The organism is uncultured Agrococcus sp. (assembly GCF_945915485.1).
GTDB lineage: Bacteria > Actinomycetota > Actinomycetes > Actinomycetales > Microbacteriaceae > Agrococcus.
Genome location: NZ_CAMEFJ010000001.1, coordinates 1 through 57,671, shown reverse-complemented (window position 1 = coordinate 57,671; position 57,671 = coordinate 1). Strand labels below are relative to the sequence as shown.

49 protein-coding genes and 1 tRNA gene (1 of these 50 running past the window's edge) are annotated in these 57,671 nt (G+C 63.1%); 14 read left to right on the top strand and 36 right to left on the bottom strand.

The genetic code is table 11. The features are described from left to right. Window positions 1–1,037, bottom strand: partial view of an ABC-F family ATP-binding cassette domain-containing protein gene (locus Q0O95_RS00250; RefSeq protein ID WP_293694194.1) — the 5' portion only. It extends 574 nt beyond the left edge of the window; only the first 1,037 of its 1,611 coding nucleotides appear in the window; the start codon lies at window positions 1,035–1,037; the stop codon falls past the left edge of the window. A 122-nt stretch (window positions 1,038–1,159) separates the two neighbouring features. Here Q0O95_RS00250 and Q0O95_RS00245 point away from each other — a divergent pair, with 122 nt between their 5' ends. The 3 genes from Q0O95_RS00245 to Q0O95_RS00235 are packed head-to-tail and all read left to right on the top strand — an operon-like array spanning window position 1,160 to window position 4,142. After that, window positions 1,160–2,260, top strand: coding sequence for a type III polyketide synthase (locus Q0O95_RS00245; RefSeq protein ID WP_293694192.1), 1,101 nt, complete (start codon window positions 1,160–1,162; stop codon window positions 2,258–2,260). Beyond that, a complete protein-coding gene (locus tag Q0O95_RS00240; protein WP_293694191.1) occupies window positions 2,257–2,961 on the top strand; it encodes a methyltransferase domain-containing protein in 705 nt (234 codons plus the stop codon). The genes Q0O95_RS00245 and Q0O95_RS00240 overlap by 4 nt, the downstream gene beginning before the upstream one ends. Then, a complete protein-coding gene (locus Q0O95_RS00235; protein WP_293694190.1) occupies window positions 2,961–4,142 on the top strand; it encodes an NAD(P)/FAD-dependent oxidoreductase in 1,182 nt (393 codons plus the stop codon). The genes Q0O95_RS00240 and Q0O95_RS00235 overlap by 1 nt, the downstream gene beginning before the upstream one ends. On the opposite strand, the gene Q0O95_RS00230 is transcribed toward Q0O95_RS00235, so the two are convergent. The 14 genes from Q0O95_RS00230 to sufB form a co-directional block, all read right to left on the bottom strand. After that, on the bottom strand, window positions 4,135–4,959 hold the full coding sequence (locus Q0O95_RS00230) for a UbiA family prenyltransferase (protein WP_293694189.1): 825 nt from the start codon (window positions 4,957–4,959) through the stop codon (window positions 4,135–4,137). The genes Q0O95_RS00235 and Q0O95_RS00230 overlap by 8 nt on opposite strands. Window positions 4,960–5,100: 141 nt before the next feature. Then, a complete protein-coding gene (locus Q0O95_RS00225; protein WP_293694188.1) occupies window positions 5,101–6,351 on the bottom strand; it encodes a Gfo/Idh/MocA family oxidoreductase in 1,251 nt (416 codons plus the stop codon). Between the two features lie 17 nt (window positions 6,352–6,368). Then, window positions 6,369–7,325 (bottom strand): ABC transporter permease, encoded by a 957-nt coding sequence (locus Q0O95_RS00220; RefSeq protein ID WP_293694187.1) that lies wholly within the window; start codon window positions 7,323–7,325, stop codon window positions 6,369–6,371. After that, on the bottom strand, window positions 7,322–8,311 hold the full coding sequence (locus Q0O95_RS00215; RefSeq protein WP_293694186.1) for an ABC transporter permease: 990 nt from the start codon (window positions 8,309–8,311) through the stop codon (window positions 7,322–7,324). Before Q0O95_RS00215 ends, Q0O95_RS00220 begins: the two co-directional genes overlap by 4 nt. Then, entirely contained in the window at window positions 8,308–9,843 is a 1,536-nt protein-coding gene (locus tag Q0O95_RS00210; protein WP_293694184.1) for a sugar ABC transporter ATP-binding protein, read from the bottom strand. The genes Q0O95_RS00215 and Q0O95_RS00210 overlap by 4 nt, the downstream gene beginning before the upstream one ends. Window positions 9,844–9,852: 9 nt before the next feature. Next, a complete protein-coding gene (locus tag Q0O95_RS00205) occupies window positions 9,853–10,917 on the bottom strand; it encodes a substrate-binding domain-containing protein (RefSeq protein ID WP_293694183.1) in 1,065 nt (354 codons plus the stop codon). A gap of 156 nt (window positions 10,918–11,073) precedes the next feature. After that, window positions 11,074–12,234 (bottom strand): ROK family transcriptional regulator, encoded by a 1,161-nt coding sequence (locus Q0O95_RS00200; protein WP_293694181.1) that lies wholly within the window; start codon window positions 12,232–12,234, stop codon window positions 11,074–11,076. Window positions 12,235–12,293: 59 nt separating this feature from the next. Next, a complete protein-coding gene (gene pnuC / locus Q0O95_RS00195; RefSeq protein WP_293694180.1) occupies window positions 12,294–13,013 on the bottom strand; it encodes a nicotinamide riboside transporter PnuC in 720 nt (239 codons plus the stop codon). A gap of 78 nt (window positions 13,014–13,091) precedes the next feature. Then, complete coding sequence (locus tag Q0O95_RS00190; protein ID WP_293694178.1) at window positions 13,092–13,355, bottom strand: hypothetical protein; 264 nt, start codon at window positions 13,353–13,355, stop codon at window positions 13,092–13,094. 418 nt (window positions 13,356–13,773) lie between these two features. Beyond that, a complete protein-coding gene (locus Q0O95_RS00185) occupies window positions 13,774–14,106 on the bottom strand; it encodes a metal-sulfur cluster assembly factor (RefSeq protein WP_293694176.1) in 333 nt (110 codons plus the stop codon). Then, window positions 14,106–14,864 (bottom strand): Fe-S cluster assembly ATPase SufC, encoded by a 759-nt coding sequence (gene sufC / locus Q0O95_RS00180; protein ID WP_293694174.1) that lies wholly within the window; start codon window positions 14,862–14,864, stop codon window positions 14,106–14,108. Before sufC ends, Q0O95_RS00185 begins: the two co-directional genes overlap by 1 nt. Further along, window positions 14,864–15,217 (bottom strand): non-heme iron oxygenase ferredoxin subunit, encoded by a 354-nt coding sequence (locus Q0O95_RS00175; protein WP_293694172.1) that lies wholly within the window; start codon window positions 15,215–15,217, stop codon window positions 14,864–14,866. The genes sufC and Q0O95_RS00175 overlap by 1 nt, the downstream gene beginning before the upstream one ends. Next, on the bottom strand, window positions 15,214–16,398 hold the full coding sequence (gene sufD / locus Q0O95_RS00170) for a Fe-S cluster assembly protein SufD (RefSeq protein ID WP_293694170.1): 1,185 nt from the start codon (window positions 16,396–16,398) through the stop codon (window positions 15,214–15,216). Before sufD ends, Q0O95_RS00175 begins: the two co-directional genes overlap by 4 nt. Next, entirely contained in the window at window positions 16,399–17,817 is a 1,419-nt protein-coding gene (gene sufB, locus Q0O95_RS00165) for a Fe-S cluster assembly protein SufB (protein ID WP_293694168.1), read from the bottom strand. A 180-nt stretch (window positions 17,818–17,997) separates the two neighbouring features. On the opposite strand from sufB, the gene Q0O95_RS00160 reads away from it, so the two are divergent. Together Q0O95_RS00160 and Q0O95_RS00155 are read left to right on the top strand one after the other, a co-directional pair. After that, complete coding sequence (locus Q0O95_RS00160) at window positions 17,998–19,155, top strand: COX15/CtaA family protein (protein ID WP_293694167.1); 1,158 nt, start codon at window positions 17,998–18,000, stop codon at window positions 19,153–19,155. Next, window positions 19,152–20,102 carry a Ppx/GppA phosphatase family protein gene (locus Q0O95_RS00155; protein WP_293694165.1) on the top strand — a complete coding sequence of 317 codons (951 nt, stop codon included), beginning with the start codon at window positions 19,152–19,154 and terminating at the stop codon, window positions 20,100–20,102. The genes Q0O95_RS00160 and Q0O95_RS00155 overlap by 4 nt, the downstream gene beginning before the upstream one ends. 82 nt (window positions 20,103–20,184) lie before the next feature. On the opposite strand, the gene Q0O95_RS00150 is transcribed toward Q0O95_RS00155, so the two are convergent. Next, a complete protein-coding gene (locus Q0O95_RS00150; protein WP_293694164.1) occupies window positions 20,185–21,108 on the bottom strand; it encodes a heme o synthase in 924 nt (307 codons plus the stop codon). A gap of 112 nt (window positions 21,109–21,220) precedes the next feature. On the opposite strand from Q0O95_RS00150, the gene tkt reads away from it, so the two are divergent. From tkt to pgl, 5 genes are read left to right on the top strand one after another with little or no spacing between them, the layout of a single operon-like run. Next, the gene (gene tkt / locus Q0O95_RS00145; protein ID WP_293694162.1) at window positions 21,221–23,311 is read left to right on the top strand and encodes a transketolase; all 2,091 of its coding nucleotides are present in this window, start codon (window positions 21,221–21,223) and stop codon (window positions 23,309–23,311) included. A 2-nt stretch (window positions 23,312–23,313) separates the two neighbouring features. Next, entirely contained in the window at window positions 23,314–24,423 is a 1,110-nt protein-coding gene (tal, locus tag Q0O95_RS00140; protein ID WP_293694160.1) for a transaldolase, read from the top strand. Continuing rightward, window positions 24,424–25,965, top strand: coding sequence for a glucose-6-phosphate dehydrogenase (zwf, locus tag Q0O95_RS00135; protein ID WP_293694158.1), 1,542 nt, complete (start codon window positions 24,424–24,426; stop codon window positions 25,963–25,965). Next, window positions 25,962–26,912, top strand: coding sequence for a glucose-6-phosphate dehydrogenase assembly protein OpcA (locus Q0O95_RS00130; protein ID WP_293694156.1), 951 nt, complete (start codon window positions 25,962–25,964; stop codon window positions 26,910–26,912). Before zwf ends, Q0O95_RS00130 begins: the two co-directional genes overlap by 4 nt. A gap of 2 nt (window positions 26,913–26,914) precedes the next feature. Further along, window positions 26,915–27,637: a 6-phosphogluconolactonase gene (gene pgl, locus Q0O95_RS00125; RefSeq protein WP_293694153.1), complete on the top strand. Its 723-nt coding sequence runs from the start codon at window positions 26,915–26,917 to the stop codon at window positions 27,635–27,637. Between the two features lie 52 nt (window positions 27,638–27,689). On the opposite strand, the gene Q0O95_RS00120 is transcribed toward pgl, so the two are convergent. The 16 genes from Q0O95_RS00120 to coaE all read right to left on the bottom strand — a co-directional run bounded on the left by Q0O95_RS00120 (window position 27,690) and on the right by coaE (window position 47,631). Continuing rightward, window positions 27,690–28,046 (bottom strand): RNA polymerase-binding protein RbpA, encoded by a 357-nt coding sequence (locus Q0O95_RS00120; protein ID WP_293694150.1) that lies wholly within the window; start codon window positions 28,044–28,046, stop codon window positions 27,690–27,692. Further along, window positions 28,046–28,294 carry a preprotein translocase subunit SecG gene (gene secG, locus Q0O95_RS00115; RefSeq protein ID WP_293694147.1) on the bottom strand — a complete coding sequence of 83 codons (249 nt, stop codon included), beginning with the start codon at window positions 28,292–28,294 and terminating at the stop codon, window positions 28,046–28,048. The genes Q0O95_RS00120 and secG overlap by 1 nt, the downstream gene beginning before the upstream one ends. 82 nt (window positions 28,295–28,376) lie before the next feature. Next, window positions 28,377–29,162 carry a triose-phosphate isomerase gene (tpiA, locus tag Q0O95_RS00110; protein WP_293694144.1) on the bottom strand — a complete coding sequence of 262 codons (786 nt, stop codon included), beginning with the start codon at window positions 29,160–29,162 and terminating at the stop codon, window positions 28,377–28,379. Next, window positions 29,156–30,367: a phosphoglycerate kinase gene (locus Q0O95_RS00105; RefSeq protein WP_293694142.1), complete on the bottom strand. Its 1,212-nt coding sequence runs from the start codon at window positions 30,365–30,367 to the stop codon at window positions 29,156–29,158. Before Q0O95_RS00105 ends, tpiA begins: the two co-directional genes overlap by 7 nt. Window positions 30,368–30,369: 2 nt before the next feature. Then, a complete protein-coding gene (gap, locus tag Q0O95_RS00100) occupies window positions 30,370–31,383 on the bottom strand; it encodes a type I glyceraldehyde-3-phosphate dehydrogenase (protein WP_293694139.1) in 1,014 nt (337 codons plus the stop codon). A gap of 93 nt (window positions 31,384–31,476) precedes the next feature. Further along, the gene (locus Q0O95_RS00095) at window positions 31,477–32,094 is read right to left on the bottom strand and encodes a superoxide dismutase (RefSeq protein ID WP_293694137.1); all 618 of its coding nucleotides are present in this window, start codon (window positions 32,092–32,094) and stop codon (window positions 31,477–31,479) included. Window positions 32,095–32,142: 48 nt separating this feature from the next. Continuing rightward, window positions 32,143–33,120, bottom strand: coding sequence for a DNA-binding protein WhiA (gene whiA, locus Q0O95_RS00090; RefSeq protein WP_293694134.1), 978 nt, complete (start codon window positions 33,118–33,120; stop codon window positions 32,143–32,145). A 12-nt stretch (window positions 33,121–33,132) separates the two neighbouring features. Then, on the bottom strand, window positions 33,133–33,996 hold the full coding sequence (gene rapZ / locus Q0O95_RS00085) for an RNase adapter RapZ (RefSeq protein ID WP_293694131.1): 864 nt from the start codon (window positions 33,994–33,996) through the stop codon (window positions 33,133–33,135). Beyond that, window positions 33,993–35,918: an excinuclease ABC subunit UvrC gene (uvrC, locus tag Q0O95_RS00080; RefSeq protein WP_293694128.1), complete on the bottom strand. Its 1,926-nt coding sequence runs from the start codon at window positions 35,916–35,918 to the stop codon at window positions 33,993–33,995. Before uvrC ends, rapZ begins: the two co-directional genes overlap by 4 nt. Then, window positions 35,918–38,788: an excinuclease ABC subunit UvrA gene (gene uvrA, locus Q0O95_RS00075; RefSeq protein ID WP_293694125.1), complete on the bottom strand. Its 2,871-nt coding sequence runs from the start codon at window positions 38,786–38,788 to the stop codon at window positions 35,918–35,920. The genes uvrC and uvrA overlap by 1 nt, the downstream gene beginning before the upstream one ends. Window positions 38,789–38,832: 44 nt before the next feature. After that, a complete protein-coding gene (locus tag Q0O95_RS00070; protein WP_293694284.1) occupies window positions 38,833–40,545 on the bottom strand; it encodes a biotin carboxylase N-terminal domain-containing protein in 1,713 nt (570 codons plus the stop codon). Between the two features lie 13 nt (window positions 40,546–40,558). After that, the gene (locus Q0O95_RS00065; protein WP_293694122.1) at window positions 40,559–42,118 is read right to left on the bottom strand and encodes an urea amidolyase family protein; all 1,560 of its coding nucleotides are present in this window, start codon (window positions 42,116–42,118) and stop codon (window positions 40,559–40,561) included. A gap of 46 nt (window positions 42,119–42,164) precedes the next feature. Next, window positions 42,165–42,935, bottom strand: a complete 771-nt coding sequence (locus tag Q0O95_RS00060; RefSeq protein WP_293694119.1) for a 5-oxoprolinase subunit PxpA — start codon at window positions 42,933–42,935, stop codon at window positions 42,165–42,167. A 417-nt stretch (window positions 42,936–43,352) separates the two neighbouring features. Next, on the bottom strand, window positions 43,353–45,407 hold the full coding sequence (uvrB, locus tag Q0O95_RS00055) for an excinuclease ABC subunit UvrB (RefSeq protein ID WP_293694117.1): 2,055 nt from the start codon (window positions 45,405–45,407) through the stop codon (window positions 43,353–43,355). A gap of 51 nt (window positions 45,408–45,458) precedes the next feature. Further along, on the bottom strand, window positions 45,459–46,904 hold the full coding sequence (locus Q0O95_RS00050; RefSeq protein WP_293694114.1) for a serine hydrolase: 1,446 nt from the start codon (window positions 46,902–46,904) through the stop codon (window positions 45,459–45,461). A gap of 124 nt (window positions 46,905–47,028) precedes the next feature. Then, window positions 47,029–47,631: a dephospho-CoA kinase gene (gene coaE, locus Q0O95_RS00045; RefSeq protein WP_293694111.1), complete on the bottom strand. Its 603-nt coding sequence runs from the start codon at window positions 47,629–47,631 to the stop codon at window positions 47,029–47,031. Window positions 47,632–47,717: 86 nt separating this feature from the next. Here coaE and Q0O95_RS00040 point away from each other — a divergent pair, with 86 nt between their 5' ends. Next, on the top strand, window positions 47,718–48,338 hold the full coding sequence (locus Q0O95_RS00040; protein ID WP_293694108.1) for a DUF4126 domain-containing protein: 621 nt from the start codon (window positions 47,718–47,720) through the stop codon (window positions 48,336–48,338). After that, window positions 48,335–49,297: a phosphotransferase gene (locus tag Q0O95_RS00035; protein WP_293694106.1), complete on the top strand. Its 963-nt coding sequence runs from the start codon at window positions 48,335–48,337 to the stop codon at window positions 49,295–49,297. Before Q0O95_RS00040 ends, Q0O95_RS00035 begins: the two co-directional genes overlap by 4 nt. 64 nt (window positions 49,298–49,361) lie before the next feature. On the opposite strand, the gene rpsA is transcribed toward Q0O95_RS00035, so the two are convergent. From rpsA to polA, 3 genes are all read right to left on the bottom strand, one after another. After that, window positions 49,362–50,816 (bottom strand): 30S ribosomal protein S1, encoded by a 1,455-nt coding sequence (gene rpsA, locus Q0O95_RS00030; RefSeq protein WP_293694103.1) that lies wholly within the window; start codon window positions 50,814–50,816, stop codon window positions 49,362–49,364. Between the two features lie 258 nt (window positions 50,817–51,074). Further along, complete coding sequence (locus Q0O95_RS00025; RefSeq protein WP_293694100.1) at window positions 51,075–52,742, bottom strand: DUF885 domain-containing protein; 1,668 nt, start codon at window positions 52,740–52,742, stop codon at window positions 51,075–51,077. A gap of 58 nt (window positions 52,743–52,800) precedes the next feature. Beyond that, window positions 52,801–55,446 (bottom strand): DNA polymerase I, encoded by a 2,646-nt coding sequence (gene polA / locus Q0O95_RS00020; protein WP_293694098.1) that lies wholly within the window; start codon window positions 55,444–55,446, stop codon window positions 52,801–52,803. Window positions 55,447–55,586: 140 nt separating this feature from the next. Here polA and Q0O95_RS00015 point away from each other — a divergent pair, with 140 nt between their 5' ends. After that, on the top strand, window positions 55,587–56,003 hold the full coding sequence (locus tag Q0O95_RS00015; RefSeq protein WP_293694095.1) for a PaaI family thioesterase: 417 nt from the start codon (window positions 55,587–55,589) through the stop codon (window positions 56,001–56,003). 209 nt (window positions 56,004–56,212) lie between these two features. Here the strand turns inward: Q0O95_RS00015 and Q0O95_RS00010 are convergent, their stop codons facing one another. Next, window positions 56,213–56,839, bottom strand: a complete 627-nt coding sequence (locus tag Q0O95_RS00010; protein WP_293694092.1) for a response regulator — start codon at window positions 56,837–56,839, stop codon at window positions 56,213–56,215. A gap of 46 nt (window positions 56,840–56,885) precedes the next feature. Here Q0O95_RS00010 and Q0O95_RS00005 point away from each other — a divergent pair. Then, a tRNA-Leu gene (locus Q0O95_RS00005) sits at window positions 56,886–56,966 on the top strand. Window positions 56,967–57,671 lie beyond the last annotated feature (705 nt).

Below are 57,671 nucleotides of genomic sequence, written 5' to 3'. Positions count from 1 at the left end.
GTGAAGATCTCCAACGAGCCGTAGGACTTCGAAAGGTTCTGTGCGAAGAGCGGTGTTTTCCCGCACGGGAGGGGCATTGGGAATCGGATCTTGGCGACCCTGTCGCTTGTGCGTTCCTCTTCGAGCCCTGAAAGCATCCGTTCGGCTCTGCGCAGCATCTGCTTCGCGGCGACGGCCTTCGTCGCTTTGGCCCCCATCTTCGCCGCCTGCAACTGCAGTGTCGTCGCCTGGCGTTCGGCGTTGGCACGTTCGCGCTTCCGGCGTTCCTCGTCGACTTCGCGTTGACGCAGGTAGTGCTTCCAGGTCATGTTGTAGATGTCAATGAGCTGACGGTTCGCATCGAGATAGAAGACGCGATTCACGGTGTCGCCGATGAGTTCGACGTCGTGACTGATGATCATCAGTCCGCCCGAGTACGCCTGCAGAAACTCGCGCAGCCAGATGACGCTGTCGGCATCGAGGTGGTTCGTCGGCTCGTCGAGCAGCATCGTGTCCGCTCCGGAGAAGAGGATGCGAGCAAGTTCGATGCGGCGCCGCTGACCGCCGGAGAGCGTGCGGAGCGGTTGGTCGAGTATGCGCTCCGGAAGTTTCAGATTCGATGCGATCGCGTTACCTTCTGCCTCGGCAGCATAGCCGCCGAGGGACAGGAACCGGTCTTCCAGCCGGGAGTATTCGCGCATGGCGGCCTCACCCGTTTCGCCATCGAGCGCCATGCGTTCGGTAGCGTCGTTCATCCGATTCCGAAGGCTGCCGAGCCCTCTCGCATCAAGGATGCGCGCACGTGCCGATTGATCGGGGTCCCCGGTCCTGGGGTCCTGCGGCAGGTAGCCGACCTGCCCCTGCCGCGTGATGTCGCCGTGGAAGGTGTGACCGTCTCGATCATCGCCGACGCCGGCGAGTACTTTCGTCATCGTGGTCTTGCCTGCGCCGTTCCTCCCGACCAGGCCGATCTTGTCTCCAGCCGCGATCCGGAACGAGACGTCGTTCATGAGCGTACGCGCACCGACGTGCAGTTCGAAGTTGCGTACCTCGATCACGTTCGACCTCCTTCCGGCCCGGTTTCGGGCACAGCTTTCCATGCTATACGCCGCAGCACCCGGCGCGCGCATCCCGGCAGTGCGCGTTCGGACAAACACCCGTTCGGCGGTTACAGTGAGGCATGGCCACGAAGCTGCTCTCGATCGGTACCGCTGTGCCGAACGGCGGCTTGCAGCAGGGTCGGCTTCGTGACTTCTTCGCATCCCAGCCGGGCATCGATGCGCGAACGCGCCGCATCATCACGGCCGCGTTCGATCACTCCGGCATCGATCGCCGGCATGCGGCAATCGAGTTGCTCGATGATGCGTCGGGGCGATTCACGGATGCGGAAGGCAAGCTCCTGCGGCCGACGACGGGTGAACGCAACAGAGTCTATCGAGAGCAGGCTCCTCCGCTCTTCGCTGCGGCCGCTGAACAAGCGCTGGCGAGGGCAGCGATCGAGCCCGATGAAGTAACGCACGTGATAACCGCCTCCTGCACCGGGTTCTTCGCGCCCGGGCCCGAGTACCGGCTCGTGCGAGATCTGGGGCTGCAGAACACCGTCGAGCGATACCACCTCGGCTTCATGGGATGCGCGGCCGCGTTTCCCGCGTTGCGCGCAGCGAAGCGCATCTGCGACGCCGTGCAGGGAGCGGTCGTACTCGTGGCGTGCGCCGAGCTCTGCTCACTGCACATCCGATCCTCGAACGATGCAGAGCAGATCGTGTCGTCCGCCGTGTTCGCCGACGGTGCCGCGGCCGCGGTCGTGACATCCGGCGAGCCTCGCCGCGGTACGGCCCTGCTGGAAATGGGAGACTTCACGACCGCTACGACGAGTGAAGGCGAAGCCGATATGGATTGGGATATCGGCGATAGCGGTTTCGATATGCGGCTCACGCCGCAAGTGCCGCGCATCGTGGGGCGTGAGATCGAGCCGGTCGTACGGACCGCACTCGGAGCCGACCGATCGATAGCAGACGTCGATGCCTGGGCTGTGCATCCGGGAGGTAAGGCCGTTCTGGACCGCGTGCAGAGCAGCCTTGAACTCGGCGAGCGGGACATGGCCGCGTCACGAGAGATCCTGCGCACGTTCGGCAACATGTCGAGCGCGACCGTGCTGTTCATTCTCGAACGCATCCTTGCGGACGATTCGCTTCAGGACGCCGCCAGCGTGCTGGGAGTTGCGTTCGGGCCCGGCCTCACGGTCGAAACCGCGCAGTTCACGAGAATTGCTCCCGTATGACGCTCTCGAGCAGGGCTGAGCATCTGCGAGAGCTGATGGATGACCCGGAGTGCGATCCGGCCAAGCTGCGCCGTACGCTCGTACGCTTCAAGTACGTGAACAGGCTCGTGTCGGGCTGGGCCGCCGTCTATCGGAGCCGCATTCGGCCCGCGCTCGCAGCTGCGCCGGGGCCCGTGCGCATGCTCGATATCGGCTGCGGAGCCGGCGACGTGCTCCGGCACCTCGTGCAGATGGCCAGGCGGGACGGATTCGACGTCGAGGGTGTCGGCATCGACCCGGATGCCAGAGCGCTTGCCGTCGCGCGCGAAGCGCGTTGCGTCGACGGGGTCAGCTATCGCCAGACCACGAGCGCGCGCCTTGCAGCCGAGGACGAACGCTTCGATGCAGTGATCTCCAACCATCTGCTTCATCATCTGGATGCGAAGAGCCTCGAGCGGGTCATGCAAGATTCCGAGCGGCTCGCCGCCGGCATAGCGGTCCACTCGGATATCGCTCGCAGTCGGATGGCCTACTGCCTGTACTCCGGTGGAATACTGCCGCTCGCTCCCGGTTCGTTCTTGTTCACGGATGGGCTGCGCAGCATTCGTCGGAGCTTTACGAGCGATGAACTCGCGTCGGTCGTGCCGAATGGCTGGAAGGTAGAACGCGGGGGCGCGTTTCGCCTGTTCGCCGTTCGACGAAGTCCGGGAAACTCGTCGTGATGTCTAGCACCTGGCCCGGCGAGGGAGACCTCCGAGACGTCGCCGTTGTGGGCGCGGGTCCGTCAGGTCAGTTCATCGCCGCGGAGTTGCACCGTCTCGGCATCGACGTCGCCCTTCTCGAACGGCGATCATCATCGGCGCATGGTTCACGAGCCATCGGCATCCACTCCCCCGCCCTTGCCGCTCTCGAACCCTCGGGCGCGACCGATCGAATCTTGGAAGAGGCCGCCAGAATACGACGGGGAGAGGCGAGAACACGAACGAGAACACTCGGCACGGTACGGTTCGATCACCCCGGCAAGCGGTTCCCCTTCTCGATCGCTGTTCCGCAGTCGGTGACGGAGGCAGCGCTTTCGGAGATTGGGCCGGTATCTACCCGGGATGCTGACGTCGTAGCTGTCGAGAACGCAGGCGACACCGTTCGGCTTTCGACGGTTACTGCCGGACGTCGCACTGAGATTCGCGCGAAAGTCGCCGTCATCGCGACCGGAGCGTCAGGGCGCCACCTCGTTGCCGGCGGGAGCAAAAGCAGAACGTACCCTGACCACTTCCTCATGGCCGACGTGCCGACCGGGGGTCGAGACTCGGAGGACACCGCGGTGATCACACTCGAGCGCTCCGGAGTGCTCGAGTCGCTGCCGCTGCCCGAGGGCGGTCGCAGAGTAGTCGCGTGGGATGCGGAGTTCGGCACCGCGGATCCAGCGCGAGACCCTCTCACACGTTTGCGAGCGGCCGTGGAGCAGCGCACGGGCGATGCCGAACTGGCGGCGAGCATCGATGCCGTCAGCAGCTTCCGGATCAGAAACGTGCTGCTGCGTCGAATGCGCAGCAGCCGGATCTTCGCAATCGGCGATGCTGCTCACGAAATCAGCCCGATAGGCGGCCAGGGCATGAACCTCGGTCTCCTCGATGCCGCGAGCCTTGCGCCCCGTCTTGCACTGCTGTTGCGGGACCGCGCGGGTGCTGAGCTCGAACTGGATCGTTGGGAGCGTCGCCGGCTCGAGTCGGCGGGATTCGCAGCCAAGCTGGCGGCGCTCAACACGTTTGCCGGGCGGCCGCGCTCGCGCTCCGGTCACGCGCTTCGTTCGATCGTCGTTGCTTCGGCGCTGCGAACACCGGTCGGTGGTGTTGCGGCGCGAGCGTACGGGATGGGCTTCGACCGAGACGCCGATTTCAGGTAGTGAACCCGCCCGTCAGCATCAGCTGGACGACGAGCAGCCCCGCAGCCAGCATCACGATCCGGAACACCGTCCGGGTTGCTCTCCCGCGCATGACAAGCGCGCAGACGACGGCCGCCAGCACGGCAACGGCCGCGAAGAACGCCCATGCAACCGCCATTGCGCTGGCTGCAGCGCTCGACGCGACGATGCCGGCGCCTGCGATGAGGGATGCTGCGGCTACGACGCCCGCTGTGCGCCGACCGAGCCGCTGCGGAAAGCCGAGAATCCCCGCGCGCCGATCGTCATCGATATCGGGGAGCACGTTCGCGCAGTGGATCGCGATGCCGAGAGCCGCTCCCGCGCAGGTCGCCCAGAACGGAGCAAGCCTGTCGCTGGCCACGAGGGCAGGAAGCGATGGCAGCATCCCGAAGCCGATCACGTAGGAGAGCACCGACAGCGGCGTCGCTTTGAGCAGCGCGTTGTACAGCCAGCCGGACAGCAGGAAGACGAGGTGCGCGGTCGCGAAGGCCCAGCCGAGTATGAGCGAAAGCGCGATGGAGAGCACTCCGAAAACGACCGAAAGTGCCCAGGAGGCGCGCAGCAGCCCCGGCTCACGCGCCAGCGGCTTGTCGGTTCTGCCAGCAGCGCGGTCGCGCGGAGCATCGATGGCATCGTTCGAAAGCCCTACGGACACCTGCCCGAGCAGCACGGTAGCGACGAGCACCAAGAGATCGATCGCGGCGAGCGAAGCGGCGATGCCGAGGCCGCACGTAGCCGCGGAGACGACGAGCGTGGGGCCTGGATGCGTCGACTGCAGGAGAAGCCAGACGACGCGCACGCTCGGCCACCTCTCCCCGCGGACGTAGAGGTCTCGTCAATAGGGACGATAGCTGCGCGGTGTGCGGTGATTGCGCGCATCCCCGCTTCATCGCCCTATTGACTTAACCTCTTAGACGTTTCCCACTCTAGGGGCTGCGTGTCATGCGCGCGGGTTCCACGTGCCCTGGGCGACATCCGGAACGAATCCCGCGACATCCACCGGCCACCTGACCGTCTCGCCCGTCTGCGCCGACTTGTAAGCGGCCATGAGCAACTCCGCGACCGCTAGGCCGTTGCGAAGCGACTCCAGCGGCTGTTCGCCGCGCAGGAAGCAGCTCGTGACGTGTCGGTTCTCGCCCGTGTACCCGTAGGAGACGGCTTCGTCGGAGACGATGGGCATGAGCCCCTGCTCGGCATTCTGCTTCTCGAGCATGTCCTCGCCCTCCTGCTGGCCGAGTTCACGCGAGAGGAAGACCCTCGACTCGGTGCTCAGCGTGTCGGACTGCATAGAGTACTCCGGCCCGAGCAACTCGAATGAGAGTCTGAGCCCGGTGCCGACATAGCTCCATGACGTCGTGCCCTCGGCGATGACTGTTTCGCCATCCCCGTTGACGAACTCCCAGGCAGCTCTCGCGTAATCTTCGCTTGGGCGCTCCCGGTAATCGGGGGCTCCTGGATAGAGCTCTTGGAGCTTCTGCGCGTACGCGGGTCTCCCCCACTTCAGCGATTGAATACTCGCTGTGACCGACACCGGGCGCAGCCAGTCGCTCGGGTCGATCCCCGGCGGCGTGAGCAGAAACCGCCCGGCCTCCACGGAGTGGCACATCATGTCACTCAGGACGCCACCGCCCTGCTTCTCACCGTCCCAGAACCAGGCCTTATGGGGACCAGAGTGCTCTTCCGCGCACCTTGCGAGGTACGGCGTTCCAGAGCTGGATGCGCCACGCCGCCAGACGACTTCATGCGCCCTCGTAATCGAAGGCGAGTAGACCTGATTCTCGAGATACGCGTGCAAGAGCCCGGCGGACTCGACCAGGTCGAGAATCTCTCTCGCCTCGTCAACCGTACGCCCGAGCGGCTTCTCGATCGCTATACCGGTGAGCCGTGCCCCGGCTCGCACCTCTTCGACGATGGCACGAACCACGTCGAGCCGCGTATGATTCGGAGTCAGCACCCACACCGCATCAACACGCTCGTCACGCACCAGCGCACGCACATCGTCGTGCGCACTGACCCCGGAGCCGACCCCTATGGATTCTGCAAGCGAGGCGAGGCGTTCGGCACTCTGGGAGGTCCGTGAAGCGACCCCGACAACGTCACCGTCGCGCACTCCGAGGAGGGAACGTACGTGGAATTCACCGATGAAGCCGGCGCCCACGATCCCGATGCCGAGGACTGAACGTTGAGCCATGACTAGATTTCCTTTCGTTAGCTTCGCAGCCGTCGCTGTCTTCCGTAGACCGCGAGCAACGCGATGAGCACTGCCCCCTGGACTACGATGCGTGCCCACTCGGGCATGCTGAGCGTCGTGAGAAGACTCGTGAGCACGGTGAGTACGATCGCGCCAATCGCACTGCCGAGGTAGCCGCCGACACCGCCGGCGACGAGTGTTCCGCCGATGATGACGGCCGCGATGGATGGCAGCGTGAGGTCGTTGGCGAGATTCAGGAAGACCTGCTGCGAGTAGCCGACCATGGCGATCCCGCCGAGCGCTGCGAATACCGAGCTGAGCGTGTACGTCGTGATCAAGACTCGGTTGACGGGGACACCGGAGAGCCGCGCAGCCTCTCTTCCCGCTCCTGTCGCGTAGAGCTGCCTCCCGAAAGTCGTGCGTCGCAACAGCAGCGTCACGAGCACCGCGAGTGCGGCCCAGACGATGAGAATGCCGGGAATGCCGAAGAACAGCCGACCGTTGACGAGGTGGACGAGGGCCGGTGCTGCACGGCCGTCGGCGACGCCACCCGTGACGACAAGAATGAGCCCGCTGACGACTCCGAGCATCCCCAGCGTCATGACGAACGGTGGAATCTTCAGGAAGACGATCCCCAGACCGTTCGTTACGCCGATCGCAGCGGCGACGACGAGCGCGAGCAGAACACCGGGAATCAGCATGGCGTTGTCGCCGGCCATGGTCCTGCTGGCGAGGATCGCGCCGAGGGTCGCTACTGTTCCGACAGAAAGATCGATGCCTTCGCCCCCTGAGAGGACAACGAGTGTCTGACCGATCGCGATGAGCCCGAGGAATGAGGCCACTCGCAGCATGTTCACGATCTGATCGGGTGACGCGAAACCGGGGCTGACGATGCCGCCGGCGACGACAAGGGCGATGGCGATAAGCGCTGCGATCACGAGCGGGTCGCGTACGACCCTTCTGAGGTTGTTCATCGCTGCCTCCTCGGTGCTCCGAGGGCGCTGAGCGACAGCGCGAGGATGACGACCAGTCCGGTAGCGAGTGCGCGCCATGAGGTCGGCAGCCCTACCGAGAACAGAATGGTGGATGCCAGCGAGAGCGTAATCGCTCCCGCAATCGCACCGATGGGCGAACCGATACCTCCGCGGAGGGCGATGCCGCCGATGACGACCGCCGCGATCGAGTTGAGAGCGAGATCGCCGCCGATGAACGGATCCCCCGAACCCGAGTTCCCGAGGACGGCAACGGCTGCCAGCCCGCATACCGCACCGCAAATCGCGTAGGAGGCGAATCTGGCACCCGCGACCGGCACGAGCGAGGCATACGCCGCCGCAGGGTTTCCGCCGGAGGCGCGGATGTAGCGGAAGACCCGGAGCTTACGAAGCGCTAACCATCCGATTGCCACGGCCACTACGAGCAGCAGGGAGACCGGCACTCCGGCAATCGCCTGACGGAACGTCTCGGTCATTGCCGCGGGTACGGTGCCACCGGGAGTCGGCAGCACGAAGAGCGCCAGCCCGGAGAACACGGACGCAGTAGCGAACGTCGCTATGAGCGGTTGCAGACGCAATCGGCTCACGATCAGCCCGTTGACGGCTCCGCAGGCGAATCCCGTCCCGACAGCGGCGAGGAAGCCGATGAGGGCCGTGCCCTCCTCGCCGCGCATCGCCTGGACCGCAACCACGCTCGAGAGCGCGACGATCGCACCGGCAGAGAGGTCGAGACCACCGCCGATCACGACGAAGGACTGCGCGACGGCTACGAGCACGAGCGGCAGAAAGGTCGCGAACGTCGATGAGACACCGTAGGGCGTGAGCAGGTTCGGTTGCAGGACGGCCGCTACGACAGCGGCTGCCGCTAAGAGCAACCCCGTCGCCCAGGATGCGACGCGTATACCTTTGACACGATCGAAGAACGCAGTGCGCTCTTCTATCTCACGTGCCTTGTCCGTCGCGGTCACGTCGCGCTCTCCGCAGTCGTTTCTCCATGGGTGCCCTCACCGATTCTCAGGGCCGCTTGGACGAGTCGCTCCTCCGTTATCTCGCTGCCGCGGATCTCCGCACGGATGTCGCCTTCGAACATCACCAGGACTCTGTCGCAGAGCGTCACGAGTTCCCGGTCTTCGCTGGAGTTGATGATGACGGTCGTGCCGGCACGAGCGAGCCCGCGGATGATCCGGTAGATCTCCGATTTAGCGCCGATATCGACACCTTTTGTCGGGTCATCGAGCAAGATGACGTCAGGTTCGTTGAGCAGCCATTTGCCGAAGACCACCTTCTGCGCGTTGCCGCCGGAAAGGCTGGAAACCGGCTCGGCGAGGCCCCCGACCTTGATGGAGAGCTCATCGACCATCCGCTGCGAAGCGGCACGCTCGCGTGCGGCGCGGAGAAAGCCGAATGAGGCCCGCTTTCGCATGCTTGCGACGGTGAGGTTCTCGAGGATGGGCCGAGCGGGCAGTGTCCCCTGGCTCCCCCTGTCACCGGGAACCAGAGCGATTCCTCGTGCTGCCGCCGATCGCGGGGATGCCAGCCGCACCGGCCTGCCGTCGACGCTGACCGAGCCCGAGTTCGCGGTCGCGCCGAACAGCGCGGACAGCAACTCTGATTGCCCCTGCCCCTGGAGGCCGCCGAGCCCGACGATCTCACCTGCGCGCGCTTCGAACGCAACGTCCGAGAGTCCCTTCCCGGAAAGTTCGCGAACGGCTAGGCGAACGGGGCCCTCCGCGGGTTCTTCTTGCTCACGCTCAACAGTCTGGACATCACCGACCATGAGGCGGACGATCTCTTCGGGGGAAACCGTATCTATGACTGTTTCCGCAACGGTCTCGCCCGAGCGGAGGATCGTCGCACGGTCACAGAGTTCCATGATTTCGTCGAGCCTGTGCGATACGAAGAGAACGCAGACCCCATCCTCTTTCAACTCGCGTACGACATCGAACACCACCTGCACCTGGTCTCGGTGCAGAGACGCGGTCGCCTCGTCGAGGATAAGGATGCGGGGCTCCCGCAGGAGGGCCTTTCCGATCTCGACGAGTTGCTGCTGCCCTGGAGTGAGATCACGAACTGGCTGATCGGCCTGAACATCGCCGAGTGCGGGCCCCAGCCGCTCCAATATCGGTCGGGCTTTCGCCTTGGCTGCGCGATCCGAGAGGAATCCCACGCGACCGGGCTCCTGGCCGAGCACCAGGTTGTGCGACACGCTCAGTTCCTCAACGAGACTCAGCTGCTGGTACACCGCCGAGACACCGAGCTTCGCAGCTGCGCGCGGTGACCCGATCTGCACGGCCGAACCGGCGATTGCGATGTCTGCACGATCGGGTCTCACGGAGCCGGCGAGCACTTTGCCGAGCGTCGACTTGCCCGAACCGTTCGGCCCCAGCAGCCCGTGAACCTCGCCGCCGACGGCTGAGAGAGTCGCGCCTTGCAGCGCGCGCACACCGCCGTAGCGCTTGTGCACGTCTCGCAGCCGCACGAGCGGAGAGGATTCGTTCACGGTGCGTTCCTACTGGAAGAACCGTTGTACGTCGTCAGCGGAAAGAATCGAGTCCAGCACGTAGGTGTCCGGCTGATCCTGGACCTCCGCCCATACATCGTCGAAGTTGTCGGACGTGATCGCTTCTTCCAGCTCGAGCACGATGTTGTGACCGTCGTGCAGCTGTGATTCGTCCAGCTCACCGCCCTGGAGCATCTCCATTGCGATGTGGAGTGCCGTCGCTCCTGTTCCGGGAGGGTTCACGACACCGATCGACTCGAAGTCGTCGTCCTGCTCGCTCCAGAGCCTGAGGAAGCCGTTCCTGGCTTCGCCGGAAACGATGATGTCGTCCTCCCGATCGGCCGCGATGACGGCCTGCAGAACTCCGAGGGCCATTCCGTCCTGGGTCCAGACGCCGTCGATGTCCGGGTAGGTTGCGAGCAGATTCGCCATCTGCTGCTGCCCTGTCGCTTGGTCCCAGCCGCCGTCTGCCGTCGTAAGCACTTCAATGCCGGCATCGTCGAAGACCCCTTGCGCTGCTTCCCAGCGCAATTCGTTGGCGGGGTGCCCGGAGGCGCCGTTGACCGCGACGATACTGCCGCCTTCGCCGACCTCATCGGCCAGCCAGAGGGCGCTCGTTTCGGCCCAGAGCGCCTGATCTATGCCGACGTTGATGACCGTCTCCTCTGTGACCGCCTGATCGATCGCGAAGACGAGGATGCCCTGGTCGGTGGCCTCGCGGAACACCTGGTCGAGTGCTGACCCGGAGTTGGGGTCGACGATGATCGCATCGACGCCGGCGTTGATGAGATTGCGGACCTGCTGGATCTGCCCGTTCACATCGGTGTCGGCATTCTCCAATACGAGATCGTTCAGAGCGCCTTCATCTTGGTAGCCGGTCGCCGCCTCTTCTATGTCCTCGATCATCTGAGTTCGGTATTCGGAGCCGACGAAGCCGTTGCTGACGCCGATCGTGAACGGACCTGCCTCATCGCCGCCTCCTCCGTCGCCATCGTTCGAAACGGTCGAGCATCCGGCCAGAACGAGGGCAGACGTTGCTGCCAGGGCCGTGAAACCGAGTTTGCGCTTGCGCATGCGATGCCTCCTTGCATCCGAGTTCCCACTTTTGTGCAAACTGCGAGAAAATGTAATGCCAGTGTACACAGTCATCGTGCTCTCGCCAGAGGCGTAATGAAATCGTGACCGTTCGTCGCGCGGGTGAAACGCCGCGGAATAGCCCGGCGCGAGCGGTCAGTCGCGGAGCAGTTGTTCCAGGGACCCGAATGCGTCGAGCGCGATCGCTGCGGCTCCCAGCAGCGCTGCGTCGACGCCCGTCGATGTCGGCACGAGGCGTGGGATGTGCAGAACACGACCGCGGAGACGGCGTTCGAGTTCCGGTGCCACGACATCGGTCAACGGGGCGAAGCGTCCGGCGAGCACGATCGCCTCCGGATCCAACAGTGCGCATACGTTGGCGAGTGCGACGGCGAACTCATCGAGCACTTTTCGTCCAAGAGCGCCTGCGGGTGAATCGTCCCGTATCTGTGCGAACAGTGCTTCGAATACTTCCCGGTCGGACGGCAGCTGAACGCCTGCATCGGCTGCGCGTCGAGCGAGCCCCTTCGAACCGAGTTGCGACTCCAGATCTCCGAATTCGTCAAGGAGACGCTCCTGCGAGTCGAAGCTGACGAACATGCGACCGAACTGCCCCGCGAACCCCCTGCTCCCCTCGACGAGGGTGCCACCCTCGACAACGCCTGATCCGACTCCCTCGAAAACGGCGAGTGCGAAGAGGCTGGCGACGTCACGGTAGTCCCCGAATCTCGACTCGGCTACCGCAATCAGATTCGCGTCGTTGCCGACAGCGACGGGAACGTTCAGCCTGCCCTCCAGCAGCTGCCGTAGAGGAACATCCTGCCATTGCAGAGCCGGCGCCAACGGGATGCTGCCGTCCGCGCGAACCGGCCCCGGAACGGAAACACCGACAGCGATCGGACCCCGTGTCGGAGCGTCGGAATCGCAGTGGGCGACAATCGCCTCGAGCGTGTGCTGCAGTCGTTCCCGGGGATCGGTCGGTGGCGTGTCAAGGCGGTCGGAAGACATCACGGTTCCGTCGAGATCAACGAACGCGAGCGTCGTGTGCCGGTCGGCTACGTCAACGGCGAGCACGCACGCTGCGTGCTTGTCGATGCGCAATCTCCCCAAGGGTCGACCCCGCCCCGGGCCCGCTTCGCTTTCCTGCACGATCAGACCGGCGGCGATGAGCGCGTTCGCTGCGCGAGAGATCGTCGCGACGCTGAGACCGGTGGATTCCGCTAGATCGGCCCTCGTAGACTCCCCCGCTGCTCGCAGGGCGGCCAGGAGTGTCGCGCGATTACGACCGCTTGGACCACTCGCCGGCTGACTGCTCATGTCCCAATACTGGCATCACCTCAGCGAATTCGACGCCGGTGCTCCGTATCGGCAGACTTCTATTGAGCGGAATCTTCTTCTGTTTCGCTTCCTGGCCGCGGATCGGGCAGCAGGGTTTCGACCGTCGGTTTGCGACGCGCTCGAATCCAGACGACGAAGCCCCATGCAGTGAAGACGCCGTAGAAGATGTACATGAATCCCGTCGCCCAGTAGCCGGCACTAAGCAGCAACGGGACTCCGACGATATCGACGGCGACCCAGATGAGCCAGAACTCCGTCCAGCCCTTGGCCATCCCGTAGGTCGCAAGCAGCGAGCCGACGAATGTCCAAGCATCCGCCCACACAGGTTCGAATGATCCGAGGGCGCGGAAAAGAGGAGTGAGCGCGACGGTGCCGACGACGAGCCCGACGACGAGCCCGATGCGCTGCCGACCGCTAGCCCACTGCGGAACAACTTTGCCGTCAGCCGAACGGGCTCGGCGCCAACGGCGCCACCCGTACACGGCAACTGCGATGAACATGACCTGCCGACCCGCTTGACCCAACAGGGTCGGCAGGGACTGCGCAGGGTCGAGCAGGGTGCCCAAGAAGACGGTCAGCAGCAGCAGATTGCCGACAATGCCCACTGGCCACGCCCACACACGACGAAGCATCCCACCGAGAGCGCTGGCGAGACCGAATGCATTCCCGACGACCTCGCGCAGCAGCAGCTCCTGGCCACCGCCGACGGGAACTGTCGAGGAGTACAGGGCGATGAGTCCGTCGATCAGCGATTCCATGATGACACGAGCCTACGGTGTGAAGGCGGCAACGGTTGAGCGGCGATGCCGGGAGCAGGCGCCCGCTGCGTAGGGCACTTAGGCTTTGCTTGATCGCCGCGTTACGAAGGTGCCCATCAATCCTGCAAGAACAATGAGCAGCCCAACACCGATCGTTGGCGGCCCGGCCAGGAAGATCATCGCAGCGGCCCCGGCATCGCCGCTCGCGTTGAGGGGCGGTTCCGTGAAGCTGAACGTCATCAGGATGTGCGCCGACACCGTCAGGCCGACCGTTACTACGATGCCGCCAACGATGGCGCACCGCTCGAACCCGCTGAGTTTCCTCCTCCGCTCCGTCGCCATATCGCGATGCTATCCCAATGTGGATTCGAGCCCGGGAAACACGGTGTGCTTGTCCAGCACGTTGGCTGGTGACGCGCAAGCGCTGCGAGTGAACGGAGGACCGCGTTCGGGTCGGCTGGCTGCGGCTTGCAGGCGCGAAGCGCCCGGAAGTCGACCGGGATGCGGTCCGCAGTGAACGACTACTTTGGCTGAGAAGCCGAGATCGCTCCCTTGTGGTCGCGACGGCGCTCAGCGAGAAGCCCAAATCGCTCGCCTAGGGCTCGCGACGGCTTTAGGGCGAACGATCCGGTGGACCGCTTTGCCTGAGTCCTGCCTTGAACTGGAGAAGAGCTTGGGTGAGAACCCCAACTCGCTCGCCTAGGGCTCGCGACGGCGCTCGGCCGAATCGCCATTGGCGATTCGTCGATCTGACCTGCGGTCAGATCGAAAAGCCCAGCGCCCTCATCATCTCACGGCCGTCTTCCGTGATCCGCTCGGGTCCCCACGGCGGCATCCACACCCAGTTGATGCGGAAGCGCTCAACGACGTCATCGAGCTTCTCGGCAATCTCGGCTTCGATGACATCCGTGAGAGGGCAACCAGCGCTCGTCAGGGTCATGGAAACGATGAGGGCATCCTCTTCGTCGTCCCAAGCCAGGTCGTAGATCAGACCCAGATCAACGATGTTGACGTCGAGTTCGGGGTCAACAACGTTCTTCAGGGCTTCAGTGCACTCGTCGAACTTCGTGTCGTCGAGTTCCTTCAGAGCCATTACACACTCGCATTCAGGTAGCGGTCGTAGCCCTCTTCCTCGAGTCGATCCGCGAGCTCGCGACCGCCTTCTTCTGCGATGCGACCGTCCACGAACACGTGCACGAAGTCGGGCTGGATGTACCGCAGGATACGCGTGTAGTGCGTAATCAGCAAGACACCCATCTTGTTTGCTTGCTTGACGCGGTTGACTCCTTCGGACACGACGCGAAGGGCATCGATGTCGAGACCGGAGTCGGTTTCGTCGAGAACCGCGAAACGAGGCCTGAGCAGCTCCATCTGGAGGATCTCGTGACGCTTCTTCTCACCGCCGGAGAATCCTTCGTTGACGTTGCGCTCCTGGAACGAGGAATCCATGCGCAGTGAGTCCATGGCCTCGCGAACGTCGCCGACCCACTCGCGGATCTTCGGTGCCTCGCCCGTGAGAGCGGTCTTCGCCGTGCGGAGGAAGTTCGACACCGTGACACCGGGGATTTCGACGGGGTACTGCATGGCCAGGAAAAGTCCGGCCTGCGCGCGCTCGTCCACTTCCATTTCCAGGACGTCTTCGCCATCGAGGGTTATGGATCCACTATCGACGTTGTAGCGCGGGTGCCCGGCGATGGCGTAGGCCAGCGTCGACTTCCCGGAGCCGTTCGGCCCCATGATCGCGTGGATCTGATCGGAGTTGATCGTAAGATCAACGCCCTTCAGGATCTGCTTGGGGCCTGCGTCGGTCTCGATAGAAACCTTGAGGTCCTTAATCTCCAGAACGCTCATCAGTCATCCTTTCCAGCGGCGTTGCCGCTCACATCAATCGGGTTCCCCACGTCGATCAGCACACTGTCGCCGTCGATCGTGACAGGAAACACCGGAACCGGTTCGTAAGCCGGCAGGTTCTCGGGCTTGCCATTGAACATGTTGAAGCGTGAGCCGTGGGCCCAGCACTCGAGGGTGTCGCCCTCTATGAATCCCTCTGAAAGCGAGATCTCTCCGTGCGTGCACGTGTCGCCGAGCGCATGGATTTCGCCTGCGGAGTCGCGGACGAGGGCGACGGGGATTCCACCGACCTCGACCTTCAAGGGATCCGTCAGGCTGATCTCGTCAACGGAGGCAACGCGGACTGCGGTCATGCCCCCGCCTTCGAAGCGGGAGCGAGTTCCGCGCCTGCGGCCAGCTCTTCTTCGATGAGTTCGGCGATTCGCGATTCGATCGATTCGATGCCGATCTTCTGAACGATTTCCATCAGGAATCCGATGACGACGAGGCGACGCGCCTCTTCTCCGGATATACCACGGCTCTGCAGATAGAACATGTGCTCGTCGTCGAAGCGGCTCGTCGCGGATGCGTGTCCCGCCCCTTCGATGTTGCCGTTCTTGATTTCGAGGTTCGGAATCGAATCGGTGCGCGTGCCGTCGGTGAGCACGAGGTTCTGGTTCTTCTCGTAGCTGTCGGTGCCGACTGCGTCTGCGCCGATCAGTACATCGCCGATCCAGACCGAACGCGCTCCTTCACCCTGGAGAGCATCCTTGTAGAGCACGTTGCCGACGGTGTTCTCACCCTCGTGGAACATGTAGACCTGGTTCTCCATGTGCTGGCCCGCGTCCGCGAACGAAACACCGTACATTTCGGTTTCGCTGCCCTCGCCGTGCAGGCGCACCGATGGGTTCACGCGTACGACCCCACCGCCGAAGGAAACGACGATGTGCTTCAGGTACGCTCCGTCGTCGACGCGAGCCTGGTGTGCGGAGGCGTGCACGGTGTCGTCCTGCCAGTCCTGCACCGTAACGACATTCAGCCGGGCATTCTCCCTGACGATGATCTCGACATTCTGCGCGTAGGCGACAGATCCCGTGTGGTGCAGCACGACGGTGGCCTGCGATCCCGGAAGCGCCTCGATGATGATGTGCGCGTTCGCGTGGATGTCCGCCCCCAGGCCCTTGAGGCGGGCGATGAGCGGCTCATCGACCGCAACGCCCGCGGGGATCTGCACGTGAAGTGCGTTCGCGCACCGCTTCCAGGCGATAGCGCTCGGCAGGTCTTCCGGGAGGAACAGCTCTCCCCTGGGGGCAGCGTCGTGCCCGGCCGACTCGACGAGGTAGCCGCCGGCTTCGAGAGACGCTACGTCGTACTCGATGCCGTCGCGTCCTACGTTCTCGGTCTCTTCATCGACCAGGAGAGGAGCCAGCCGGCGCAGGTCGGTGTGCTTCCAGTTGACCTCGCGGCCGGTGGGGCGCTCGTAGTCGTTCGGATCGAACGAGGTCGGGCGCTCGGACCGCGTCTGAATGGGGACGAACTTCTCAGCCGTTGTCATTTAACCGACCGATCCTTCCATGTTCATCTGGATGAGTGTGTTGAGTTCAAGGGCATATTCCATCGGCAGCTCGCGTGCGATGGGCTCGATGAAGCCGCGCACGATCATGGCCATGGCCTCTGTTTCGCTCATCCCGCGACTCATGAGGTAGAAGAGTTGCTCTTCCGAGACCTTCGAGACCGTCGCTTCGTGACCCAGCACGACGTCATCGACACGGATGTCGATGGCCGGATAGGTGTCCGAGCGCGATTGTGTGTCGACCAGCAGCGCGTCGCAGATGACCGAGTTTGCGGCGTGATGCGCGTTGGCATCCACCCGGATCTCTCCGCGGTAGCCGGCACGACCCCCTCCACGGGCGATCGACTTCGAGGTGATCGACGACGTCGTGTGAGGAGCCATGTGGACCATCTTGGCGCCCGCATCCTGGTGCTGACCGGGGCCCGCGAAGGCGACGGAAAGCGTTTCTCCCTTGGCGCGCTCGCCCGTGAGGAAGATCGAAGGATACTTCATGGTGACCTTCGAGCCGATGTTGCCGTCGACCCACTCCATGGTCGCGCCCTCGTGTGCGATAGCTCGCTTCGTCACCAAGTTGTAGACGTTGTTCGACCAGTTCTGGATGGTCGTGTAGCGGACTCGAGCGTTCTTCTTGGCGATGATCTCGACAACGGCAGAGTGCAGCGAGTCGGACTTATAGATCGGCGCCGTGCAGCCCTCGATGTAGTGGACGTACGAGCCCTCGTCCGCGATGATCAGGGTTCTTTCGAACTGACCCATGTTCTCCGTGTTGATACGGAAGTATGCCTGCAGCGGAATCTCGACGTGCACGCCCTTGGGAATGTACACGAACGAGCCACCGGACCACACGGCCGTGTTGAGTGCCGCGAACTTGTTGTCAGCTGCCGGAATGACCGTGCCGAAGTACTCTTCGAAGAACTCAGGATGCTCCTTGAGAGCGGTGTCGGTGTCGAGGAAGATGACACCCTGCTGCTCGAGGTCCTCGCGGATCGAGTGGAAGACGACCTCCGACTCGTACTGCGCGGCGACGCCGGCGACGAGGCGCTGACGTTCGGCTTCCGGAAGTCCGAGGCGGTCGTACGTGTTCTTGATGTCCTCTGGCAGGTCTTCCCAGCTCGTCGCCTGCTTCTCCGTCGAACGGACGAAGTACTTGATGTTGTCGAAGTCGATCTCCGACAGGTCTGCGCCCCACGTGGGCATCGGCTTCCTGTCGAAGTGCTTGAGCGCCTTGAGGCGCGTCTGCAACATCCATTCAGGTTCGTTCTTCAGGCTGGAGATGTTCTCAACAACCTCGTTGCTGAGGCCCCGCTGGGCTTTCGCGCCTGCCTCGTCGGAATCGTGCCAGCCGAACTCGTACTGGCCCAGCCCTTCCAGTTCAGGGCGGTCAAGGATGACGTCGCTCATGGTTCCCCTCTCATCTTGCGATCTTCGGGCCTCGTCGAATCGCGCCGACGACTAATTCGTTGGATACTGGTTACAGATATCGACCCGGCAGCGCTGCGTTATGCGCTCATCAGTGGAGATCGCACTCTGTCCAGCCTAGCGTCAACCGGCCAGAAGTGCAGACTAGGAAGAGGGTTTATTGTGCAAGACGTTCGCCACTCGCGAACCACCCGGATTGTTGCCGCTCTCACGTTGTTCGGCAAACGGTTGACCGTCCTGACCCAACGGCGCATCAGCCTCTTCGTCTTCGCCTGGGTGTCCTTCGTCGCTGAGGTCACGATCATTGGAACCGGCGGCGCTGTTCGGCTGACCGGCTCTGGACTGGGATGCTCGGACTGGCCGATGTGTACGCCGGAGTCGCTCGTGCCACTACCGGAACAAGGAATTCACGGGGTCATCGAGTTCGGCAACCGCCTCATGACGGGGGTGGTTGGTATCGCCGCGCTTGCGGTGCTGCTGCTCACGTGGCGGCACATACACGCAAGACGCGAGCTGATCACGACCGGCTGGTTCGCGCTCGGTTCCGTTCTTGCCGCTACGTCGGTCTATGTCGTGGTTTCTTTCACCCCCGCCGAGGAGTTCACGTGGGTTGCGGCCAACGCTGTCCTGCTCGCAGGAGTCGTGTGGGCGGCCATCAGCACCACTCGAACTGCACCGGGACGACGTGATCTCGTTGTGCTGGCGTGGGTGGTCTTCAGCGGAGTGATCGCGCAGGCCCTGGTCGGCGGGATCACCGTCTTGACGGGTCTTAACCCGTGGATCGTGGGGTTCCACTACACGTCGTCGCTGCTGCTCGTGTGTGTGACCGCGGCGTACCTCGTGCGATTCCGTGCAGTACCGCGCCGGCGCACCAGGGCGGTTCCCGGCTGGTTCGCGGGGCTCACGCACATCACCGGGTTCTTCCTGGCCGCGACGATCTCCTTCGGGGTTCTCACGACCGCATCGGGCCCGCACTCTGGCGATGCGAACGTTATTCGCGACGGCTTCGACGCGACGTTCATGTCGCACGTCCATGCCTGGCCGGGCTACCTCCTCGCGGTACTCGTCGTCGCGCTAGTGATCGCAGCCTGGTCACTTCGGCTTCCTCCGCTGAAGTGGCTGCTCGTTCTAGCTGTCGCAATCGTTGTGCAGATCGTCGTCGGGGTATGGCAGGCTCGCGACGGTCTACCCCCTTTGCTCGTCGGCATCCACATGGTACTCGCCGCTCTCTCTGCCGCGGCCTATACGGTCGTTGCGATGAGACTCAAGATTGCCGCCGCAGCAACGAACAGCCCCGCTATGAGCGTGGAGACGGCATGAAACTCGGCGTTCTCGACATAGGGTCCAACACGGTGCACCTGCTCATCGTCGATGCCCGAGCGGGAGGGCGTCCGAACCCGGAACGCTCGCACAAGATCGTGCTGAGGATCATGCGCTACGTCGAGAACGACGCGATCACGGTCGAGGGGCAGGATGCCCTGATTCGTGCCGTCAACGATTGCGTCGACATCGCGGACCCCGAAAGCCTGGACGACTTCTTCGTCATGGCGACGAGCGCGATCAGGGAAGCCGCGAACGGCGACGAGGTCGTTGCCCGCATCGAGAGGGAGACCGGTGTCAAGCTCGACATCCTGGCGGGGGAAGACGAAGCAAAACTGACCTTCCTGGCCGTGCGCCGCTGGTTCGGCTGGAGCGCAGGGCGGCTCATGCTTTTCGATATCGGCGGTGGCTCGCTTGAGCTTGCATCGGGAGCCGACGAGTTTCCCGATAGGGCGCTCTCGCTCCCGCTGGGTGCAGGGCGCGTCACCAATCACTTTTTCTCCTCCGACCCACCCAGGGGCAAGGAGATCAAGCGTCTCAGGAAGCACGCGCGCGAGATCATCGAAGGCGTTGTCGATGAGCTCCGCGAGGTCGGTAAACCCGATCACGTCGTGGGTTCATCGAAGACGATCAGGTCGCTCGCCCGGCTGGCCGGCAATATGCAACCCGGGGTGGGCGGCAGCGATCGCGTCGTGCTCTACCGTGAACAGCTCGAGGACTGGACTCCGCGAATCGGGAAGATGGATGCCGTGAGCAGACACCAGCTTCCCGGCATAACCGAGGACAGAACGTTTCAGATCGTCGGCGGGGCTGTTGTTCTGCTGGAGGCCATGCGAGCCTTCAAGGTGCGTGAGCTCGACGTCTCGCCGTGGGCACTGCGCGAAGGGCGCATATTGACGAACCTCGACCTGTTGGTTGACAAGCGCGGTCGCCCGATTCTCGGCTGATCCCGCCAACTTCTCGGTCGCCTGGCGACGGGAAGGCTGATTTACGGCGTGTCGGCGCCCAGGGACCGAGAAGTTGTCCGGTTCAGAAGGGCAGCAGCGGGTCGATACCGACCGAGACGAAGATCAGCGTCAAGTACAGGTTCGACGCGTGGAACACCCGCATGGCCTTGATCTCTGCGTGTTCCCGGAGTGCCCGGTTGTAGAGCATGTGTGATTCGGCAACGAACCATGCGCCGGCCACGACCGCGATGGCGGAGTACAGCAGCCCCATCCCTGCGACAGGGATGAGCAGCATGGTGCTCGCGAAGCTGGCCCACGCATAGAGAATGACCTGCAACCCGACGACGCGCTTGCCCCGCACGACCGCGAGCATCGGTACGTTGGCCGCGGTGTAGTCGGCGCGGTATTTCATCGAGAGCGGCCAGTAGTGCGCAGGGGTCCAGAGGAAGACGAGCAGGAACAGGATCCAGGCGGGCCAGTCGACACTTCCCGTCACTGCACTCCAGCCGATGACGACGGGGAAGCATCCGGCGATTCCGCCCCACACGATGTTCTGTTCCGTTCGCCGTTTCAGCACGAGGCTGTAGATCACGACGTAGAAGAAGATCGCCGCAACGGAGAAGGATGCTGCGACCCAGTTCGCCATGAAGCCGAGGACCAGGGTGGAAGCGACGGCGAGTGCCCAGGCGAAAACGTGCGCTTCGACGACGCTCAGCGTACCCGTGACGAGCGGGCGGCGCTTCGTGCGTTCCATGACCCGATCGATGTCGCGATCGATGATCATGTTGAACGCGTTCGCGCTGCCGGCACTCATGAAGCCGCCGACGAGCGTCGCCACAACCGCGCTGAGAGGTGGCAGTCCGCCTGCCGCTAGCACCATGGTCGGCAGCGCAGTCACGAGCAGAAGTTCGATCACTCTGGGTTTCGTGAGCGCCACGTACGCGCCGAACTTCTCTCGCGGAGAGATGCGCGTGCGCGACTGAGTGAGTGAGGACGCTGTGGACATGGACCCTTCCGATCGGCGCGAGCTACACCCATCCTACCCGCGATGCGGCACTAGAGTGGTACGCAGTGACGCGGCCCCGCCGCGCAGAACGAAACGTCGTTAGGAGTGCCGGATGGCAGCGTTCACGTGGACGGATCTCGACAGGCGTGCGGTTGACACCGCGCGGATTCTCGCGGCGGATGCCGTTGAGAAGGTGGGCAGCGGACATCCGGGGACCGCGATGAGCCTGGCGCCCGTGGCGCACCTGCTGTTCCAGAAGATCATGCGTCGTGATCCGGCCGATCCGCACTGGATCGGCCGCGACCGTTTCATCCTCTCCCCCGGCCACACATCCCTCACGCAGTACGTGCAGCACTACTTCGAGGGCTGCGATATGGAGCTCGATGACCTCAAGGCACTGCGCACGTGGGGTTCGAAGACGGCAGGGCACCCCGAATACGGCCACGCGGCCGGCGTCGAGATCACGACCGGACCGCTCGGTCAGGGGCTCGCTTCAGCAGTCGGTTTCGCATACGCGCAGCGTTACGAATCGCAGCTGTTCAACCCCGGCGGCGGGGCGGACGACCCTTTCGATCATTTCACGTACGTCATCGCTTCCGACGGTGATGTACAGGAGGGCGTCACGAGTGAAGCCTCCTCGCTCGCCGGTACGCAGGCACTCGGCAATCTCGTGGTGATCTACGATGCGAACGAGATCTCGATCGAGGACGACACTCGCATCGCCTTCACGGAGGACACAGCTGCCAGATACGAGTCGTACGGCTGGCATGTGCAGCGCGTGCGGTGGCGTCAGGAGTCCGGTTACGTCGAGGACGTCGAAGCGCTCCACGAGGCTATTCGCGCCGCGCAGCGGGAGACAGATAGGCCCAGTTTCATCGTGCTCGACACCATCATCGGATGGCCGTCGCCGAAGAAGCAGAACACGGGAGGCATTCACGGCTCCAAGCTGGGCGGTGAGGAGCTCGCGGCCCTCAAGACCACGCTGGGTGCGGATCCCGAGCAGCACTTCGCAGTCGATGCAGAGGTCATCGAATACACGCGCGAGAATGCGGCCGCAAGAGCCGCGGAGGCACGTGCAGCGTGGCAGCGCTCGTTCGACTCCTGGGCCGCTGCGAACCCGGAGCGTAAAGCGCTCCTGGACAGGCTGCAGGCCGGCGAGCTCCCGGCAGGGCTCGCGGATGCGCTGCCCGAATTCGAATCCGGTAGCTCGGTTGCAACGCGAGCAGCGAGCGGCAAAGTTCTGAACGCGCTCGCGCCGCTGCTTCCCGAACTCTGGGGAGGCTCGGCGGACCTCGCCGGGTCGAACAACACGACGCTGAACGAGTACGGCTCGTTCGCACCCGAACATCTGGCCACTGCAGCGTGGCCGAACCCCTCGTACAGCGGACGCACGATGCACTTCGGAATCCGTGAGCACGCGATGGCGAGCATCCTCAACGGGATCGTGCTGCACGGGCCGACCCGGGCATACGGAGGAACGTTCCTGATCTTCAGCGACTACCAGCGGCCGGCGCTGCGACTCGCTGCGCTCATGGGCGTGCACCCCATCCACGTGTGGACGCATGACTCGATAGGTCTCGGAGAGGACGGACCGACGCACCAGCCGGTTGAGCAACTGGCGTCGCTGCGGCTCATCCCGGGGTTCGATGTCGTGCGTCCGGCGGATGCCGCAGAAACCGCGTGGGCCTGGCTCTCGATCCTCGAGCGTCGCGACTCCCCCGTCGGAATCGCACTGACGCGTCAGGGTGTCCCGGTATTCGAGCGCGGAGAAGGAGCATTCGCTTCCGCCGACAACGTTGCAAGGGGCGCCTACGTCCTCGCGGATGCCGACAGCGGCACGCCGGACGTCATCCTGATCGCAACCGGCTCCGAGGTGCAGCTCGCTGTCGAGGCGAGGGACCGACTCATGGCCGATGGCGTAGCGGCGCGTGTCGTATCGGCCCCCTGCATCGAATGGTTCGAAGAGCAGGAAGAGGCCTACCGGGATTCGGTGCTGCCATCAACGGTTCGTGCCAGAGTCTCGGTCGAGGCGGGCGTGACCGCCTATTGGCGCGGTATCGTCGGCGACGCCGGCCGCTCCGTCGGCATCGATCACTTCGGTGCGAGTGCCGATTATGAAACGCTCTACGAGCGCTTCGACATAACAACCGACGCAGTAGTTCGTGCAGCACGCGAATCGATCGCAGCAGCGCAGGAGGTTTGACTATGAACGACAGAACAGCAGCACTGAGCACGGCCGGCGTGAGCATCTGGCTCGACGATCTCTCACGTGACCGGCTGGAGACCGGCAACCTGCAGGACCTCATCGGCAGCAGGAACGTTGTCGGAGTGACGACGAACCCGACGATCTTCGCAGCCGCGCTCTCGAAGGGTGAGCGCTACGCAGCGGACGTCGCATCGTTACGGGAACGGAATGCGAGCGTCGATGAGACGATCGAGGCGCTCACCACGGCCGACGTCGCCTCCGCCTGCGACCTGTTCAACGGTCTCTACAAGAGCACCAGCGGCTTCAACGGTCGTGTTTCCATCGAGGTGAGCCCGCTGCTTGCCAACGATCACGAGGGCACCGTCGCCGAGGCGAAACGTCTGCACGAACGCGTCGGCCGCGAGAACGTGCTGATCAAGATACCCGCTACCGATGAGGGGCTGCTCGCAATAGCCGACACGATCGCGGCGGGCATCAGCGTCAATGTGACGCTGATCTTCTCGCTGACGAGATACCGCGAGGTCATCAACGCCTACCTCACCGGTCTCGAACGGGCACGGGAAGCGGGCATCGATCTTTCGAAGATCCACTCGGTTGCATCCTTCTTCGTCTCGCGCGTCGACAGCGAGATCGACAAACGCCTCACGGAGATCGGTACGGAGGAGGCCGCCGCGCTGAAGGGCAAGGCCGGTATCGCCAACGCGAGGCTCGCCTATCGTGTCTATCGGGAGGAATTCGCCTCCGAACGCGCGCTCACTCTCCTGGCAGCGGGAGCCAACAGGCAGCGGCCGCTGTGGGCGTCCACGGGTGTCAAAGATCCCGCCTACCCCGACACGATGTACGTGACCGAGCTCGTTGCCGATGAAGTCGTCAACACGATGCCGGAGAACACGCTCGAAGCAACCGCGGATCACGCGGAGGTGCGAGGTGACACTATCAGCGGCGGCTTCACGGAGGCCGACGCCGTGCTCGACGCGGTCGAGGGTGTCGGCGTGTCGTACATTGAGGTGACGGAATTGCTCGAGCGAGAGGGCGTCGAGAAGTTCGAGGTCTCCTGGAACGAACTCGTAGACACGGTTCGGGGCCAGCTCGAGTCGGAAAACGGGTAGATGAACGCTCCCATCGGGCCGGGGCAGAATCCGCTTCGCTCGTCTCGGGATGCGCGCCTCACACGTATCCCAGGGCCGAACGGGCTCATCATTTTCGGCGTCACGGGTGACCTCGCACGGAAGAAGCTGTTACCCGCCGTGTACGACCTCGCCAACAGGGGCCTGCTGCCGCCGGGATTCGCGCTCACGGGGTTCGGACGCCGCGCCTGGACGAGCGAAGAGTTCGCCGATGTCGTCCTCGAGAACGTCAAGCTGTATGCGCGCACCCCGTTCAGGGAGGCCGTGTGGGAGCACCTGCGTCAGGGAATCCGCTTCGTGCAGGGCGATTTCGATGACGATGACGCGTTCGACAGGCTCGCGGAGACCGTTCGCACTCTCGACCGGGAGCGCGGAACGATGGGCAACCACGCGTTCTATCTCTCGATTCCGCCGAACTCATTCCAGATGGTCACGCAGCAGTTGAAGCGCTCGGGGCTCGCGGCGCCGGAGGACAACGAGTGGCGCAGGGTCGTCATCGAGAAGCCGTTCGGACATGACCTGCAATCGGCTCGCGAATTGAACGAGACGGTCGAGAGCGTGTTCCCGCCGGACAGTGTCTTCCGGATCGACCACTACCTCGGTAAAGAGACCGTGCAGAACATCCTCGCGATGCGCTTCGCGAATACGCTCTGGGAGCCGATCTGGAACGCCAATTTCATCGACCACGTGCAGATCACGATGGCCGAGGACATCGGTGTGAGCGGCAGGGCCGGCTATTACGACGGTGTCGGCGCGGCACGGGACGTCATCCAGAACCACCTGCTGCAGCTCTTCGCGCTGACGGCGATGGAGGAGCCGGTTTCTTTCGATGCCGCCGATCTACGGAACGAGAAGGAGAAGGTGCTGCAGGCGACGCGACTGCCGGAGGATCTCGCCTCCGGTGTCGCGCGCGGCCAGTACGCCGGCGGTTGGCAGGGAGCGAAACACGTCCGCGGCTTCCTCGAGGAAGACGGCATGGACCCGGCGTCCAGAACCGAAACGTTCGCCGCGATTACACTGTTCGTCGATAACCGCAGGTGGGCGGGAGTTCCCTTCTACCTCAGGACCGGCAAACGACTCGGCCGTCGCGTCACCGAAATCGCGATCGTGTTCAAACGGGCATCGCAGTATCTTTTCGATCCTTCGAAGACGAGCACAATGGGCGAGAACGCGCTCGTTATCCGCGTGCAGCCCAACGAGGGCATTTCGATCAGGTTCGGCTCGAAGGTACCCGGAACGGGAATGTTCGTCCGCGACGTCACGATGGACTTCGGATACGGGCACGCCTTCACAGAAGAGTCGCCGGAGGCATACGAACGACTGATTCTCGACGTTCTGCTCGGTGACCCTCCCCTCTTCCCGCGGCATCGCGAGGTGGAGCTCTCGTGGCGCATCCTCGATCCCGTCGAGCAGTACTGGGAAGAACAGGAGGCACCGGTCGAGCAGTATGAACCTGGTTCCTGGGGGCCGCAGAGTGCTGACGACATGCTGGCCAGGGATGGTCGAACATGGAGGCGTCCGTGATCAAGCATCTCGAAGACACGAACACGAGCGCCGTCATCCGGACGCTCGACGAGATCCGGGAAGAGGGCGGCGTCGTCGCCCTCGGCAGGGTGCTCACGCTGCTGATTCACACGCAGACCGGGGCGGAAGAGGACGCGATAGAGGCTGCCAACGACGCGAGTCGCGAGCACCCCATGCGTGTCATCGTGATCAGCAGGAATACCGATGATGTCCGCGCGGAGGAAGACCCCCGACTCGATGCCGAGATCCGTGTCGGCGGCGACGCCGGTGCGAGTGAGGTCGTGCTGCTGCAGTGCCGAGGTGAGGTCGGATCAAGGCTTATCGGCGTCGTCCAGGGCCTTCTGCTGCCGGATGCGCCGATCGTGGCGTGGTGGCCGACGTTCATGCCGACGCGGCCGTCGGAATCGCAACTGGGCTCGATCGCGCACCGGAGGATAACCGACACGGGTGCGCAGGAGGAGCCGCGTGAGGCGTTGCGCGCGTTGGCGGACGGGTATGCCCCCGGCGACACCGACTTGAGCTGGACGCGACTCACGAACTGGCGAGCGCACCTTGCGGCGATGCTCGACCAGCCTCCTTACACGCCCGTTTCGGCAGTCACGGTCTGCGGCAGCCTGGATAATCCGAGCGTTCACCTCATGAGCGCTTGGCTCCGCTGCCGATTGCATGTGCCCGTGCGGCTACGGTCCCCCGAGGCGGGCATGCCGATCGGGTCGAGCGGACTCTCGAGCATCGTGCTCCAACGAGGCGAAGAAGAGAATTCGTTGACCAGGATCGAACACGGAACCGGCCTCATGCGTCAAACAGGGCAACCCGATCATCGCGTTGCACTGTCCCGCCGCGGTCTCCGGGACCAGCTGTCGGAGGAACTTCGTAGGCTGGACGCAGATGAGATGTACCGCGAAGTGCTTGCGAGTTTCGCGCTACTGGAAGAAGAGGAGCAATAACCATGACCCCGGCACTCGAGCGATTCCCAACGAAGGACGAACTCATTGCACACGTAGCAGCTCGTGCGGTTGCGCTGCTGCAGGAGCTGACCTTGCAGCGTGAGCGCGTGGACGTGTGTCTTACGGGAGGCTCGGTCGGCGTCGGTGTGCTGTCGGCGATGGCGGAGCGCGAAGACCTGGGCGGAATCGACTTCTCGCGCGTCCACTGGTGGTGGGGTGACGATCGATTCGTGCCGGCCGACAGCGCAGACAGAAATGAGCGGCAGGCACGAGAGGCACTGCTCGATGCGCTATCGATTCCGCCGCAGCTCGTCCACGAGCTTCCCGCGAGCGATGCAGGCCTGAGCCTCGGTGAGGCCGCTGTCGCAGCATCGAACGAACTCGCGGAGGCGGAGCCGTTCGCGCTGACATTCCTGGGCGTGGGCCCTGACGCGCACGTCGCGTCGCTGTTCCCGAAGCACACCGGCACGCAGATGCGCGAACGCGGTGTCATCGCTGTCGGGAACTCCCCCAAGCCGCCCCCTGAACGGCTCTCTCTCACGTTCGCCGCGCTCAACGCGTCCGAACGGATCTGGCTCGTCGTGGCCGGAGAAGACAAAGCGCAAGCGGTGCGAGCCGCGTTGGGCGAGTTCGATCCCGTCGCGGCTCCCGTGACGGGCGCTGTCGGAACGAAAGAGACGCTGCTGTTCGCGGATGCGTCAGCAGCGTCTCTTATCGAGGGTTGATTTGAGGTCGCGCCGCAAGGCTCTATTAACCTAACCTCTTAGGAGCCTCAGCTCAGCTTTGCCCACGGCGAGCGCGGAGCTTCTGCAGCGCTTCGTCCAGCAGCTGCTCTGCTTCCTCTGGAGTCCTACGCTCCTTCACGTATGCGAGGTGCGTCTTGTAGGGTTCTGCCTTCTGCACTTGGGGCGGGCTGGTTTTATCGCGACCAGCGGGCAAACCCGTCGTTGGCGAGTCGACCGTCTCCGGGATCTCCTCTTCCGGAAGATCGGCAGCGAAGTAGCGGACGATCTCGTTGCCGAGTGCGTCCCAGTAGGAAATCGCGCGTCGTTCCGCGTGGTAACCGCGATCCTGTTCACCCATGGGGCCCGCGCCAACGCGCGAACCACGAATTGCACTGCCGCCAGAAGCCATTAGTTTCCTCCGAACTTGGTGATCAAACCGAGAGCGACGATAGAGCCTGCCCAGAGCAACGCCACGTACACCGTGTAACGGTTGAGGTTTCGCTGTGCGACACCGGATGCTCCGAGTGCGGAAGTCATACCGCCACCGAACATGTCAGAGAGGCCACCGCCGCGACCCTTGTGGAGCAGGATGAGCAGCGTCAACGACACCGAGGTGATGCCGAGCACGACCTGCATGATGACCTGGAGAATTTCCACAAAAACGCCTTTCCATGACGGAGACCAGCGACCAGTCTAGCAAACTCGCCAGCGGTCCCCTATCGAACCACGCAGTACGGCGTTAGACGCCGACATGCGATCGATAGCGCACGATGCCCGCAAACTCGTTGGCGTCGAGACTCGCTCCGCCCACGAGCGCTCCGTCGATGTCCGGCTCACGCATGAAACCGGCGATGTTCGCACTCTTCACGCTGCCGCCGTACAGGATGCGGGTGCTTTCGGCAGCCTCATCGTCGCGCACCTCGGCAATCGTCTTTCGCAGAGCCTCGGCGACCTGCTGTGCTTGCTCCGGCGTTGCCGCCTTTCCGGAGCCGATCGCCCAGACCGGTTCGTAGGCGACCACGAAGTCGCCGGCGGGAACCTCGGCCAGGATATCGCGCAGCTGCTGCACCGGCACTGCTGATGCACCGTGCTGTTCGAGATCCTCGGCCGTCTCGCCGACGCAGATGACCGGGACGACACCGTGGCGGACGGCGGCAGCCGCCTTACGCCCGATGGTGGCGTCCGTTTCGCCGTGGTGCTCACGGCGCTCTGAGTGCCCCACGATCGCGTAGGATGCACCGAGCTTGGCGAGGAAGGCGCCTGAGATCTCTCCTGTGAAAGCTCCGGCATCGTGTTCTGAAATGTCTTGCGACCCGTATCGGATGCTGTACTTATCTGCGTCGACGATCGTCTGCACACTGCGCAGATCGGTGAAGGGCGGGAAGACGGATACCTCGACCGCTTCAAAGTCGTGATCCGCATCCTTCAACGTCCATGCGAGCTTCTGAACCAGCGCAATCGCCTGCAGGTGGTCCTGCTGCATTTTCCAGTTGCCCGCTATGAAGGGCACACGTTGCTCTACCATCCCAGTACCTCCAGACCGGGAAGCTGCTTGCCCTCGAGGAACTCGAGGCTGGCACCGCCTCCCGTTGATATGTGCGAAAATGCGTCATCCTCGAACCCGAGGGTGCGAACTGCGGCAGCCGAGTCTCCTCCGCCGACGACCGTGAACGCCTCTGTTTCGGCAAGCGCTTTCGCCACCTGCTCCGTGCCCTTCGCGAAAGCGGGCATCTCGAATACGCCCATCGGGCCATTCCAGAATACGGTGTTCGACGAGACGATACGAGAGGCGAAGGCCTCCGCGGACTCGGGGCCGATATCCAGGCCAAGCGCTGTAGCACCAAGCGACGTCTGCTCAAGTGCGCTCGTCGACGCCACCGCGTGCTCGGCATCCGGTGCGAACCCCGCTGCCATCACGATGTCGGTAGGAAGCACGATGTCGACCCCCTGCACGTCCGCGCTGCGCAAGTAGCCGCGGACGGTGTCCAGCTGGTCTTCCTCCACGAGGCTCGCCCCGATCGCGTGTCCCTGCGCCTTCAAGAAGGTGAACGCCATCCCTCCCCCTATCAGCAGCGCATTCACACGCGGCAGGAGGTGTTCTATGACGCCGAGCTTGTCGCTGACTTTCGAACCTCCCAGAACGACCGTGTACGGCTTCTGCGGTGCATCCGTAAGGCCGGAGAGAACACCCACTTCATCCGCCACGATCAGCCCGGCAGCGCTAGGAAGGATCAGCGCGAGGTCATAGACGCTCGCCTGCTTCCTGTGCACGACGCCGAACCCGTCCGAGACGAACGCGTCAGCGCCGGCTGCGAGCTCTTCAGCGAAAGCGCGTCGTTCAACTTCGTCTTCGCTCGTTTCACGGGGGTCGAAGCGCAGGTTCTCGAGCAGCAGCAGCGAGCCGGGCTGCTGGTTGCGACGAGCCTCGGTCGCCGTCTCTCCGACAGTGTCGGCGGCGAAGGCGACCGGGGCGTCGCTGAGTTCTGCGAGACGCTCGGCAACGGGAGCCAGCGTGAATCTCCCATCCGGCTGCCCTTGCGGGCGACCCAGGTGTGAGACCCCGACGACCTTCGCGCCGGCCCGCGTGAGTCGATCGATCGTCGGCAGCGCGGCTCGGATACGCCCCTCGTCGGTTATGCGTTCTCCGTCGAGCGGAACGTTGAAGTCGAACCGCACGAGAATCGTCTTCCCGGCGAGCTGACCGAGGCTGTCGAGCGTTCGCAGTGTCATGGTTAGACCAGCTTCGAGCCTACGAACTCGGTGAAGTCAACGAGCCTGCAGGAGTAGCCCCACTCGTTGTCGTACCAGGCAGAGATCTTGATCTGGTTGCCCTGCACGCGTGTCAGACCCGAGTCGAAGATCGAGGACTGGTCGTCACCGACGATGTCGGCAGAGACGATCGGCTCATCCGTGTACTCCATGATGCCCTTGAGAGGAGCCTCGCCTGCTGCTTTCTTGAATGCGGCGTTGATTTCGTCGACCGTCAGGTCACTACGGCTCGTCGTGATGGTCAGGTCCGTGAGGGACCCTGTTGCAACCGGCACGCGGAGCGCGTAGCCGTCGAGCTTCCCATCGAGTTCCGGATAGACCTTGCCGATAGCAGAAGCCGCGCCAGTGGACGTCGGGATGATCGAGACGGCGGCAGCACGAGCTCGGCGGAGATCGGAGTGCGGAGCGTCCTGCAGACGCTGGTCTGCGGTGTACGCGTGCACCGTGACCATGAGACCGGACTCGATGCCGAAGTTCTCGTGGAAGACCTTCACGATGGGAGCGAGGCAGTTCGTCGTGCAGGAGGCGTTGGACAGCACGTGCTGTGTCGCGGGGTCGTAATCCTCGTTGTTGACGCCCATGACGAACATCGGAACACCGCCCTTACCGGGTGCGGAGAGAATGACCTTCTTGGCACCGGCGTCGAGGTGGGCCTGGGCCTGCTCCGCGCTGGTGAAAATGCCAGTGCTTTCGACAACCACGTCGACACCGTAGTCGCTCCAAGGGAGCTTCGCAGGGTCCTTCTCCGACAGCACGCTGACGCGCTTGCCGTTGATGATGATTGCATCGTCATCGTGTGAGACCTCGCCGGGGAACCGGCCCATGATGGAGTCGTATTTCAGCAGGTGAGCGAGTGTCTTCGTGTCGGTGAGATCGTTCACTGCGACGATCTCGAGGTTGGATTCCGAGCGCAGCAGTGCGCGAGTGAAGTTGCGCCCGATGCGGCCGAATCCGTTGATAGCTACTTTGATGGTCACTGACATTCCTTCCGGGGAGTGTGACGGTGATTGGAAAGGACGCCGACGGGGCCCGACATTGCGACGGGCCCCGTCGGCACACGCGGTGAACTACTAAATGAGCCCCGCGGTCTTCGTACGCGCGTCAGCCAATCGAGCTGCAGCATCCTGCCAATTAACGATCTGCCAGAATGCCTTCACGTAGTCGGCCTTGACGTTCAGGTAGTCGAGGTAGAACGCGTGCTCCCACATGTCGAGCATGAGAATCGGGTGCGTCCCGACCGGGACATTGCCCTGCTGGTCGAACAATTGGAACACGTTGAGCCGCTCTCCGACGGAATCCCAGGCGAGCACTGACCAGCCGGACCCCTGAATTGTCGTGGCGGTCTGGCTGAAGTGCGACTTGAACTTCTCGAAGTCTCCGAAGAACTCGCTCAGCGCTGCGCTGAGTTCGCCATCCGGTTCGCCCCCGCCATCCGGCGAAAGGTTGTTCCAGAAAACGGTGTGGTTGGTGTGGCCTCCGAGATGGAAAGCGAGATCCTTCTCCAGCTTCGTGATCGAGCCGAAATCGGCTGATTCACGCGCTGCTTCAAGTGCTTCGAGGGCCGTGTTGGCGCCGTCGACATAGGTCTTGTGATGCTTGTCATGGTGCAGTTCCATGATCTTCCCTGAGATGTGGGGTTCAAGCGCCGCGTAGTCATACGGGAGTTCGGGCAGTGTGTAGACGGTCATGTGTACCTGCTTTCTCTCATTGCCTTACCTGTCAGTCTAGCCTCCGGGCTAGTCCTCCATGTCATCGGTGATCGCGGCGTCCGTTCCCGGCAGGCCACTGTCAGACGCCTGCTTATCGGCCATCGCCAACAGCCGACGTATACGTCCGGCAACGGCATCCTTTGTGAGCTGGGGGTCCGCGAGACGACCAAGCTCATCGAGGCTCGCCTCCCGATGTTCGAGGCGGAGTCTCCCTGCATACACGAGATGATCGGGAATGTCCTCCCCCAGAATTTCGAAGGCTCGCTCGACTCGCGCGCAGGCGGCGACCGCGGCCTGCGCCGAGCGTCGCAGATTGGCGTCGTCGAAGTTGACGAGACGGTTAGCGTTGGCGCGAACCTCACGCCGCTGACGCATCTGCGTCCACGCCTCGACCGATTGACCGGCACCCATGACCTCGAGCATCTGCGCGATGTCGTCACTGTCGCGGATCATGACGCGGTGCTGCCCGCGCACCTCGCGCGCCTTCGACTGGATGCCCAAGCGGCTGGCTGCGCCGACGAGCGCCATGCCTGCCTCGCTCGTGGGGCAGATGACTTCGAGCGAAGACGACCTGCCGGGGTCGGTCAGCGATCCCTGTACGAGGAAGGCTCCCCGCCATACACCGGCGAGATCATCGATCGATCCGGTCGTCAAGCGGTTCGGCAGCCCGCGAACAGGTCGGTGGCGATTGTCGATGAGGCCCGTTTGCCGCGCAAGGACCTCGCCTCCCGTCACGACGCGTACGAGGTACGAACGCGAAGATTTGGGACCGCTGCCGGATATGACTGCGATCTCGGCCTTAACACCGTAGAGCTCCAGAAGGGTCATACCGAGCTTCCGTGCCGCATCCGCAGTGTCCAGTTCGCACTCGACGGCGACTCGGCCGTGGATAACGTGGAGGCCTCCCGAGAAGCGCAACATCGCTGATGCCTCAGCGGCTCGCGTTTGCGGCCTCGGGGCACGAATCCGCGCGAGCTCGTGTTTCACATCGGCGGTCAACGCCATGCTGTTCGTCTCCTATTCTCTTCCAAGATCACGGTGCGTGACACGCACAACGGAGTCCGCGGTGTCGGCCAGCAGCTCTCCAAGGTAGCGGGCGGACGCAACGGAACGGTGTTTGCCACCGGTACAGCCTACGGCGAGAATAACGTGCCGTTTGTTCTCTCGCCGATACCCCTCGAGAACTGGCTCCAAAGCATGAACGTAACGCTCGAAGAACTCGGTCGTACCGGCTTGATTCAGCACGTAGTCGCTAACGCGTTCGTCCTCGCCCGTGAGCTCGCGTAAATCCTGCTGCCAGAACGGGTTCGGGATGAACCTCATGTCGATCACGAGGTCAGCGTCGACGGGCAGACCGTACTTGAAGCCGAAACTGAGAATCGTGAGTGTGAACTTCGGCCGACCCGAATCGGAATAGTGCTCGATGATCCTTTTCGTCAGCTGGTGAACATTGAAGTTCGACGTGTCGATGAGTTGATCCGCTTGCGAACGCAACTCGCTGAGCCGGTTCCGTTCCATCCGGATGCCATCGATGATGGTGCCGTCACCCTGCAGCGGATGCGGACGGCGAACCGCTTCGAAGCGGCGCACGATGGCTTCGTCGCTCGCCTCGAGGAAGATGAGGGTTACCGAGTACTCGACTTTGAGGAGTTGCAGGAGCTGAATCGCGTCGTCGAACAGCACCCCTCCGCGAACGTCGATGACGATGGCGAGACGGGGAAGAGAATCGGCAGCGCCCACGAGCTCCACGAGCTGCCTGAGCATGGCAGGGGGGAGATTGTCGACGACGAAGTAGCCGATGTCCTCGAGTGCGTTCGCGACCGTTGTCCGCCCCGCACCGGAGAGCCCCGTGATGATGAGAACTTCGCGTGCTTCGCTCACGATGTTTCGTCCTGTCCCCTAACCTGTGCTCGCTCATTCATGCTACCGCCCGAGAGAGCATCGTGGACCGCGGAAGCCAGGGAGGGCCCGACGCCCTTGACCTCGGCGATCTCCTCAACGCTGGCTGCTCGCACCCGCTTCGCGGATCCGAAGTGCTTCAGCAGCGCCTTTACGCGCGCAGGGCCCAGCCCCTGGATGGAGCCCAGCTCACTCTCGATGGCGCTCGATCGCTTGGTGCGCTGGTAGCGAAGCGCAAACCTGTGCGCTTCGTCGCGCAGTCGTTGTACGAGGTACAGAGCCTCACTCGTTCTGGGAAGGATCACGGGATAGTCATCACCGGGCAGCCACAGCTCCTCCAGACGCTTCGCGATCCCCGCGATGGGGATGCTGGCGATGCCCGACTCCCGCAGTGCGCGTTGCGCAGCATTCACCTGAGGAAGGCCCCCGTCGATCAGCAGCAGCTGGGGCGGATAGGAAAACCGGTTCTCATTCTGTTCCGGGTCTTGCTCTACGCCGCGGAGATACTTCAAACGTCGTGTGAGTACCTGATGCATCGACGCAGTATCGTCCGTCGTGCCGTGCACGGAGAACTTCCTGTACTGGTCCTTCTTCGGCAGTCCGTCTTCGAAGACCACCATCGACCCGACAACGTCGGTTCCGCCCAGGTGAGAGATGTCATAGCACTCGATGCGCAAGGGGGCTTCATCGAGGCCGAGCGCCTCCTGCAGGTCGGTGAGCGCTTGCGTCCTGGTGACGTAGTCGCTCGACCGCTTGGTCCTGGAAACCTGCAGTGCGTGCGATGCATTCGCCGTCGCCGAGTCGGTCAGCTGCTTCTTCTCACCGCGCCGGGCCTTACGAATCGTGACTCTGCCTCCGAGCCCTGCCGCATGCCGTCGACCGGTGAGCCACTGCTCGACCGCTTCCGGGCTTTCCGGAGTCACGGGGAGGAGCACTTCGCGCGCCGGAGCAGCGAGCTCGTCGGCAGCTTTCGTGTCGTAGGCGATGCGAAGCAGCTGTTCCGCAAGCTCTCCCTCCGGGAGATCGAGCTCTGTATCGACGACCCAGCTGCGAGTGCCTCGAATACGGCCCTTTCGCACACTGAAGAGGTGCAGCGATGCCTGCAGTTCGTCGTGCACGAGCCCGAATACATCGGCATCTACTCGATCGGCAAGAACGACGGATGTCTTCGCGAGCACGGTTTCCATCGCGACGATCTGATCACGGAGCCGCGCAGCGCGTTCGAACTGCAGCTCCTCGCTTGCCGCCATCATCTGCTCGCGAACCGCTTCCACGAACTCCTGATCCGCGCCGGCCATGAAGGAGATGAGACGCTTCGCAATGTCCCGGTGTTCATCTTCTGTCACTCGTTCGACGCAGGGAGCCGAGCACTTCCCGATGTCCCCCAGAAGGCAGGGCCGCCCGTCACGCTGCGCCTTATCGAAGATCGCCTGCGAGCACGATCGCATAGGAAAGGCTTTGAGCAGTGCGTCGAGCGTTTCGCGTATCGCCCACACTTTCGTGTACGGCCCGAAGTAGCGAGCCCCGCGGATGCCGCGATTGCGAGTCACCATGACTCGGGGAACGCTCTCCCCCAGCGTGACGGCCAGGTAGGGGTAGGACTTGTCGTCACGGAACTGCACGTTGAAAGGGGGCTCGTACTCCTTGATCCAGGTGTACTCGAGCTGCAGTGCTTCGAACTCGGACCCCACGATCGTCCATTCGACGCTGGCCGCCGTCAGCACCATGCGTCGTGTTCGCTCGTGCAGACCCGGCAGTGGCTGGAAGTAGTTCTGGAGTCGCTGCTTGAGCGACTTCGCCTTGCCGACGTAGAGAATGCGCCCCTTGTCGTCTCGGAACCGATAGACACCCGGGGCGGCGGGAATGTCCGCCGTCCGCGGGCGCCAGGGTACGGTATCGGCCACTACTGCAGCAGCTCCTTCAGGAACTGCCCCGTGAACGAGGATTCCTCTTCGGCGACAGCTTCCGGTGTTCCCGTGGCGATTACGGTGCCACCACCAGCGCCACCCTCTGGCCCGAGATCGATGATGAAATCGGCGGACTTGATGACATCGAGATTGTGTTCGATCGTGATGACGGAATTGCCCTTCTTGACCAGCGAATCGAGCACACCGAGCAGCTTCCGGACATCCTCGAAATGCAGTCCCGTCGTCGGCTCGTCGAGCACGTAGATACTTCTGCCGTTCGATCTGCGCTGCAGCTCAGTTGCGAGCTTCACGCGCTGCGCCTCGCCGCCAGAGAGCGTTGTCGCCGCCTGGCCGAGTCTGACGTAGCCGAGCCCGACATCCACGAGCGTTGCGAGATAGCGATGAATCGACTGAATCGCCTCGAAGAACTCGGCGGCCTCTTCTATCGGCATATCGAGAACGTCGGCGATGCTCTTGCCTTTGTAGTGGACCGCGAGCGTATCTCGGTTGTAACGAGCCCCGTTGCAGGTCTCGCACGCGACATACACGTCCGGTAGGAAGTTCATCTCGATCTTGATGGTTCCGTCGCCCTGGCACGCCTCGCAGCGGCCGCCCTTCACGTTGAATGAGAACCTGCCCGGCTGATAGCCACGCGCTTTCGCCTCCGCCGTCTCGGCGAAGAGTGTGCGGATCTTGTCGAAGACCCCCGTATAGGTCGCCGGATTCGAGCGTGGAGTTCGACCGATGGGCGCCTGATCGACGTGGACCACCTTGTCCAGGTGTTCGAGCCCCGTTATGCGCTTGTGCTTCGCCGGCACCTGCTTCGCACCGTTGAGGGAGTTCGCCAACACCTTGTAGAGCACTTCGTTGATCAGCGTCGACTTCCCCGAACCGCTGACGCCCGTAACGGCCACGAACAGGCCCAGCGGAACGTCGACGGAAACGTTCTGGAGATTGTTCGCCGTCGCGCCCTCGATTCGCAGCATGCGTTCGCTGTCGACGGCACGGCGCTGCTCTGGCAACGGAATCGTCTTCCTGCCGGCAAGGTAATCGCCGGTGACAGAGCGGGGATGCTTGACGAGCTGCTCGTACGAACCGGAGTGGACGACCTCGCCCCCGTGCTCGCCTGCTCCGGGCCCGATATCGACGATCCAGTCGGCAGTCCGAATCGTGTCCTCGTCGTGTTCGACGACGATCAGCGTATTGCCGAGGTCCCGGAGCGACTCGAGGGTCGTGATGAGCCTCCGATTGTCACGCTGATGGAGACCGATCGACGGCTCATCGAGCACGTACAACACGCCCGTGAGCCCCGAGCCGATCTGTGTCGCCAAGCGGATGCGCTGCGCCTCGCCACCGGAGAGAGTTCCGGCAGCCCTCGACATCGTCAGGTAGCCGAGCCCGACCTCCAGGAGGAAGTCGAGACGCGCGCGAATCTCGCGTAGCACGGCAGCGGCGATCATCGCCTCCCGCTCGGTCAGATCGAGCGTCTGCATGAACTCGTGCGAGTCGCTGAGGCTCATGTCCGTGACTTCGGCAATGGAGCGACCGGCGACCTGCACTGCAAGCACCTCTTCCGTCAGTCGAGCTCCGTGGCAGGTCGGACACGGCGTTTCGCGAAGTAGCTGGCCGTACTTGCTCCGCGACCAGTCCGACTCGGATTCGCTGTGCTTGCGCAGAACCCACGGCAGAACACCTTCGTAGCCGGAGGAGTAGCTGAGCTTGCGTCCCCAACGATTCCGCCACTGCACCACGACGTTGTCTTCCGCACCGTGCAGAATCAACTGCTGCGTCTCCTCCTCGAGCTGATCCCATGGGGTGTCGAGGGAAAAGCCGAAGTCATTCGCGACACCGGAGAGCAGCCGTTCGAAGTAGCGATACAGCCCCTTGTTCCCCTGCGTCCACGGCACGATAGCGCCTTCATTGATGGAGAGCTCCGAGTCGCCGATGACGAGGTCCGCGTCGGCCTGCAGGCGTGTTCCGATTCCGTCACAGGTTTTGCAGGAGCCGAAGGGGGCGTTGAAGGAGAACGTGCGAGGCTCGATCTCCGTGAGCGTCACAGGGTGGCGGTTGGGGCACGAGAGTTTTTCGCTGAACGTCCTGGATACGCCGTCGTCGACGTAGTCGACCGTGACGAGTCCGTCCGCGAGCCGCAGCGCGGTCTCAAGAGAGTCGGTCAATCGCGTGAGAATGTCGGGGCCGGCAACGAGACGATCGACGACGACGGAGATGTCGTGCTTGACCTGTTTCTTGAGCGCGGGAGCCTCGTCGAGTCGAACGAGCTGTCCGTCGATGACGGCCCGGGAGTACCCGGTGGCGATGAAGTTGCGAATCGTGTCCTGGAATTCACCCTTCTTCTGCTGCACGACCGGCGCGAGCAGCTGGTAACGAGTGCCGTCCTGCTGCTCCATGAGCTCATCCGCTATCTGCTGCACCGTCTGGCGCTGAATCCGCTCACCGCATACCGGACAGTGCGGGATGCCGATGCGCGCCCACAGCAGCCGCATGTAGTCGTAGATCTCGGTTATCGTCCCCACGGTGGATCGGGGATTCCGGTTGGTGGACTTCTGGTCTATGGACACCGCCGGGCTGAGCCCGTCGATGAAGTCGACGTCGGGGCGATCCACCTGCCCCAAGAACTGCCGTGCGTAGGCCGAGAGCGACTCGACGTACCGCCTTTGGCCTTCCGCGAAAACGGTATCGAAGGCAAGCGATGACTTGCCGGAGCCCGAGAGACCGGTAAAGACGATGAGCGAATCGCGAGGCACGGAAACGTTGACGTTCTTCAGATTGTGGACCCTCGCGCCCTTCACGGTCAGCTCAGGGTTGGACACGGTACGGGCGGAAGGTTTCGAAGTCGATTTTGCCACCTTGCAAGTCTAAGCCTGACATCCGACACGGAACGTTCGAACGGTCACCGGATGCGGGCGATCAGCTCGTCGACGGTTACGGTTGCGCCCTCGGACACCGTGTGCTCGAGAGTCCCTGCGCAGTGCGCAGCGACTCTCGTCTCCATCTTCATCGCGTCGAGCACCGCAATGTCCTCACCGGCATCCACCGTTTCGCCATCGCTCTTCAGCCAGGTGACGAGCGAGCCCGGAACGGGCGAGTGCACGCCCATCCGCTCATGCTCGCCCGGCCCGTCCTCACGAGGCTCTGACTGTGCACCGAGCGCGAAGAGCCCCGCTGGAATGCCGAGTACGAGACGCCTACCGTCGACTTCGATCGGCAGACGCTGCAGTTCGGGGTCATCGGTTCCGAGCGCGCGTGACTGCATATCCAGCCGTGGCATGAGCTCGTTCTCTATCCACTGCGTCGTGACCTTGAATGCTTTGGTCTGAAAGTCGCGTTCTTCCACGACAGCGCTTGCGAACGGGAGGACGGTGGCGATGCCGGTGACTTCGAGCTCGTGCAGGGCACGTCGCGATCGCACGAGAGCTGCATCGCGATCGCGGGCGTGGACGATCAACTTCGCAGCGAGCGAATCGAATGCAGGCTGGACGACGTCACCGGCCTCGACGCCGGCATCCCATCGGATTCCTGGCCCTCCCGGGACCCGTAGGCTTTCGACCCTGCCGGGCGACGGGAGAAATCCACGCCCGGGATCCTCCGCATTGAGTCGAAACTCGAACGCGTGGCCCAGCGGCTCCGGGGTGGCGGTGAACGACATGCCGAGCCCCTCTGCGATCCTGAACTGCTCCTGGACGAGGTCGACACCCGTCACTGCTTCCGTGACGGGATGCTCCACCTGCAGGCGAGTGTTGACCTCGAGGAAAGAGACGGTGCCGTCCTCCGCGAGCAGAAACTCGACGGTGCCCGCGCCCCGATAGTTCACGGCTGAGCAGATATCGCGGGCGGCATCGTGGATGCGCGAACGTTGCTGCTCCGTAAGCCCCGGAGCGGGAGCTTCTTCCACGAGTTTCTGACCTCTTCTTTGCAATGAGCAGTCGCGATCGCCGACGACGATGACGTTGCCATCCCCGTCGCCGAGAATCTGCGCTTCGACGTGACGAGCACGGTCGAGATAGCGCTCGATGAAACACTCCGGGCGCCCGAATGCCGCTATCGACTCGCGCGTGGCGGAGTCGAACGCGCTCGCAACCTCATCAATCGATCTCGCGATCTTCAGTCCCCTGCCGCCGCCGCCGAACGCGGCCTTGATGACGACCGGAACACCGTGCTCTCTCGCGAACTCGATCGCCTCCCGCTCATCCCGTAGCGGCTCATCCGTTCCCGCCGCCAGAGGAGCGCCTATTCGAACAGCGATCTCCCTTGCTGTGACTTTGTCGCCAAGGGCCTCTATCGTTTCGGGAGCCGGCCCGATCCAGACGAGACCGGCTTGTTCAACCGCCCTCGCGAACTCCGCGTTCTCCGACAGGAATCCGTACCCGGGGTGAACGGCATCGGCCGCCGCCGACTGCGCCGCAGCGAGCAGCGCCTGCGTGTTCAAGTACGTGTCCGATGCGCTCGTACCCGGCAACGCAAAGGCCTCGTCGGCAAGCCGAACGTGCATCGCGTCGAAGTCTTGGTCCGCGTACACGGCGACAGACGTGTACCCTGCCTCCGCGCAGGCTCGGATGATTCGAACCGCGATCTCACCGCGGTTGGCGATCAGGATCTTCTTCATCGTCTGCTCTCCCTCACTGGCTTGCATGCTCGCCGGCTTCGGCCGGTTCGACTCGAAACCGGACGCGTGCAGCGGGCGGTAACTGTCCGGCAAGATCCAGGTCGCTGTCGATGACGGAACCGATGATCGGATATCCGCCGGTCAACGGATGATCGGCCAGGAACAGCACCGGCTGCCCGTCCGCAGGTACTTGAATCGCGCCCGTCACGGCTCCTTCGCTGTCGAGTTCATCGTTTCGTACCCGTTCCAGGGCGTCACCGGCCAAGCGCACGCCGATCCGGTCGGAGCGAGGAGTCACCTGCCACTCCTGTGAACACAGTGCCTGCAGTGCTGAGTCGGTGAACCAGTCGTCCCTCGGCCCCAATATGATCCGAAGCTCGGTTATTTCACCGGACTTCGGCAGTCTGCGTCGTGGAGCGCGCGTCCTTTCGACGGGATGCGGCGCCGAGCTCGGCCCGTGCAGTGGAATGACGTCTCCAGCTTGCAGAGGGTCCGGGCCCAGGCCCGCCAGCGTGTCGGCCGAGCAGCTGTCGAGCACGGGATCGATTGCGAGCCCTCCTCGAATCGCGAGTACGATGCGCATCCCCTCTGCAGCCCCTCCGATGCGCAACTCATCGCCGTCCTCAACCGCGAATGGCCGGTCGAAGTCGACTTCGGAACCCGTGAGCGTCGCAGTTGCGAGTGCTCCTGAGAGGGAGGCTACGGTGGGTCCGCGAAATCGAAGAACGGCTCCCCCGCCGGCGATTTCCAGGCTCGCCGTGTTCTGCTCGTTGCCGACGGCCCGATTCGCTTCTCGCAAGGCTTCGCGATCCGCCGCGCCCGCAGAAGAGACGCCCTGTGACGCCATCCCCGGACGTCCAAGATCCTGGACGAGCAACTGCAATCCCGGGCGGACGACTTCGAGAGAGTTCTGCGAGGCGACGGGTTTCGAGGTGGCGCCAGCGCGCATCACGACTTCGCGATCGGTCGCGGTGAACCTCACGGCCGTGCCCGGCGAGAGGAGCGCGGGCGGGTCGCGGTCGAGATCCCACATGGCAGTATCGGTCCGGCCGATGAGCTGCCAGCCGCCGGGACTCTCGCGCGGGTAGATGCCGGAGAATCGGCCCGCGAGTGCAACAGAGCCCGCTGGGATGCGCGTTCGCGGAGAACTGCGCCGGGGCACATCGAAGAGCGGATCATCGCAGATGAGATAACCGAATCCGGGGGCGAACCCGCTGAAAGCAACCCGCCATGTCGCTGCCTGATGTCGCTCGATGAGTTCTCGCTCAGTCACTGCGAGGAGCTCGGCGACAGTAGCGAGGTCTTCCCCTCCGTAGCGAACGGCGATCTCGACGGACTCCTCGCTCCCTTCCAGCTCTTCACTCGGCTCGATCGACAACAATCTCGTTTGCAGGCTCTCTGCTGTGACGACACCGGGGTCGAAGTGCACCAGTATCGTCCTGACCGCCGGCACGAGCTCGGTCACTCCGGGGATGTTCGCCGCGAGGAGAGCCGGGAGCATCCGAAGCGATTCGTCGAGATCCGACATCTCCAGGAGCAGAGCTCTGTCGGATGCCGTGAGAATGCGCCTCACAGCGAGCCCCGGTTCTCACGAGAGGGGTGGCGGCCGGTCGCGCCGGTCATGCTCGACTCCCGGCGAACGGACGCAGTTCTATACCGGCTGTGCGCAGAGCGGCTCGTGTCTCCCTCGCCATCGAGATGGCCCCGGCGCTGTCGCCGTGGACGCAGATGGAGTCGGCTCGTACCGGTACGTCGATGCCATGGATCGACCGTACGACGCCTTCGTTCGCGAGTCTCACCATGCGTTCCGCAACGGCGCCGACGTCGTGCAGCACGGCACCCGGTTGTGATCTCGAGACGAGCGTCCCTTCCGATGTGTAAGCGCGATCGGCGAAGGCCTCCGCGGCGGTCTCCAGCCCCGCGCGCTCCGCGATGTCGAGAACGACTCCACCCGCGAGCCCCAGGAGTACGAGTCCGGGGTCGATCGCTTTGACGGCATTGACGACGTCACGCGCTTGACGCTCATCGATCGCAACCGTGTTGTACAGCGCGCCGTGCGGTTTCACATAGACGACTTCTCCGCCGACCGCCTTGGAGAGAGCCGCGATGGCTCCGAGTTGATACTCCACGTGGGCCTGCAGGGTCGAGGAGTCGACGTCGACGGGGAGCCGACCGAAGTTCTCGTAGTCCCGGTAACCGGGGTGAGCCCCTATCGATACGCTGTTGTGCACAGCGGCGGTCAGCGTGTTCTTGATCCCCTCGGGGTCGCCCGCGTGAAAGCCGCACGACACGTTGGCACTCGTGACGATCTGCAGCATCGCCGCATCGTCGCCGACGATGCGAGCGGGCGTGTTCTCTCCGAGGTCGGAATTGAGATCGATGGACACCATGGTTCTAGCCTTCCTTTCGCCTCGAGCCGAATCAAGCGCCGATGCCGAGGAACTCGAAGATCGGGCCGATCGATTGGACGCCCATGTAGATGCTCAGTGCGGTTGCCGTTGTTCCGAACACGAGGAGCCGCTTCGGGTAGAGCGGTACCCGCCGAGCAGGTCCTTTCGCCGAGTTGCACTAATACCTCAATTTACCTGCGATCAAGCCTTGCCTACGATGCCACAGTGCACGGTGTCTCTGACGCGTACTCAAGCAGGCTTCAGCACTGACCCTCCAATATCAATCACATCACACTCCAACAGCTACTCACCCAGACGAAGTAATGCGTTCAGCCGCGCCACTTCCATCGGATCCCGATCCAGCATGAGATTCCGCTCAGCGCAGCCATCAACACTGTTCTACGCTTCAACCTCAAGCTACCCTTCCGCCTGCCGAATGGCACGCAGGTCGCGCTTCAGCTCCTGCAGCTCGTCTCGCAGCCGGGCTGCCAGTTCGAACTTGAGTTCTCCCGCCGCCGCCTGCATCTGCTGGGTGAGATCCGCGACGAGCGTTTCGATCTGCTCCGCTCCGTCGAGCTGTGATCGATCACCGCTCAGTCGCGGCGTCGGGGACCCCGCCTTTCTGCCCGCTAGGAGCTCTTCGCTGTCCTGCTCCTCGCGCGCAAGCACTTCGGTTATGTCGGCGATGCGCTTCCGCAAGGGCGTCGGATCGATGCCGTGCTCGGTGTTGTAGGCGACCTGCAGCTCTCTACGACGAGTCGTCTCGTCGATCGCCGCCCGCATCGAGTCCGTCACCCTGTCGGCGTACATGTGCACTTCACCGGAAACGTTTCGCGCGGCTCGGCCGATAGTCTGGATGAGCGAGGTGGTCGAGCGGAGGAAGCCCTCCTTGTCCGCGTCGAGTATCGCAACGAGGGATACTTCTGGAAGGTCGAGCCCTTCGCGGAGCAGGTTGATGCCGACGAGCACGTCGAAAACGCCACTGCGCAACTGGGTGAGCAGTTCGACACGACGCAGCGTGTCGACGTCGGAGTGCAGGTAGCGCACGCGAACGCCGGCTTCCGTGAAGTACTCGGTCAGCTCCTCCGCCATCTTCTTGGTCAGGGTCGTCACGAGCACACGCTCTTCGCGCTCGGAACGCACTCGGATCTCTTCCAGCAGATCGTCGATCTGACCCCTCGTCGGCTTGATCTTGAGCTCCGGATCGACGAGACCCGTTGGTCGAATGATCTGCTCGACGACGGTATCCGCACGACCCAGCTCATAGGATCCGGGGGTCGCAGAGAGATATACCGTCTGCGCGACTCGGTCCTGGAACTCCGAGAACTTGAGGGGACGGTTGTCGAGGGCGCTCGGCAACCGGAAGCCATGATCGACGAGCGTTCTCTTGCGGCTCGCGTCGCCTTCGTACATTGCCCCCACTTGCGGAACCGTCACGTGGGATTCGTCGATCACGATGACGAAGTCGTCCGGGAAGTAATCGAGCAGGCAGTGCGGAGCCTCTCCCGGTTGCCGATCGTCGATGTGCCTGGAGTAGTTCTCGATGCCCGAGCAGAATCCGATCTGCTCCATCATCTCGAGATCGAACGTCGTGCGCATCTGCAGACGCTGCGCTTCCAGAAGCTTGTCCTGGGACTTCAGCTCCTCGAGCCGAACACCGAGCTCCTCCCGGATGTCGCCGATGGCACGCTTCATCCGCTCTTCGCCGGCAACGTAGTGCGAACCGGGGAAGATCGAGACCGCGTCGAGACTCTTGATCAGATCCCCCGTCAAAGGGTGCAGTGTCGAGAGCCTGTCGATCTCATCGCCGAACAGCTCGATGCGAATCGCAAGTTCCTCGTACATCGGGATGATCTCGATCGTGTCTCCTCGGACGCGAAACGTGCCGCGCTGAAACGCGACGTCGTTGCGCTGATACTGCATGGAGACGAACCTGCGCAGGAGCTCCTGGCGGTCAATGCGCATGCCGACCTGGAGTGCGACCATGGCCTCCAGATACTCTTCCGGTGTGCCCAGACCGTAAATGCACGACACCGTCGAGACAACGACGACATCACGACGAGAGAGCAGTGAGTTCGTAGCCGAGTGACGGAGTCGTTCGACCTCCGCGTTGAGCGAACTGTCCTTCTCGATGAACGTGTCCGTCTGCGGAACGTACGCTTCCGGCTGGTAGTAGTCGTAGTACGAAACGAAGTATTCGACAGCATTGTTCGGTAGCAGCTCACGGAACTCGTTCGCCAGCTGAGCGGCAAGCGTCTTGTTGTGCGCGAGCACCAGGGTCGGGCGCTGAATGCGCTCGACGAGCCACGCGGTCGTAGCGCTCTTCCCCGTTCCCGTTGCGCCCAGCAGCACGACATCGGTTTCGCCGCGATTGATGGCCGCGGCCAACTCGTCGATCGCTTTCGGCTGATCACCGCTCGGGCTGAACTCGCTGACGACTTCGAAGGGGTGTACGGCACGAGTCGGTTCCATGGAACTAGCCTACGCTCGCTGTCGTGTGGGCTCGCGCACTGCCTCGGATCACTATTGCAGCGGGAACGGTTCCAGCAGCGGAGCGGGCTTCAAGCGCCAGGCGCCGCTGATCCGCTGAATGCGGTCCTTCGCGTCGAACTCATAGTGGAGGAGCTCACCTGCCGGCCCTATTGAACTCTCGACGGGTAGCCGCAACGTATGCTCGTCGACAACCGTGAGTTCGATCGCCGATTCGATCGGATCCGCCGCAGCCGGCGAAATCGCGAGCAGTCGATCGCCGAGTTCCACGACATCCGTGATCGACCACTCATTCGCGAAGCGACCCATGAACCTGCTGGGATCGACGCGGCGCGCCGTTCGCGTCGCAGCGGAAGTCCCGGAGCCGAGCGGAATCGAAGCGGCTGCGGAAAGCGACAAGGGCGCGGTGTGCCGCTCCTGGGATGCGAGCAGCAGACGAGCGATGCCGAAGGCGAGTTCTTCAGCCGGGCCGTCGATGCTGTTCGTCAGTACCGTGATGACGATGCCGAGTGTCGGCTCGACGATCGTTCTCGTCGACTGCCCGAGCCACGACCCGCCGTGGCCGATCCACTCGCGCCCGCCGATAGAGGTCACCATGGTGCCGAGTCCGTAGCCGACGTCGAGGCCTGACCTGTCGGTGTATCGCCACAGAGGTTGGCGCATGAGGGCCTTAGCACGATCGCTCAGGAGTTCGTCATTGCCTTGCACGTGAGAGTGAGCGAAACGAGCGAGCTCCGCTGCCGTCGATGTGAAACCCGTCGCGGCCCTGAGCGAAGCGGACCCGGGGCTCGGAAACGGCTTTCGTCCGTGCGACGTCACGATGCCGCTGTATCCGGTCACCGGCTTCGCGCTCTTCCTATCGTCGACGTCGGCAACGGTTTTGCTGAGGCCCAACGGGCGAGTAATGAGTTCCCGTGCGAGATCATCGAAGCTTCGTTCAGCAACCGCCTCGAGCACTAGGCCGAGCAGACCGTAGCCGATATTGCTGTACTTGAACGCAGTGCCCACCGAGTAGATGTCGGGTCGATCGGAGGCAAGCGCGATCAGTTCGTCCCGGTCGGGGAATGGTCTCTCGGCAGACCAGAACGAGCTGTCCTCGGAATCTCGGGTCGTGCCCGATCCGTGCGAAAGCAGCTCGCGCAGTGTCAGGTCCGCGACCTTCGTGCCCGAGAGTTCTTGCACGTGCGTGCCCACGGTATCGTCGAGACGAAGCATGCCGTCTTCAACAAGCCGCATGATCGCCGTCGCCGTCAGCCACTTGGAATGCGACGCGATGCGAAACTGGTGCGCCGCTCCCAGTCGTTCGCTGGATTCGAGATCTGCCCAGCCGTAGCCCTTATTGGTTATCAGATCCCCGCCGATCATGACCGCGACCTGTGCGCCGGGGACTCGAGTCCGCCACGTTCTGTACGTAAGCCAACCGGATGCGTAATCGAGCGCGTTCCTGGCCAGAACGAAGGCGTCCGATCGCTTTGCCATGCAGTCTCCCGTCGATACACGTGCTCTATCAACCCTACGGCGAAACCGATCCTCGTAGTGTCGAGAACCCGATTTCATACCGTATAGCAACTTTGACACAGCGGTGCTGCGCCCATCACCTCGATCAGGTGCTCGCGGTTATCTCTCGCCACACGCGATCCGCGTCGCGTATCGTCGCCTCGAGGCTGCCGTCCGCGTCGACGACGTAGTCGGCGACCGCGAGTCGCTCTTCATCCGTCGCCTGCGATTCGATACGCCGTTCCGCTTCTTCCGCGCTCATGCCACGGAGTTCGACCAGGCGGCGGAGACGCTCTCGAGCCGCAGCATGCACGACAACGACCGCGGTGAAGGGCAGTCGCACGTTCGCCTCGACCAGGAGCGGTACGTCATACACGATGACCGCACCGGGGTCGCGTTCTCGAATCTCAGCGATGCGATCCTGCGTCAATTGCCGGATGGCGGGATGCGTTATCCCTTCGAGATCCGATCGAGCGCCATCCTCGGTGAACACGATCGAGCCGAGTTTCGCTCGATTCAGACCGCCTGCACCGTCAATCACACCATCGCCGAACCTTGCTCGAATCTGCTCGAGCGCAGGTGACCCGGGGGCCACGACGTCCCGTGCCTGCTGGTCGGCGTCGAGCACGTGGGCCCCGTGTTCCCGGAACCGCTCGGCCACTGTCGACTTCCCAGCAGCGATTCCACCCGTAAGCCCGATAAGTGTCACAGGAACATTCAACCGCATCCCACCGCTTCGAGTCGCATTGCATTTTTCCTGACCGAATATCCAGCCGTAATCCTTAGACTGGAAGCGTGCTGGAGATCTTCACTGGTTCATCGCTTGCCGCAGCTGCCGGCATGAACGCGTACATTCCACTCCTGATGGTGGGATTGATGAATCGTTTCCTGCCGCAGTTCATCGCGCTTCCGGACGGGTGGGCGTGGCTCTCCAACGGCTGGGTGCTCGTGATCATCGGGGTTCTGCTGGTCGTCGAATTGGTCGCCGACAAGATTCCGGCAATCGACAGCATCAACGACATCCTGCAGACGGTTGTGCGCCCGGCCTCAGGCGGGCTTGTCTTCGGCTCATCGTCAGGCGCGACGACCGCCGCCGTGACTGATCCGGCGGAGTTCTTCACGTCGAACCAGTGGGTACCGATCGCGGTGGGCGTTCTCATCGCCCTCGTCGTGCACGGCACGAAAGCACTCAGCAGGCCCGTCGCGAACACCGTTTCCGGCGGCACTGCGGCTCCCGTGCTATCGACGGCCGAGGACTTCGGCGCCATCGCCTTGAGCGTCCTCGCGATCGTCCTGCCGGTCCTAGCCGCAATCGGCGTCGTGGTCCTCATCGTCTTGACCATCGTCATGATGCGGCGCCGCAGACGAAAACGAGCGCAGCGGCTCCGGCCCGCAACAAAGGAGGCAACACCGTGACGCAGACTCCGACTTCCGAGGAGCTGGCGAAGGCCTTCGGCCTGGACTTCGTCGACAGCGAATCGCTTACGCCGTGGGCGACCGTATTGCGAGGAAGAAGCTCTGAAGGTCAACAGATCGTGGTCAAACGCACGGCAGACTCTCGTGAGCGGGCTCTGGCCATGGCGGCCTGGACAACCGCTGTGGAGCGTGATGGAGTTCCCATCGTGGCACCGGTTCCGCTCCCGCAGGAGAACCCTCAGCAAGTCGGAGACGACTGGTGGGTTGTGTATCCGTTCATCGCCGGTGATCCGTACCGCGGCGGGGAGGGCGATGCTCGAGCCGCGGGTGACTTGCTCGGTCGCATCCATGCCGTGCCGCTCCCGCAAGACTTGACCGCAGCGATGCGGCAGTACGAGTTCCCGGACACCGCATGGGCCGACGTCGAGACGGATCTGAACACGCTCGCGGACATCCTGCCCGAGCAACTCGGAGAACAAGCGATGCGCTCAGTGCGCGCACTCGGCCAGCTGTGGTGGGACGATTCGCTCCCCGCACTGCGAGAGGAGGATGCGAATGCACCGCTCCCCCGCGCCGTGCTTTCGAGCGACTTCAGAGCCACCAATATCGTGCATTCGCCGCACGGCGTCGTGTTGATCGACCCCGACAACGGTGGCTATGAACCGCGGCTATTCGAACTCGCCATGGCCATTGTGCTCTTTCACAGGGAGGCCCCCGATGCTCCCGCGAGGATGTTCAGCGATGAGGAGTGGCTCGCGTTCTACAGCGGCTACGAACAGCACATCACGCTGACCGACCGTGAGCGCCGTCTCTGGCCGGCCGCCCTGCGGCACATGCTGTGGGAAGAGGGCACGTGGGTGCTCGAGGACACAGACGCCGATGGATGGGCGGATGCTCGTGAACACGGGTACCTCCGTGATCTCGCTTTGACGACAGCCGAGCGATTCCCGCTTCCGTAACGGATGGCGGCGCAGATGAAAGGGGCCCGGTCGTAACCGAGCCCCTCCCGTTCATGCGTTTCGCCTAGCGGTCTCCGCCGGTCAGCTTCTCGCGCAGCGCAGCGAGCGCTTCGTCATCGGCGAGCGTGCCGGACGAGTCGGCATCCGAGGTGAAGTTACCGGTGCCACCGCCAGTGTTGGCGGTCTCCGCTTCTGCCTCGCGAGCGGCTGCGACCTGAGCCTTGTGCGCCTCCCAGCGCGACTCGGCGGCGGCGTACTCGGCCTCCCAGGCTTCGCGCTGTGTGTCGAAGCCTTCCTTCCACTCGTTCGTCTCCGGGTCGAAGCCCTCGGGGAACTTGTAGTTGCCCTCGTCGTCGTACTCGGCGATCATGCCGTAGAGCGCCGGGTCGAACTCGGTCGAGTCGGCGTCGACGCCCTCGTTGGCCTGCTTGAGCGACAGGGAGATACGACGGCGCTCCAGGTCGATGTCGATGATCTTGACGAAGACCTCGTCGCCGACCGAGACGACCTGGTCGGCCGTCTCGACGTGACGGCTCGACAGCTCCGAGATGTGCACGAGGCCCTCGATGCCGTCGGCAACGCGAACGAACGCGCCGAAGGTGACGAGCTTCGTGACCTTACCCGGAGCAACCTGACCGATTGCGTGGGTACGGGCGAATACCTGCCACGGGTCCTCCTGCGTCGCCTTGAGCGAGAGCGAGACACGCTCGCGATCGCGCTCGACGGTCAGAATCTCGACGGTGACCTCGTCACCCACGGAGACAACCTCGCTGGCGTGCTCGATGTGCTTCCAGGACAGCTCGGAGACGTGGACGAGTCCGTCAACGCCACCGAGGTCGACGAACGCACCGAAGTTGACGATCGACGAGACGACACCCTTGCGGATCTGGCCCTTCTGCAGACCGTCGAGGAACTGGCTGCGGGTCTCGGACTGCGTCTGCTCGAGCAGCGCGCGGCGCGAGAGAACGACGTTGTTGCGGTTCTTGTCGAGCTCGAGGATCTTCGCCTCGATCTCCTGGCCGAGGTACGGTGTGAGGTCGCGAACGCGACGCAGCTCGATGAGCGATGCGGGCAGGAAGCCTCGCAGGCCGATGTCGACGATGAGGCCGCCCTTGACCACCTCGATGACGGTGCCGGTGACGACGCCATCCTCTTCCTTGATCTTCTCGACGTCGCCCCAAGCGCGCTCGTACTGCGCACGCTTCTTCGACAGGATCAGGCGGCCTTCCTTGTCCTCTTTCTGGAGGACGAGTGCCTCGACGCTGTCGCCAACTTCGACGACCTCGTTCGGGTCAACGTCATGCTTGATTGAGAGCTCACGCGAGGGAACGACGCCCTCGGTCTTGTAGCCCACGTCGAGCAGCACTTCGTCACGGTCGATTTTGACGACGGTGCCCTCGATAAGGTCGCCGTCGTTGAAGAACTTCAGGGTCTTCTCAACGGCGGCCATGAAGTCATCGGACGAACCGATGTCGTTCACAGCGACCTGCTTGGGAGCCTTGGTCTCTGCAGTGGTCATATGGTGGTAAACCTTTAATGGATGAATCGGGCCGGAAGCACGGATTGCTACCGGCAATGGACATGGTTGTGTCACCCACCCAGGGATGACCTACCAATCGTACATGCCCGCAGCGCCCCGAACAACCGCCCGCCACGCCGTCAGCCGAGGCCCCTCAACCTCCCCGCTTGTGTCGAAAAAGTTGCAAGGTGTTGTGTCCACAACGCAACTTTCTTGACACAAATCGGGTCACACGGGAAGGAGAGCTTCGATTACGCATTAGCCGCGTTTGACGGCCGCGCGCAGAGTGTCGAGTCCGACTCCGCCGATGTTCAGTACCCGCATGTGGAACTCCTTGGGGTCGAAGGCCGCGCCCGCCATCTCTTCGGCCTCGTCACGAAGCTGTTCGAAAATACGCTGGCCGATCTTGTACGAAGGCGCCTGCCCCGGCCAACCGAAGTACCGGTTCACTTCGAACCGGACGAACGGCTCGTTCATGTTCACGTTGCTCTTCATGAATTCGAAAGCGTAGTCGAAGTCCCACGTGCCCGTGCCGTCGAGACGCGGCTTGCCGAGGTGCACGCCGATGTCGAGGACGACGCGTGCGGCCCGCATCCGCTGACCGTCGAGCATCCCCAACCGGTCCGCCGGGTCGTCGAGATAACCGAGAGACTCCATCAACCGTTCGGCGTAGAGCGCCCATCCCTCGGCGTGACCCGATGTTCCCGCTATGCGACGCCACGAGTTCAGGCTGTCCTTGTTGTACACCGCCTGCGCCAGCTGGAGATGGTGTCCGGGTACACCCTCGTGGTAGACCGTGGTCAGCTCTCGCCAGGTGTCGAACTCCGTGATGCCTTCGGGGACCGACCACCACATACGGCCCGGGCGGGAGAAGTCGTCGGCCGGCGGCGTGTAGTAGATCGCTCCCGTCTGGCTGGGCGCGATCATGCACTCGAGATCTTTGATCGGCTCCGCGATGTCGAAATGGACCCTGCCGAGCTCTTCTACTGCCTCGTCGCTTGTGCGCTGCATCCAGGCCTTGAGGGCATCCGTTCCGTGAATCTTCCTGCTGGAGTCGCGGTCAAGGTGCTCGATCGCCTCCTGCACCGTTGCACCGGGCTTGATCTCGCCCGCGATCCTCTCCTGCTCGGACTTCATCCGCTCGAGCTCCTCGATGCCCCACTCGTAGGTTTCATCGAGATCGACGACAGCACCCAGGAATCGCCTGGACATGAGCGAGTACAGCTCGCGCCCGACCGCGTCCTCTTCCCGCGCGTGGGGTAGGAGCTCATCCCGGAAGAATGCGGCGAGATCGTGTTGAGCGCTCGTCGCGGTCTCTGCTCCGGCGCGGAGCTCCTTGCGCAGCGAATCCGGCACCTCGGCACTCTCCGCAAGATCGTGGAAGTACCCCTTACCGTCGTCGAACTGCCGCAGCTGGTCGAGTACATTCTCGACCTGCCGACGCGCGGGCGTGTTCTTCGCCCGGATACCGGTCCGCAGCGTCTCCCGCCAGCCGTCCAACGCAGCGGGAAGGTTCTGCATCCTGGCCGCGATGTCTGCCCAGTCCTGCTCCGACGAAGTGGGCATGAGGTCGAATATCTCTCGCGTGCGCTGAGCGGGGGACTCCAGATTGTTCAGGTCACGCTGATGCCATTCGGCATCGATCACTTCCTGTTCGAGGCGCAGCTCCCGCAGCAGATCCGTCTTCGTAACCCAGTCGATGTCATCCAGCGGCTCTTCTGACTCCAGCTCGGCGGCGGTTTCGCTCAAGAGCTGCCGGCCAGCCGTCACGCCGTCCGGCGACAGGTCCGAGTACTCAGACTTGGCGCCTTCTGTTCCCAGGTAGACCCTGAGCTCCGGGGTCAGGTCAGTTGCCTTGGCCAGATAGGTCTCGGCAATCTTGTCGATAGGTGTCTGTTCGCGTCGTTGCTCGGCAGATTGTGTCATGGGACAACCCTACGCGAGCACGGGAACGATCCCGACCCGCCTTCGCGGCCGGAACGTGCTAGTGCCCGGCAGCATCCCAGTTGTCGCCGATCCCCAGCTGCACGTCCAACGGAACGGACAGCTCCGCTGCTCCTCGCATGCCATCCACAACGATGTCCTTGACCGTCTCGAGCTCTCCCGGAGCGATCTCGAAGACGAGCTCGTCGTGCACCTGGAGCAGCATATTGCTCTGCAGTTCACGTGAGCGGAGTTCGCCCTCTATCGTCAGCATTGCACGCTTGATGATGTCGGCGGCCGACCCCTGGATAGGAGAGTTCAAGGCTGCTCGCTCGGCATTCTCTCGCAGCACCCGGTTGCTCGACTTGAGGTCGGGGAACGGCCTGCGACGCCCGAAGATCGTTGTGGTGAAACCGTCTTCTTTCGCTTGCAGAACGACACCGCGAAGGTAGTCGCGCACCGCACCGAAACGCTCGAAGTACTCGAGCATCAACTGCTTGGCCTCGCTCTGCGGGATGCGCAACTGCTTCGAGAGCCCGAACGCGCTGAGTCCGTAGGCGAGTCCGTAGCTCATCGCCTTGACCTTCGTACGCATAACCGGCGTGACATCCTCGGGGTGGACGTCGAAGATCCGTGCGCCCACGAACCTGTGGAGGTCCTCTCCCGAGTGGAACGCCTCGATCAGACCCGGGTCCTCGGAGAGGTGCGCCATGATGCGCATTTCAATCTGCGAGTAGTCGGCGGTGAGCAGCGACTCGAACCGATCGTCGTGCGTGAAGGCCGCACGAATCTCCTTCGACACCTCCGTCCGCGCGGGGATGTTCTGCAGGTTCGGATCGTTCGACGACATGCGTCCGGTCGCCGAACCCGTCTGGTCGTACGTCGTGTGAATGCGGCTGTCATGAACGGCCTTGCGGAGGCTTTCGATCATCTGCGCGATCTTCGTGGCTTCGCGGTACTTCAACAGCAGTCCGAGGAACGGATGGGGGTTCGAATCCTGCAGGTCTGCAAGCGCCGCAGCGTCCGTCGAGTACCCGGTCTTCGTCGCTCGTGTCTTCGGCATCTCGAGCTCTTCGAAGAGCACGGTCTGCAGCTGCTTCGGGCTGCCGAGGTTGACTTCGTGACCGATCTCCGCGAACGCGGCCCGTTGGTGCTCGGCAGCTTCTTCGCGAAGCCTATCGTGCACCTCATCCAGCTTTCCGGCGTCGACCGCGATTCCCTTCCGCTCCATCCGCTCGAGAATGCGGACCAGCGGAATCTCGATATCCTGCAGCACGTTCTTCGTACCCTCGTCGAGCACCTCGCGCTGCTCCGAGGCGATGCGACCGATCATCCAGGCCTGTGTCGTCACCGACTCCGGTTCGGTATCGGGGAGCAATTGGTTCGGATCGCTTTCCGGCAGCGTCTCCCCCAGCACGAATTCGGCGAGCGCGTCGAGCTCATACGTCTTCTCGGGAGCAGAGGGCCGCTGCAGCCATGCGGTCGTTCTCGTGTCCCAAACAACTCCGCCCAGCGTCATCCCCTCGCGCTGCAGCGCCCGCTCAACGGCCTTCGCGTCGTGCGTGATCTTCGGATTGTCGCTTGCGAGCCACTCCTGCAGCGCGACGTAGTCTCCTGTCCCGGAGGCGAAGGGTACGAAAACGGCGTCCTCACCCTGCACGAGCCCAAATGCATTCAAGACTCCCGCGGGAGCCGCAACGGCTACTGCGACATCGTCTACGTGACGCTCGAGCCAGAGCGCGAGCTCCTCATCGACGAGTTTCGCGGGCTCGGGTGCCGAAATCTGCGGCGTTGCGGGAACATCCAGCCCCTCTCCTTCCGCAAGCTCCAGGACGCGGTCGAGCAGCGTTCGGAAGTTCAGCTTCTGGGAGAAGACATCCCGCACCGCAGCAGCATCGATTGGGCGTCGCTCGAGTTCGAGGGGCTCAACCCCCAGATCGACGTCATTGACGAGACGGTTCAGCTTGCGATTCCGAATCGCTCTATCCTGCTGATCACGGAGGTTGCCTCCGACAACGCCCTTGATGTCGTCCATGTTCGCCAGCAGATTGTCGAGCGAACCGTACTTCGTGATCCACTTCACAGCCGTTTTCTCGCCGACTTTGTCGACGCCGATGAGATTGTCGCTGGTCTCGCCGACGAGCGCAGCGATATCCGGATACTGGTCGGGACGGATGCCGTACCGATCTTCAACAGCCTCGGGTGTGTAGCGCTTCAGCTCGCTGACACCGCGTACTGCCGGGTACAGCAGCGTCACGTCTTCATTGACCAGCTGAATGGTGTCTCGATCACCGGAGACGACGAGAACCTTCATGCCCGCTTCGTCGCCGCGCTTCGCGAGCGTCGCCAGGATGTCGTCCGCCTCGTAGTCCTCCTTCGTGAGCGTCGGAACACCCATGGCCTTGAGCGCCTCCTGCAGCAGCGGGATCTGGCCTTTGAACTCGGGAGGAGTCTCCGCGCGAGTACCCTTGTACTCCGCGTACTCCCGGGTCCGGAAAGAGAATCGTGAAATATCGAACGCAACCGCGAGGTGCGTCGGCGATTCATCTCGCACGATCTTCAGCAACATGGAGATGAAGCCATGAATCGCGTTCGTGTGCTGCCCCTCCTTGTTGACGAAATTGTCCAGGGGAAGCGCGTAGAAGGCTCGGAAGGCAAGCGAATGCCCGTCGATGACCATCAGGGTCTGCTGCTCGGCGTTCGACATAGATTCCAGCCTACTGTCACGTTCCTGCAACGCACACGCAGGTTGGCGATGATGCGCGGCTGTGCGCCTGGCAGCGGGCCACACTCTGCGGGACATCGCCCGTTGCCAAAGCAGATCGATGATCGTGCAAGACTGACTCCATGACTGAGATGGACGAGCAGGCACGGCAGTTCTTGGAATCGCAGGGCGCGGGCGAACTCGGTGCCCGCATGGGAATTGAGTTCACGAAACTGTCGGCGGAGCACTCTGTTGCGCGGATGCCCGCGGAAGGCAACCGCCAGCCCGTCGGGCTCGTCCACGGCGGAGCCTACTGCGTCATCGGCGAGAGTCTCGGTTCGGTCTCAGCAAACATCCACGCGGTTCCGTTCGGTAAATACGCCGTCGGCGTGGACATCAACGCGACGCATACGAGATCGATACGCGAAGGCTGGGTCAAAGCGGAGTGTCGCGCAGTGCACCTCGGACGGTCGATGTGCGTTCACGAGATCGTCTGCACAGATGACGATGGCAACCGACTCTCGACCATAAGGATCACAAACTTCCTGAAGGACCGCTAAGGGCGCGAGTCCCCTCCCGCTACACAAACTGACGACTTGTTCCTGACGCGGCCGCGATGGGCACTGCTGCTTCTGCCGTGCAGCTATGCAGCACGAGAAGCGGAACAGGAAACCGTCGGCGCGTCCCCGGGCGAGGCCTGGCGAAATCTCGGCACCAAAACATTCGCCTGCTCCGATGCCACGGCATGACAGTGGCGTACGGCGTCGGGCTACTTCTTGCCGCCCTCGAGCTGTTCGATAACGGCCTTGGAAACCTCGCCCATCGTCAAACGACGATCCATTGAGGCCTTCTGAATCCAGCGGAACGCCTCCGGCTCGCTGAGCCCCATACGCTGGTTCAAGAGACCCTTGGCCCGATCTACCAGTTTGCGGGTCTCGAACCGATCGCTCATATCCGCTACCTCGGCCTCGAGCGCAACGATCTGATCGTGGCGAGCCAACGCGATCTCGATAGCGGGAAGAAGGTCGTTCTGGTTGAACGGCTTCACGACATACGCGAGTGCGCCCGCCTCACCGGCACGTTCAACGAGTTCCTTCTGGCTGAACGCGGTGAGCATAACGACGGGGATGCGCGACTCCTGCAGCTTCTCCGCCGCAGTGATGCCGTCCATCTTCGGCATTTTCACATCCATGACGACCAGGTCGGGCTCAAGCTCCTTGGCCAGTTCGATGGCCTGTTCACCGTCACCCGCCTCGCCGACAACATCGAACCCGCTGTCGCGTAGGGTTTCGACGATGTCCATGCGGATAAGCGACTCGTCTTCTGCTACGAGAACGCGCCGTGCGCTGGATTCATTTTCGACAGGCGGGGCCTCGGTGAACTCTGGATCGGTCATAACCGATAGTCTAGAAGATGGCACGGTCCGTTCAGAACGGATTCCAGCCGGTGTGGCGGAACGGCAGACGCGGCGCACTCAAAATGCGTTTCCTCACGGAGTGTGGGTTCGAATCCCACCACCGGCACAAATGATTGATCCGAGAGAACAGAACGCTTGCGTTCTGTTCCGAGGCGATTGAGTTTGTTGACGAGCGCTTTAGCGCGAGGAGCACCGGGCCCCGCGATGCGGGGTATTCGCGCCGGCGGTGGATAGCTTACGTCAGCTCGTAAGTATCGAAGACATGACTACCTGGCTCCGCGATTCGGTCGCCGAGACGGCGACTGGCGCTAGGCGCGAGTGGCAACCAGAAATGGTTCCCACGGTGGACGCGCCGCGCAGGCGCTGGCATCGCGGTGAAGGCCCGAAAGGGCCCTCACTCTAAAACTCGAGCGCGCCCGTACACCAGCACGAAGTGAAGCAACTGCGATGCGGGGTGTTCGTGCCGGTGGTGATAGGTCTCGACAGCTCGTGAGGCCTCGCGGGATTACCTACCTGGCTCCGAGTCCGAGCCAGCGCTGGCGTCGAGGGTAGATTCCGCTTTAGTTTATGCGCCTTCGAGCAGGTTCAGTTACGGCGTCTTAGAGCAAGTTGGCGCCTGGTGCACTTCCGATCGTTGTGGATGCGTGGTTCAGTGACCGAGCAGCGCGACACACAGATACACTTCTCGGTTCATGCGTGGAGTGAACGCGATATACCGGCGTGTCGCCATGTATAGACCGAGAAGTGTAACGGGCTGAGGAGGGATTGGACTCGTGACTTGCGTTGGAGCACAACCGGACGAGAGCAGGCG

What these genes read in the sequence shown, in the direction of transcription:
- tpiA (WP_293694144.1), bottom strand. Translation starts at nt 29,162, where the DNA reads ATGGTAGAGCAACGTGTGCCCTTCATAGCGGGCAACTGGAAAATGCAG.
- Q0O95_RS00200 (WP_293694181.1), bottom strand. Translation starts at nt 12,234, where the DNA reads ATGAGCAGTCAGCCGGCGAGTGGTCCAAGCGGTCGTAATCGCGCGACA.
- zwf (WP_293694158.1), top strand. Translation starts at nt 24,424, where the DNA reads ATGAACGCTCCCATCGGGCCGGGGCAGAATCCGCTTCGCTCGTCTCGG.
- Q0O95_RS00050 (WP_293694114.1), bottom strand. Translation starts at nt 46,904, where the DNA reads ATGGCAAAGCGATCGGACGCCTTCGTTCTGGCCAGGAACGCGCTCGAT.
- Q0O95_RS00245 (WP_293694192.1), top strand. Translation starts at nt 1,160, where the DNA reads ATGGCCACGAAGCTGCTCTCGATCGGTACCGCTGTGCCGAACGGCGGC.
- Q0O95_RS00190 (WP_293694178.1), bottom strand. Translation starts at nt 13,355, where the DNA reads ATGGCGACGGAGCGGAGGAGGAAACTCAGCGGGTTCGAGCGGTGCGCC.
- rpsA (WP_293694103.1), bottom strand. Translation starts at nt 50,816, where the DNA reads ATGACCACTGCAGAGACCAAGGCTCCCAAGCAGGTCGCTGTGAACGAC.
- Q0O95_RS00185 (WP_293694176.1), bottom strand. Translation starts at nt 14,106, where the DNA reads ATGGCTCTGAAGGAACTCGACGACACGAAGTTCGACGAGTGCACTGAA.
- pgl (WP_293694153.1), top strand. Translation starts at nt 26,915, where the DNA reads ATGACCCCGGCACTCGAGCGATTCCCAACGAAGGACGAACTCATTGCA.
- Q0O95_RS00150 (WP_293694164.1), bottom strand. Translation starts at nt 21,108, where the DNA reads ATGTCCACAGCGTCCTCACTCACTCAGTCGCGCACGCGCATCTCTCCG.
- Q0O95_RS00025 (WP_293694100.1), bottom strand. Translation starts at nt 52,742, where the DNA reads ATGACACAATCTGCCGAGCAACGACGCGAACAGACACCTATCGACAAG.
- Q0O95_RS00240 (WP_293694191.1), top strand. Translation starts at nt 2,257, where the DNA reads ATGACGCTCTCGAGCAGGGCTGAGCATCTGCGAGAGCTGATGGATGAC.
- sufC (WP_293694174.1), bottom strand. Translation starts at nt 14,864, where the DNA reads ATGAGCGTTCTGGAGATTAAGGACCTCAAGGTTTCTATCGAGACCGAC.
- Q0O95_RS00225 (WP_293694188.1), bottom strand. Translation starts at nt 6,351, where the DNA reads ATGGCTCAACGTTCAGTCCTCGGCATCGGGATCGTGGGCGCCGGCTTC.
- tkt (WP_293694162.1), top strand. Translation starts at nt 21,221, where the DNA reads ATGGCAGCGTTCACGTGGACGGATCTCGACAGGCGTGCGGTTGACACC.
- polA (WP_293694098.1), bottom strand. Translation starts at nt 55,446, where the DNA reads ATGTCGAACGCCGAGCAGCAGACCCTGATGGTCATCGACGGGCATTCG.
- sufD (WP_293694170.1), bottom strand. Translation starts at nt 16,398, where the DNA reads ATGACAACGGCTGAGAAGTTCGTCCCCATTCAGACGCGGTCCGAGCGC.
- Q0O95_RS00155 (WP_293694165.1), top strand. Translation starts at nt 19,152, where the DNA reads ATGAAACTCGGCGTTCTCGACATAGGGTCCAACACGGTGCACCTGCTC.
- sufB (WP_293694168.1), bottom strand. Translation starts at nt 17,817, where the DNA reads ATGAGCGACGTCATCCTTGACCGCCCTGAACTGGAAGGGCTGGGCCAG.
- Q0O95_RS00095 (WP_293694137.1), bottom strand. Translation starts at nt 32,094, where the DNA reads ATGACCGTCTACACACTGCCCGAACTCCCGTATGACTACGCGGCGCTT.
- Q0O95_RS00070 (WP_293694284.1), bottom strand. Translation starts at nt 40,545, where the DNA reads ATGAAGAAGATCCTGATCGCCAACCGCGGTGAGATCGCGGTTCGAATC.
- Q0O95_RS00105 (WP_293694142.1), bottom strand. Translation starts at nt 30,367, where the DNA reads ATGACACTGCGAACGCTCGACAGCCTCGGTCAGCTCGCCGGGAAGACG.
- Q0O95_RS00010 (WP_293694092.1), bottom strand. Translation starts at nt 56,839, where the DNA reads ATGACCGATCCAGAGTTCACCGAGGCCCCGCCTGTCGAAAATGAATCC.
- whiA (WP_293694134.1), bottom strand. Translation starts at nt 33,120, where the DNA reads ATGGCGTTGACCGCCGATGTGAAACACGAGCTCGCGCGGATTCGTGCC.
- Q0O95_RS00060 (WP_293694119.1), bottom strand. Translation starts at nt 42,935, where the DNA reads ATGGTGTCCATCGATCTCAATTCCGACCTCGGAGAGAACACGCCCGCT.
- Q0O95_RS00220 (WP_293694187.1), bottom strand. Translation starts at nt 7,325, where the DNA reads ATGAACAACCTCAGAAGGGTCGTACGCGACCCGCTCGTGATCGCAGCG.
- Q0O95_RS00015 (WP_293694095.1), top strand. Translation starts at nt 55,587, where the DNA reads ATGACTGAGATGGACGAGCAGGCACGGCAGTTCTTGGAATCGCAGGGC.
- uvrB (WP_293694117.1), bottom strand. Translation starts at nt 45,407, where the DNA reads ATGGAACCGACTCGTGCCGTACACCCCTTCGAAGTCGTCAGCGAGTTC.
- Q0O95_RS00235 (WP_293694190.1), top strand. Translation starts at nt 2,961, where the DNA reads ATGTCTAGCACCTGGCCCGGCGAGGGAGACCTCCGAGACGTCGCCGTT.
- Q0O95_RS00120 (WP_293694150.1), bottom strand. Translation starts at nt 28,046, where the DNA reads ATGGCTTCTGGCGGCAGTGCAATTCGTGGTTCGCGCGTTGGCGCGGGC.
- tal (WP_293694160.1), top strand. Translation starts at nt 23,314, where the DNA reads ATGAACGACAGAACAGCAGCACTGAGCACGGCCGGCGTGAGCATCTGG.
- Q0O95_RS00175 (WP_293694172.1), bottom strand. Translation starts at nt 15,217, where the DNA reads ATGACCGCAGTCCGCGTTGCCTCCGTTGACGAGATCAGCCTGACGGAT.
- pnuC (WP_293694180.1), bottom strand. Translation starts at nt 13,013, where the DNA reads ATGGAATCGCTGATCGACGGACTCATCGCCCTGTACTCCTCGACAGTT.
- Q0O95_RS00205 (WP_293694183.1), bottom strand. Translation starts at nt 10,917, where the DNA reads ATGCGCAAGCGCAAACTCGGTTTCACGGCCCTGGCAGCAACGTCTGCC.